Raw genomic sequence first — 46379 nt, 5'->3', positions numbered from 1 at the left:
ACGTCCAGCGGCGCGGCGGCCCCGGGCGCGGCGCCGTCGGCGCGGCCGGGCCGGGTGGTGGCGGGCGCGTAGCGGACGGGCATCGTCTTGCGGTGGGGCCGGCGGGCGCGGTGTGTGGTGCCGTCGGGTCGGCCGGATGGGGCGACCCCGGCCGCGAAGCGGACGGGATTGTTCGGGAAAGGATGTGGGGGTCAGCCGGTGGTCGTGTCGGTCTCGGCGGCCGTGGTCAGCGACTCGCGGATGATGTCCGCGTGGCCGGCGTGTCGAGCGTGTTCCTGGATCAGGTGCAGCAGCACACGACGGGCCGAACGCCGGGAGTTCGGTGGGTACCACGGCGCGCTCGGCAGTGGGGCGTCCACGTCGAGGTCGGGCAGCGCGCGGATTCGGGTCTCGGTGTCCTCGGCCACCTCTTCGAACAGGGCCACCACGTCGGCGAGCGTCTCGGCGCCGACCAGCCGGAAGCCGTCCGCCCAGTCCGCACCCTCGTCCCCGCGCTCGCGTTGAAGCAGGATGTCCAACCAGCTGCGCTCCACCTGGGCCGAGTGCTTGATCAGGCCGGCCAGGCACAGTTCGCTCACCGTCGGACGCTCGCTCGCCTGGGCGTCGGTGAGGCCGTCCGCCGCCTGAATCAGGGCGGCTCGCTGAGTAGCCAGGTACTCCAGCAGAGCGTCGCGTTCGACGTCCACGGCGTTGCCCATTACGACCACCTTCCGGATCTTGGCGGGCGGTTCGGCCTCGCCGCTGCCCAACCTATGCGCGCTCGCCGGCCGGGGCAGCTCGGCTACCCGACCGGGCGGTATTCGGCGCGCGGTGTTTCCCCCGGGCGGGGCCGGCTGCCACGATGTGAACGTCTACGGCATCCCATGCCTGGGCAGGAGGTACTGGTGGCAGAGGTGTTCTTGCGCCGGCTGACCCGTTGGCAGGCCGACCAACAGCGGGAATCCGTCGCGGATACGTACGTCAAGACCTACGGCGAGGATCCGCCGGGCCGCCCCGATTTCCTACGGCGCTATGCCGAGCACATCCAACAGCCCGGGTTCGAGATGGTGGTCGCGAACGGGGCCGGTGCGGAGGCGGGCTGCACGTACGGCTTCCCGCCTCGGCGAGCGAGCGGCTGGTGGACCGGCTTCCACGGCGAGTTGCCCGAGGACGTGGCCGAACTGGCGGCAGCCGGGAAGGTGTTCGTGATCGCGGACATGATGGTCGTTCCGCAGCAGCGGCGCCAAGGGCTGGCCACCCGGATGCGGGAGAAGCTGCTCGGGGGCACCGATGCCCGGTTCGCCGCGGTGCGGGTGCCCCGGGACAACCATGCCGCGCTCGCCGCGTTCCGATCCTGGGACTGGGCCCGCCTCGGCGAATGGCGCCCCGACCCGACGACCGAGCCGGCCGAGGTGTGGGGCCACCGACTCCGAACCTGAGCGGAGTTCCGAGCCGTCCGGCCCCGGCCAAGCAACCAGGCCCCCAGCCAAGCAACCCGGCCCACGGCCAAGCCGCCCGACGCCCGACGCCCGATCAATCGCCGTGCAGCTCGCGGAGGATCTGTCCGGTGCGCTTGTCTGCGGGGTAGAACGACTCGATCGAGATTTCCGCCACGGTGATGTCGACCGCGGTGCCGAACGTGGCCACCGTGCTCACGAAGGAGAGCACCTCCCCGCCGAACCGGATGCCCAACGGGATGGCCGGCGCACCGGGGCCGGCCGTGCTCGGCGGCTCACCGCCCGGGTAGCCGCTCACCTCGTCGTACAGCGCCCCGCGCCGCTCGATTGCCGGCCGGCGGTGCGGTCGCCGGGCCGCTCGGTGACGGCACTCCTCTCCAGGGTCGATTGCCGACATCGACGACTGTGCTCGACACGGGGTAGGGCGGTCGATTCCCTCCGAGGTAATGGCCGCGCATCCAGAGGTAATGGCCGCGCATCCAGAGGTAATGGCCGTAATCGCCCGACGATCCCGAGGCAATGCCCGGCTTCCCTCCCAACGAGAGCGTGACCCGACCCGTCGAGCGATGCCCGAGCGATGCCCGAGGGGCGGCCCGCGCTCCCCGCAGGAGAGGCGAACAAGAGGCATCCCGAGGCCATCGCGAGGCGGTCGAGGGACAGTCGAGGGACTTCCGGCAGATCCGAATCCATCGGGTCCGCGTCTCCCGATTCGGGAGCGGACGACCGCCGTTCTTCACCTAAGCTGCCTGTAAAACGACCCGGGGGAGACGGCCATGGCCGGCGGAGTGGTACGCAAGGCCTACGAGGCCGGCGCCGGATTCGCGGAGGGCCGTGCGCGGCGCCCCGAACCGGTGGGCCGGCTGTCCCTGGAGTGGGTGCCCGGTGTGCTGCTGGTCGTGCTCGGCACGGCCGCCGCGCTGGTGCTGCTCCGGGCCGGCATCGACCCCTCCGCGCCGGCTCCGGCCGCCGCGGACCCGGCCGCCTACGGCTCGGCCCCGGTGCCGACGCACTCCGGCGCCGGCCACTGGTCGGTGTGGGACCTGGTCGCGGTGCTGTTGCCGTGGGCGGTGCCGTTGGTGATCGGCGGGGTCGGGCTCACCGACAGCGTCTTCACCCACCGCCGCGGCGCGGTCGGCGGCGTGCTGGTGATCGGCCTGGCCGGCGCCGCGCTGACCACCGCGCTCGACCCGATCGCCACGCACTACGACGGCTCGGGCGACGCGCGCTGGCTCGGCTTCGTCTACCTGTTGCGATTCGGCTTCGCGGTCCAGGTGCTGATCGGCGTGGTGTTGTGGATCCACCTCGCGGTGCCCCGACACCAGGCGCCGCTGAACGCCGCGTTCGCGGCGACGCTCGCGGCGGCCGTACCGCTGCTGTTCGTGCTCGGCGGGCGTGACGTGCTCGACCCGATGTGGGAGTCCGGAGCCGGTCTGCAGACCTGGCTGCCGCTCGCCGCGTTCGGCTACCTGTTGATCCTGTTGCCCACCGGACGGGTCCTGGTGCCGCCGGGCCGGGGCTGGCAGGAGTCGGAAGTGGGCGCCTTCGGTGGGGTGTTCCTGCTCGGGCTGGCCGGCGTCGGGGTGTCCGCGGCGACCATCGTGATGGGTGACGACAAGCCCAAGGTGTTCGGCCTGTGGCCGATCGTCGCGTTGGCGGGCTGCCTGGTCGCCGCGGTGCTGACCTACCGGGTGGACGGGGTCCGCTCGGTCGCGGGCGCGCTGCTGGCGATGGCGGTCGGGCTGGCCGCCTTCCCGGCCGCGCTGTTCGCGTGGGATCGCACCGAGGGCAACCCGGGGCTGGGCCTGGACGGGCCGGGCGAATACGTGCCGTGGCTGCTCGGGCTCGCCGTCGCGGGCATCCTGGGCGCGGTCGCGGCCCGGATGCTCGGGGCGTACGCGATCGGCCTGGCCGCGCTGGCGCTGGTACTGGCCGAGTTCATCGGCCCGGCCGCCGGCTCCGGGCATCAGCTCGCGGTGCGCTGCGCGGGTGCGGCGGCGATCGGCGTGGTGGTCGGCGGACTGCGTCCGGAGCCCGCGATCGCGGCCTTCGGGCTGGGTGCGGCGTGCGGACCGGTGTGGCCGGACCTGCAGGCCGCGTCGGCCGACTACGGCTGGGTGGAGTGGCTGACCAAGAAGCCCGGCGGTGTACCGCTGCCGCTGCTCGTGCTCGCCGCGATCGCACTGCCGCTCGCGCTGCTGGCCGCACTGCGCGACACCCCCACGCCGCCGCCGCGTGGTCCCGGGCGTGGCCCCGGCCTCGGTCCGGTCGGCGCACCGGTCCCCGGGGGCGGCCCGTGGGCTCCGAACGCCTACGCCGAGCCCGCCCCGCAGCCCTTCGTGCCGCAGCAGCAGCCGAGCGCAGGCTCGTACCACCCGCAACCGCCGTCCGGGCTGCCCAACCTCGGCCCCGGGCCGGTCCGCCGCGACCTGAACCGGCCGGACGGGCCCGACTCCTGACGATGTGTCAGCGCCCGGAGCGGTCCGGCCCGGTCAGGTCCACAGGTCGACGATCCGCACGCCCACGCCGTCCAGGAGCCGGCGCAGCAGCGGCAGCGACAGGCCGATCACGTTGCCCGGGTCGCCGTCGATGCCGTCCACGAACGCCGACGCGTAGCCGTCCAGGGTGAACGCGCCCGCCACGTGCAGCGGTTCACCGGTGGCGATGTACGCGGCGACCTCGTCGTCGGACGGCGTCCCGAACCGCACCGTGGTGGCCGCCACGTCGGACACCCGCAGCCCGCTGCGGCGGTCGATCACGCAGTGCCCGGTCAGCAGCACCCCGGCACGCCCGCGCATCGACTGCCAGCGCTCCCATGCCTCGGCGGCGTCGGCCGGCTTGCCCAGCGCACGGCCGTCCAGTTCCAGGACCGAGTCGCAGCCCACGACCAGTTCGTCGGCGGCGAGCCCGGCGGCCACCGCGTCGGCCTTGGCCTCGGCCAGCAGCAGCGCGAGTTCGCGCGGCGTGGCGGCGGTGAGCGCGTCCTCGTCGACGCCGCTGACCACGACCTTGGGGTCCAGCCCGGCGTCGCGCAGCAGCTTCAGGCGCGCGGGGGAGGCCGAGGCGAGCACGAGGGAACGGGAGGGGGAGCGGTCGGTCATGCGGTCAACGTACCGGGCGTCGGCCCGCCGACCGGGCACGGGCCGCCCGATCACAGGCCGAGCACGAGCAGACCGAGGATCACCACCACGGGCAGGATCCACACGGCGCGCCGCAGCTGGGCCACGGCGCGCCGGGTTTCCTCGGAGAACTGCTCACGGTCACGCATGCATCCATCGTGCGGTGCGCACCGCCATGCGATCTTGAGTAGGAGTACTCAAGTCGGGTCGTGCGATATGCCGACATTCGATCTGCCGATAGTCGGAGAAGCGGCCCTTCGGCCGAAGCAGCAGCCTTTGACGTCGAAGAAGCGGCCTCACATAAGCACGAGCAGCCCTTCGGCTCGAAGCAGCAGCCCCTGACGTCGGAGCAGCAGCCTCAGGTCGAAAGAGCAGCCCTTCAAGACGGCCAGGCACTCGCGCGCCAGGCACCCGGTCCGGGCCGCAACTGCCGGCGCACCAGTCGGGCCGGCGCATTCCACTGCGAGGGCGCCGCAGGCTCCGGCGCGACGGTGCCGCCGCTCGCCTTGGCCGCCACGACGGTGACGATCACGGCCAATTCCTCCGGGGTGGGTTCACCCCGCACCACCTTGATCATGGGGACCTCCAGGCCCTGGCCGAGCCGGCCCGCGACGCGCGCGCCGGGGACCGACTCGGTGTGGTCCGACTTACAGCGGGATGTTGCCGTGCTTCTTCGGCGGCAGCGTCTCGCGCTTGCCACGCAGTGCACGCAGCGCCTTGATCACGTGCGCCCGGGTCGAGGACGGCCGGATGACCGCGTCCACGTAGCCGCGCTCGGCGGCCACGTACGGGTTGCACAGCGTGTCCTCGTACTCCTGGATCAGCCGCGCGCGGGTCGCCTCGGGATCGTCCGAGGCGGCGATCGTGCGCCGGTGCAGGATGTTGGCCGCACCCTGCGCGCCCATCACCGCGATCTGCGCGGTCGGCCAGGCCAGGTTGACGTCCGCGCCCAGGTGCTTGGAGCCCATCACGTCGTACGCACCGCCGTACGCCTTGCGGGTGATGATCGTCACCAGCGGCACGGTGGCCTCGGCGTACGCGTAGATCAGCTTCGCGCCGCGGCGGATGATGCCGTTCCACTCCTGGTCGGTGCCGGGCAGGAAGCCGGGCACGTCCACGAAGGTCAGCACCGGGATGTTGAACGCGTCGCAGGTGCGCACGAAGCGTGCGGCCTTCTCGGACGCGTCGATGTCCAGCGTGCCGGCGAACTGCATCGGCTGGTTCGCCACGACGCCCACGGACCGACCCTCGACCCGGCCGAAGCCGACCACGATGTTGGGCGCGAACAGCGGCTGGACCTCCAGGAAGTCCGCGTCGTCCAGGACGTGCTCGATCACCGTGTGGATGTCGTACGGCTGGTTCGCCGAGTCCGGGATCAGCGTGTCCAGCTCACGGTCGAAGTCCGTGGTCTCCAGGTCGGCGGCCTCGTCGAAGGACGGGGCCTCCTCCAGGTTGTTGCTCGGCAGGTAGGACAGCAGGCCCTTGACGTACTCCAGCGCGTCCTTCTCGTCCGCGCCCATGTAGTGCGCGTTGCCGGACTTGCTGTTGTGCGTGCGTGCGCCGCCGAGGTCCTCCATCGTGACGTCCTCGCCGGTGACCGTCTTGATCACGTCGGGACCGGTGATGAACATCTGCGAGGTCTGGTCGACCATCACGACGAAGTCGGTGAGCGCGGGCGAGTACACGTGGCCGCCGGCCGCGGCACCCATGATCAGCGAGATTTGCGGGATCACGCCGGAGGCGATCACGTTGCGGCGGAAGATCTCGCCGTAAAGGCCGAGCGAGACGACCCCCTCCTGGATGCGCGCGCCGCCGCCCTCGTTGATGCCCACCAGCGGGACGCCGGTCTTGATCGCCAGATCCTGGACCTTGACGATCTTCTCGCCGTACACCTCGCCCAGGCTGCCCCCGAACACGGTGACGTCCTGGGAGAACACGCACACCTGGCGACCGTCGACCGTGCCGGAACCGGTCACCACACCGTCCCCGTAGGGGCGGTTGCTCTCCAGGCCGAAGTTGGTGGAGCGGTGCCGCGCGAACTCGTCCAGTTCGACGAACGAGCCCTCGTCGAGCAGGTACTCGATCCGCTCACGCGCGGTCATCTTGCCCTTGGCGTGCTGCTTCTCGACCGCTCGGGCGCTTCCCGCGTGTACCGCCTCGTCGATACGACGCTCGAGGTCGGCCAGCTTCCCGGCGGTGGTGTGGATGTCGGGCTCGCCCTGTACTGGGTCCATCGTGCTGGCTCCTGTCACGTCGAACGGCGGCGATCGGTAGCGTATCCGCGCCACGCCGGCGACCATCACCGCCCTGCCCCGCAGTGCCTTCTAGGGTGATCGGATGGACTCTCCTTTCACGGATCTGGACCGCCCCCCGCTGCGTGAGGCGGCGCTGCGCAAGGCCCTGCTGGTACCCGGTGGGCTGTGGCGCGAGGTCGACGTCGTACCCGAGACCGGATCGACCAACGCCGATCTCGCCCGGCGGGCCGAGGAGGCGGAGGGGCTGGTGCTGGTCGCCGAGTCGCAGGTGGCCGGGAAGGGCCGGCTGGACCGGCGCTGGAGTGCGCCGCCGCGTTCGGGCATCGCGATGTCGGTGACGCTGGCGCCGACCGAGGTGCCGGTCGCGCGCTGGGGCTGGCTGCCGCTGCTCGCCGGGGTCGCCGCAGCCTCGGCGGTGTCCCGGGTGACGGGCGTGGACGCGCGCCTGAAGTGGCCCAACGATCTGCTCGTGGGCGAACGCAAGCTGGCCGGGATCCTGGCCGAGCGGGCCGGCGCCGGGGTGGTCCTGGGGATCGGTCTGAACGTCTCGCTGCGCGAGGAGGAACTGCCGGTCCCGACCGCGACCTCGCTCGCGCTGGCCGGCGCCGAGAACACCGACCGGGACCCGATCCTGCGCGCGCTCCTGCGCGAGCTGGAGGAGTGGTACACCCGTTGGCGGCTGACCGGCGGCGACGCGCGCACGAGCGGCCTGCTCACCGCCTACACCGACGCGTGCGCCACGATCGGCCGCCGGGTGCGGGTGGAACTGCCCGCCGACCGCACGCTGGAGGGCCCGGCCACCGGCATCGACGAGGACGGCCGCCTCCTGGTCACCACCTCCGAAGGCCCCACCGCGGTGGGCGCCGGCGACGTCGTCCACGTCCGCCCGACCGCCGACTAGCCACAAAGCCGGGACGCCCCACCCCACAAGGCCGTCCCGGCTCCCACCCCACCCGATTCCCGCAACCTCCCGCCCACCCGACGCCCGCGTATCCGCCCGTCCCCCCGACCACGCGCCGCGAGGCCGTCCCGGCGCCACCCCTCGCCCGATTCCCGCAGCCCTCCCACCCCGCGCGACGGGCGGGTGGGCGCGCAACAACCCCGTGCCCCCGCCCAAGGGAACCGCACAAAAACCCGTGCCCTCGGCACGCCTCCCGGCCGCCCGCCCAAGGGCGCCGCACAATCGTGGTGACTCACCAGGAGGCCCGGTGTTCACAACCACAGCCGAGGTCGACGACGACACACTCTTCGTCGTGCGTCCGCACTGGAAGCACCTCGTCCGCCCCGCCCTCGCCCTGTTCGTCACCGTCGCCACCACCGGCTTCCTCGCCGCGCTGACCCCGTCGAGCGCCGCCCGCGGCTGGAGCCGGCCCGTCGTGCTCCTGGCCGGTCTGGCGGTCCTGGTTCGCTGGAGCGTCCTGCCGTGGCTGGCCTGGCTGGGCACGCTGTACTCGGTCGCGGCCGACCGGCTGACCGTGCGTACCGGCACGCTGACCCGGGAGATCCGGGTGGTGCCGTTCGCACGCGTGGAAGACGTACTGATCGAGCACGAGTCGTTCGTGGACCGGATGCTCGGCGCGGGCACCGTCGTAGTGGTCCCCGTCGGCGACCGGGAGCAGCTCGAACTGCCGGGTCTGCCCCACGTGGTGCGGCTGCAGAGCGAGCTGCTCGTGCTCGCGGAGCGGGCCGCCGCCGGGCGGAAGAAGCACATGGCACCGCCCGACCCCGAACCTTTGTGACCCCCGACACGTAGTGTGGCTCCGACGAGACCATCCTTCGCACACCCGGTGGAGCCACATGCCCGAGGAACGGACCCGCGTGGAGCCCGGCGCGGGCGCCGGGGCCGAAGCGGCCGATCAGCACGCCCTTCCCGACCTGTCCGACATCGAGGCGGTCAACAACACCATCGCCGATGTCGAGCAGGTCGTCCTGGGCGCACCCCGGCGATACACCTCCGGCCAGGTCGCCGACCTGGTCGGGGTGCCCCTCGACGAGGCCCGCAGGTTGTGGCGCGGCCTGGGCTTCGCCGACTTCGGCCCGGCCCGTGCGTTCACCGACGCCGACGTCGCGGCGCTCAAGCACCTGCGCGAGCTGACCGAGTCCGGATTGTTGCCGGCCACGGTCGCGGCCCAGTTCGTGCGCTCGGTCGGACAGACCATGGCCCGGTTCGCCGAATGGCAGACCGAGGCGTGGGTGGAGTACATCGGCAACGAGCTCACCGGCAGCCGCTCCGAGCAGGTGGTCACCACCGCCGGCGACGTGATGCTCGAACTCGAACCGCTGGTCATCTACGCCTGGCGGCGCCACCTGGCCGCGGCGAGCTCGCGGGCGATGCAGGGGCTCACCGATCCGCAGACGGTGGGCCAGTCGCTGGCCGTCGGATTCGCCGACCTGGTCGGCTTCACCCGGCTGTCGCGCAACCTGGAGGAGGCCGAACTCGGCCGGCTCGTGCAGACCTTCGAGGACACCGCCGTCGATGTGATCGCCGAGCAGGGCGGCCGGCTGGTCAAGACGCTGGGTGACGAGGTGCTGTTCGTGACCTTCTCCCCGGACTCGGCGGTGGAGCTGGGCCTGCGCCTGGTCGAGGCGATGGCGCAGGAGGACGTCCTGCCCGCACTGCGGGTGGGTATCGCGTACGGCCATGTGCTCTCGCGGATGGGCGATGTGTTCGGCACCACGGTCAATCTGGCCAGCCGGCTGACCGCGCTCAGTCCCAAGGACGCGGTGGTGGTCGACCGTGAGCTGGCCGCGGCGCTGGAGGGCGACAACCGCTACGAACTGCACCCGATGTGGCGCCGGCCGGTCCGCGGCCTGGGCCTGGTCGAACCCTGGACGGTATGCCGGCCGGGTACTCCGCTGCCCGACCCGCTCGGCGCGGCCGGCGGTTGAGGCCGACGCCCGATCTTTCGCGGTCGGATCAGGCGAACGCCCCGCGCAGCGCCCGCAGCGCGGGCCGCATCACCTGGTGTTCGAGCTCGCGCAGCACCGCGAGCTGTTCGGTCGGGGTGCTCTCGAACCGCACCGACCACACGACCAGGCACATCGTGCCTCCCGCGATCGACTCCAGGGCGAGCCGGCCCAGCAGCGGCAGACCGTCGAGTGCCCGGTAGGTATAGGTGTGCCCGGCAGCGTCGTGCGAGACCAGCCGTTCGCGCACGGTCGAGCCGTCGGGCCTGCGTACGCATCGCTCGCCCCGGGAGTGCTCGTCGACCGGCCACGGGTACCAGCCGGACGGATCCTCGAAGTCCCCTACTGCCTCCCAGATCCGGACGGCCGGTATGTCGATCGCGGCGATGACGGAAAGCGTGGGCACGCGTCGCTCCTTCGGGCTGTGCCCGCGACCGTACTCTTTCGGCCCCGATCCCGGGAGCCCTCCACGCTCTCTTCACAACCACGCGCCCACGCGCCCGCTGCCGCGCTACGGAGCGGACACGGGGCGTTGCGGGCGCGAGGCACAGGAGTAATGTGCGCAGGACGCGAAGCCGGGGTATACAAGCGCTTCGCTCGCATCGGAGCGAGCCCTGGGCTCACGCGAGGGTGTCTCGGCACGGATGCCGGCGCCGACCGGCACCGACAACAGGAACGCACGCGAACAGCGACCCGTCGAGGTGGCGGCATGACGCGGGTGCACGTTGCCGTTAATCGGGCAATACATGACATATCCTCTGTCGGTGCTGGTGGATTGGGGGTGAGGACAGTAGCTTCGCGACCCGATTCGAGCGCTCCCGGAGCGGAGAGCTCGGGTGGCACGCCCGACGATCTGCCCGGCATGCCGGGAGACACGTGTCCGGAACCCGTCGCCTTGGTCGAAGGTCCGGACGCGGCCCGCAGGCTGCACGCGATCATCCATCTGGCCAAGACGCTCGCCACGACCCATCACTTCTCCGAGGTGGTCCGGGTGTCCGCGACCCAGGCCCGGCTGGCGATGGGGGCCGCGCACGCCTCGATCTCGGTTTGGGAGCGGGACACCGGGCGCCTGCGGGTGCTGGTCAACGACGGCGAACTCGCCGAGGGTGAGGAACCGCTGCCCGCCGCGGAGACGTATGCGGTCACCGACTTCCCGGACATCATCGAGTCCGACGCCTGGCCGACCACGTGGTCGCGCTGCGTGGACGATCCCGAGCACGCGCGCGACCGCGAGCGGGTCGCGGCGATGCTGCGCCGGGGGCGGCACGACTGCATGGTGGCGCCGATCATGGTCGAGGGTCGGGTATGGGGCGAGTTGTATCTGGCCCGGCGCTCCGACCAGCCGCGTTTCGAGCCGGTGGACGCCGAGTTCGCCGGGGTGCTGGCCGCGCAGATCTCGGCCGGGCTCGCCCAGGCCGAGCACTTCGAGCGGATCGAGAAGCTGGCCTTCACCGACCCGCTGACCGGACTGGCGAACCGACGTGCGATCGACGCCCGGCTGGACGAGGCGATGGCCCGGCACTACCGCGACGGTGTGGTGGTCAGCCTGATCGTCTGTGACGTCAACGGTCTCAAGCGGCTCAACGACGAACGCGGGCACGACGTCGGCGACCGACTCCTGGAGCGGTTCGCCGACCAACTCTCCGCTTGCGGCGCGATGTTGCCGGGGGCGATGGCCGCCCGGCTCGGCGGCGACGAGTTCTGCGTGCTCGCCGAGGGCTACCCGCCGGACGACGTGGTCGCGGTCGCCGAGGAGCTGTGTCGGCGCGCGCTGCGGATGCACAACGGTGAGGGCGTGGCCTGCGGCGTGGCCTCCACCGGCGACCCGGTGGGCCCGGTGACCAGCGCGGATCGCCTGTTCCGACTCGCCGACGCGGCCCAGTACCGGGCCAAGGGCTCGCGCTCGACCCGGCCGGTGGTCGCCGGTCGCGGCCAGCAGCCCGACCTGACCTTGTCGCTGGCGAGCGAGGCGCAGGAGGAGGCGGAGACCGAGGGCCCCGGTCCGCACCGCGACCGGCGCCGGTTTCGCGGCGCGCTGCACAACGCCGAACCCGGCCGACTGCTCGCGGCGGTACTCGCCGTCCTGGACGAGCGCGAACCCAAGAGCGTGCACCGCGCGGACACGCTGGGCCGGCTGGAAATCGTCGCCGACACCTTCGCGCGGATGCTGGACGGGGTCGCGTGGTGGGTGTCCTACCTGCCGCCGGGCGGTCGGGTGCTGCGCACCGTGCGCTATTCGATCCACCGACTGACCGGAGTGCAGAGCGAATCGGGGTCGCGCTACGACGCGGTCGCCGCCGAATACGACCTGGCGCACTACCCGGCCACGGCGGACGCGGTGCAGGGCGGCAGCTTCGTCGCCGAACTGGGCGACCCGGGCACCGACCCGGCCGAGGAGGACCTGCTCCTGGTCGGCGGCTACAAGGCGATGGTCGCCGCCGGCGGCAGCAACGCCGCGGGCGGCTGGCTGGTCGAGATCTACGCCGACGACCTGAGTCTGAGCGTCACCGGCCTGGCTCCGGTGCTGCGCGCGTTGGTCGCGGTCGCGCTGACCGGGGGCGCCTCGCTCCCGGAGTGACCGGGCCGCGGCAGGTTCCGGGCCGGTCCCGGGTGATCAGGCCGACGGGTCGCCGCGCCGCACCGTCACCCGATCCGGATGGCTGTACACATTGGCCGAGCGTCCGCGCAGGAAGCCGACCAGGGTCACCCCCGCGTCGGCGGCCAGGTCCACCGCCAGTCCGGACGGGGCGGACACCGCGGCCATCATCGGCACCCCCGCCATCGCGGCCTTCTGGGTCAGCTCGAAGGAGGCCCGTCCGCTCACCATCAGCACATGCCCGGCCAGCGGCAACCGGCCCTCGCGCAGCGCCCAGCCGACCACCTTGTCCACCGCATTGTGCCGACCCACGTCCTCGCGCACGCACACCATCTCGCCGGTCGCGGTGAACAGGCCGGCCGCGTGCAGGCCACCGGTGCTGGCGAACACCTTCTGCGCCGCGCGCAGCCGATCCGGCAGTGCGTACAGCACCTCCGCGTCCACCCGCACCCCGTCCGCGTGCACGTCGAAGCGGGACATCTTGCGCAGCCCGTCGATACCGGTGCTGCCGCAGATCCCGCACGAGCTGGACGTCCACACGCCGCGCATCAGGCCCGGATCCGGGGCGGGCACGTGCGGCGCGAGCACCGCGTCCACCACGTTGTAGGTGTTGTGGCCCTCGTCGTCGGTGCCCGCGCAGTAGCGCATCGCGGCCAGGTCCTCGGCCGCGCCGATCACGCCCTCGGCGGCCAGGAATCCGGCGACCAGGTCGAAGTCGTCGCCCGGTGTGCGCATGGTCACCGTGATGGTGCGCCCGCCGATCCGGATGTCGAGCGGCTCCTCGGTGACGAGCGTGTCGGTGCGCGTGACGGCCGGAAGGTCGCCGCCCAGCCGCAGGACCTTGTGGCGAGAGGTGACCCGACCCACAACACTGCCTTTCCTCGATCCGCTCCGGGCGGTCGATCCGTTCCGGAGGGCGTACGACGCGAATGCCCACCACGGCTCGAACGTCTCTTACGCCTCCCGGCACGGTAGCCGCCCTGGTGTTGTCGCAATCCATGCACATAATGATCGAGTGAATATCGATCTGCACAGCGCCCCCGAAGCCGCCCCCGCCACCGTCTCGATCGGCGAGGCCGGGATGTCCCCGCAGGACGTCCTCGCGGTCGCCCGCGCCGGCGCGCGCGTCGAACTCACCGAACGCGCGATAAAGGCGATGGCTGCCTCTCGCGCGGTGGTCGAGGGCCTCGCCGCGCGCACCGAACCCGTGTACGGGGTGTCCACCGGCTTCGGCGCGCTCGCCGTCCGGCACATCAGCCCCGAACTGCGCACCCGGCTCCAGCACTCGCTGGTGCGCTCGCACGCCGCCGGGATGGGCCCCCGGGTCGAGGACGAGGTGGTCCGCGCGCTGATGCTGCTGCGGCTCAAGACGCTGTGCTCGGGCCGCACCGGGGTGCGGCCGATCGTCGCGCAGACCATGGCCGGGCTGCTCAACGCGGGCATCACGCCGGTGGTCCGCGAATTCGGCTCGCTCGGCTGCAGCGGCGATCTGGCCCCGCTGGCGCACTGCGCGCTCGTGCTCACCGGCGAGGGCGAGGCGGCCGGCCGCGACGGCGTGGTGCGGCCCGCCGCCGAACTGCTCGCCGCCGCCGGCCTGGAGCCGATCGAGCTCAAGGAGAAGGAGGGCCTGGCCCTGATCAACGGCACCGACGGCATGCTCGGCATGTTGTTGATGGCCGGGGCCGACCTCGCCCGCCTGTTCACCACCGCCGACATCACCGCCGCGATGACCATGGAGGCGCTGCTGGGCACCTCCCGCGTGCTCGACCCGGCGCTGCACGCCATCCGCCCACACCCGGGCCAGGCGGCCAGCGCGGCCAACATGCTGCGCGTGCTCGACGGCTCGGCGCTGACCGGACACCACCAGGACGCGGCGCCGCGCGTGCAGGACGCCTACTCGGTGCGCTGCGCGCCGCAGGTCGCCGGTGCGGGCCGGGACACCCTCGCGCACGCGCTGCTGGTCGCCGACCGCGAACTCGCCGCCGCCGTGGACAACCCGGTGATCCTGGAGGACGGCCGGATCGAGTCCAACGGCAACTTCCACGGCGCCCCGGTCGGCTACGTGCTCGACTTCCTCGCCGTCGCGGTCGCCGACCTCGGCTCGATCGCCGAGCGCCGCACCGATCGCCTGCTCGACCCCTCCCGCTCGCACGGGCTGCCCGCGTTCCTGGCCGACGACCCCGGCGTCGACTCCGGCCTGATGATCGCCCAGTACACCCAGGCCGCGCTGGTCTCCGAGTGCAAGCGGCTGGCGATGCCCGCCTCGGCCGACTCGATCCCCAGCTCGGCGATGCAGGAGGACCACGTCTCGATGGGCTGGAGCGCGGCCCGCAAGCTGCGCCGCGCGATCGACAACCTGAACCGCGTCCTGGCCATCGAGCTCACCACCGCCGCCCGTGCCCTGGACATGCGCGTGGCCGCCGGCCTGGGTGCCCCCGCGCCCGCCACGGCCGCAGTGATCGCCGCGCTGCGTGCGAGCGGCGGCGAAGGGGTGGGCCCGGACCGCTTCCTGGCCCCCGACCTGGAGGCCGCCGACGCCTTCGTCCGGGCCGGCAAGGTGATCGAGGCCGCCGCCTCGGCGGTCGGCGAGCTGAACTGACCCCGAACGGGCTGAACTGACATCACGTCAGATCAGGCAGGATTACCTGACGCGGACCGCCGCCGGCGGCGGTCCGCGCCTTCCGGCAGTGCCCGAACCACGCCCGCCGCACCGGCGGGCGCAGCCGAGCGATGCCCCAGCAGCGAGGAGACATGTCGGTGGCCGACGACGACGCGAGCCCTTCCGCCCGCCTGCTCGCCCTCTTCGAGCGCCACCGGCTCACCCCCACCCAGCGCCGGATCGCGCACTGCCTGGTCCGGCACGCGGGCGAGGCGGTGTTCCTCTCCAGCGTCGAAGTGGCCCAACTCGCCGGCGTCAGCCAGCCGTCGGTGACCCGGTTCGCGGTCGCGCTCGGCTTCGACGGCTACCCGGCGCTGCGCCGGCACCTGCGCGAACTCGGGCTGCCCACCACTGCCGAGTCCTCCGCCGAGGTGGACCGCAACGAGTACGTCGGCGCCGTGCACGCCGAGATCGCCAACCTGACCCGACTGGCCGAGCAACTCGCCGACCCGGGCCCGATCGCGCGTGCCGCCGCACTGCTCGCGCCCTCGCGCCCGCTGGTGGTGCTGGGCCTGCGCACCGGAATGGCGCCCGCGCGCGGATTCGGCTACTTCGCGGCCAAGGTGTTGCCCGAGGTGCGCGTCCTGGACGAGGGCGGCTCGCTTCTGGTGGACCGGCTCGACCAGGCTCGTGCGGCGGGCGCGACCGGCCTGCTGTGCTTCGCGCTGCCGCGGTATCCGCGGGAGTTGGCCGAGGGCCTGCGGGTCGCGCGCGACCTGGGCATGCGGATCGTCACCGTGACCGACAGCCCGTTCGCGCCTGCGGCGGCGCTGTCCGACGCGGTACTGATCGCCGGGGTCGGCTCACAACTGGTCTTCGACTCGTACGGCGCGCCGATCCTGATGGGGCAGATCCTGCTCCAGGCGATGTGCGACATCGAGCCCGCGCGGGCGCAGGTTCGATTGGAGGATTTCGAGCGGCAGGCGGGCGAGCGCGGACTCTTCGACGTGTGAGCGGCCTCGCACACGCACGCCGTGGCAGGCCGGGCCGATGGACGCCCGGCCCGCGGCGGGCTCGTCCTCGAACGCCGGACGGGCTGTTCGTGCACTAACGCGGCCAGGGCCCCTTGTGAGGCGAGACGTGGTGCTCCGGCGTCGGCTGCCGGGCGGATTCGCGGTGCGCCGGCATGATCGAGATCGCGCCCAGCATGGCCACTACGCCGACGATCGCGGCACCGCCCGCGATCAGCGCGGTCTCCCGATAGCGCGGGACGCTGAGCAGGAAGCCGCCGGTGCACAGCAGCGCACCGATCATCAGCACCAGCGCCACCACCCCCGGCTCGCGCCCACGGCCGCGCACCAGCATCACCAGCCCCGCGAATGCCACGAACGCGCCCAGTGCGGTGATCGCCCAGAGCACCTCCTGCAGATCCATGCCGTCCGGCTACCCGGCGCCGGTCCGGCCGACCACCGATCGCATGAAATGACACCGAATGGGTCAAGTCGCTCGATGTCGCGGTGCTCACGTCGCCGGCTCGGCCGGCTCTCTTGGCGATGCCTTGCAGAACAGATAGATTCACTCTCGAAGCGACTGAATGTTTTCATACAGAAATCGTGCACAGGGACAGAAGGGGCGCCGCCATGTCGGACCACACCGCAGGACCGCGCGAGGTGCGCGCACCACGCGGAAGCACGCTCACCACCCGCGGCTGGCAGCAGGAGGGCGCCCTGCGGATGTTGCTCAACAACCTCGACCCCGAGGTCGCCGAGCACCCCGACAAGCTGGTCGTCTACGGCGGCACCGGAAAGGCCGCGCGCGACTGGCGCTCCTTCGAGGCGATCACCCGCACGCTGACCACGCTCAAGCAGGACGAGACGCTGCTCGTGCAGTCGGGCCGTCCGGTCGGTGTGATGCAGACCCACGAGTGGGCCCCGCGCGTGCTGATCGCCAACTCCAACCTGGTGCCCGACTGGGCCAACTGGGAGGAGTTCCGCCGGCTGGAGTCGGCCGGCCTGACCATGTACGGCCAGATGACCGCCGGTTCGTGGATCTACATCGGCACCCAGGGCATCCTCCAGGGCACCTACGAGACGTTCGCCGCGGTCGCGGCCAAGCGCTTCGGCGGCACCCTCGAAGGCACCATCACGCTGACCGCCGGCCTCGGCGGCATGGGCGGCGCGCAGCCGCTGGCCGTGACCATGAACGGCGGCGTGGTCATCTGTATCGACTGCGACCCCTCGCGGATCGACCGCCGGATCGAGCACGGCTACTGCGACACCCGGGTCGAGACGCTGGACGCCGCGCTGCAGCTCGCCGTCGAGGCACGCGACGCCCGCCGTCCGCTGTCCATCGGCCTGCTGGGCAACGCCGCCGAACTGGTCCCGCAGCTGCTCGCGATGGACGCGCCGATCGACATCGTCACCGACCAGACCTCGGCCCACGACCCGCTCGCCTATCTCCCGGTCGGCGTCGCGTTCGAGGACATGGCCGAGTACGCGCGCACCAAGCCCGCCGAGTTCACCGACCGCGCCCGCGAGTCGATGGCCCGCCACGTCGAGGCGATGGTCGGCTTCCAGGACAAGGGCGCCGAGGTATTCGACTACGGCAACTCGATCCGCGGCGAGGCGCAACTGGCGGGCTACACCCGCGCGTTCGACTTCCCCGGCTTCGTCCCGGCGTACATCCGGCCGCTGTTCTGCGAGGGCAAGGGCCCGTTCCGCTGGGCCGCGCTCTCCGGCGACGCGCGCGACATCGCCAAGACCGACAAGGCCGTGCTCGACCTGTTCCCGGAGAACGAGTCGCTGGCTCGCTGGATCAAGCTCGCCCAGGAGAAGGTGCACTTCCAGGGCCTGCCCGCACGGATCTGCTGGCTGGGCTACGGCGAGCGGGACAAGGCCGGCGAGCGGTTCAACGACATGGTCGCCTCGGGCGAGCTGGCCGCGCCGATCGTGATCGGCCGCGACCACCTGGACTGCGGCTCGGTGGCCAGCCCGTACCGCGAGACCGAGGGCATGCTCGACGGCTCCGACGCGATCGCCGACTGGCCGCTGCTGAACGCGATGGTCAACGTGGCCTCGGGCGCCTCGTGGGTGTCCATCCACCACGGCGGCGGCGTCGGCATCGGCCGCTCGATCCACGCCGGCCAGGTCACCGTCGCGGACGGCACGCCGCTGGCGGGCGAGAAGATCCGCCGGGTGCTCACCAACGACCCCGGGATGGGCGTGATCCGGCACGTGGACGCCGGCTACGACCACGCCGTCGACATCGCGGACGAGCGCGGCGTGCGGGTGCCGATGCGCGAAGGCGACGCGTGAGCACCGGCTTCGAGGCGATGTGGCGCGACCTGCTTCCGGTGGGTCGCGCCACGACCGGCGGCTACCGTCGGTACGCGTGGACCGACGCGGACGCGGAGTGCCGCGCGTGGTTTCGCGAACAGGCCGAGAACCGGAACCTGATCTACGAAGAGGACCGCAACGGCAACCAGTGGGCGTGGACCGCGCCCGGCGCCGACGCGATCGTGATCGGCAGCCACCTGGACTCGGTGCCGGACGGCGGTGCCTACGACGGACCGCTGGGCGTGGTCTCCTCCTTCGCCGCGCTCGACCTGCTGCGCGAGCGCGGCGCCGATCCGGCGCGTCCGCTGGGCATCGTCAACTTCGCCGACGAGGAGGGCGCCCGGTTCAACGTCGCGTGTGTCGGCTCCCGGTTGTCCGCCGGGGTGCTGACGCCGGATCAGGCACGCGCCCTGAAGGACGCCGAAGGCGTCTTCCTGGGCGACGCGATGGAGCGCGCCGGATTCGACCCGGCCGGGATCGGCCCCGACCCGCAGCGGCTGGGCCGGATCGGCGCGTTCGTCGAACTGCACGTCGAGCAGGGCCGCGATCTGGTGCACCGCGACCGCGCGGTGGGCGTGGCCTCGGCGATCTGGCCGCACGGGCGCTGGCGGTTCGACTTCCGCGGCGAGGCCAACCACGCGGGCACCACCCGCCTGGAGGACCGGCACGACCCGATGCTGACCTACGCCAACACCGTGCTCGCGGCCCGCAAGAAGGCGCACGTCTCCGGTGCGCTGGCCACCTTCGGCAAGGTCGACGCGCGGCCCGGTGCGGCCAACGCGATCGCCTCCGAGGTGCGCGGCTGGCTCGACTCGCGAGCCGCCGACGAGCCCACCCTGGACGAACTGGTCGCGGAGATCATCCGGGCCGCCACCGAGCGCGGCGACCGGGACGGGGTCGACGTGCAGGTCACCCGCGAATCGTTCACGCCGGTCGTCGAGTTCGAGGGCTCGCTGCGCGACCGGATCGCCAAGCAACTCGGCGGCGCGCCGATCCTGCCTACCGGCGCCGGTCACGACGCGGGCATCCTGTCCGCGCGCGTGCCCACCGCGATGTTGTTCGTGCGCAACCCCACCGGCGTGTCGCACTCGCCGGCGGAGAGCGCCGAGATGGTGGACTGCCTGACGGGCGTCACGGCGCTCGCCGACGTGGTGACCGACCTGATGAGCGAGGACCTCGGGTGAGCGAGTACTGGTGTGAGCTGGTGCAGACCCGCACCGGCATCGAACGCGACGTGGTGCTGTCCATCGTGGACGGCCGGATCGAGTCGGTCACCCCCGATCGCCCGGTGCCCCCGGGCGCCACGGTGCTGCCCGGGCTGACCCTTCCGGGCATGGCCAACGCGCACTCGCACGCCTTCCATCGGGCGCTGCGCGGGCGCACCCAGACCGGCACCGGCACGTTCTGGACCTGGCGCGAGCAGATGTACCAGGCCGCAGGCCGGCTGGACCCGGACAGCTACCTCGCGCTCGCGCGGGCGGTGTACGCGGAGATGGCACTCGCCGGCATCACCTCGGTCGGCGAGTTCCACTACCTGCACCACGGCCCGGACGGCACTGCGTACGCCGATCCCAACGCGATGGGCCACGCGCTGATCGAGGCGGCCCGCCAGGCCGGCATCCGGATCACCCTGCTGGACACGTGCTACCTGCACGGCGGCCTCACCGCCGACGGCTACCGGCCGCTGGAGGGCGTGCAGCGCAGGTTCGGCGACGGCAGCTCGGACGCCTGGTACGAGCGCTGGAGCGCGCTTCGCGGCGACGAGAACACCCGGATCGGCGCGGCCATCCACTCGGTCCGCGCGTTCGCGGCGAAGGACGACTACGCGACCTGGGCCGCCCGTACCGAAGGCGTTCCGGTGCACGTGCACCTGTCCGAGCAGCCCGCCGAGAACGCGGCGTGTGTCGCGCATCACGGGCTGACCCCGACCGGCCTGCTGGACGCGCACGGCTTCTGGAGCGCGAACGCGACGGCGGTGCACGCGACCCACCTCACCGACGCCGACATCGCCGCACTGGCCCGGGCCGAGGCGGGCGTGTGCTTCTGCCCGACCACCGAGCGCGATCTCGCCGACGGCATCGGCCCGGCCGGTGAGCTGGCCCGGGCCGGCGTGCCGCTGTCCCTGGGCAGCGACAGCCAGGCCGTGATCGACCTGTTCGAAGAGGCCCGCGCGGTCGAACTCGACGAGCGGCTGCGCACCGGGCGGCGCGGCCACTTCACCTCGGCCGCGCTGCTCGCGTACGCCACCGTCACCGGCCACCGCGCGCTCGGTTGGCCCGACGCCGGCCGGATCGAACCGGGCGCCCTCGCCGATCTGACCACGATCGGCCTGGACTCGGTCCGTCTGGCCGGCACCGTCCCGCGCCTGGCCACCGAGGCGGCGGTGTTCGCGGCCACCGCGAGCGACGTCACGCACGTCATGGTCGGCGGGCGCACCATCGTCCGCGACGGCGTGCACCAACTCGTGGATGCCGTCCCGCAGGCGCTGACCACGGCCGTGCACGGGCTGTTCGGCTGACCACGGCCGCTCCGCCTCGGAGCGGCCACTCCACCTCGGACCGGAAGGGACCACTCGCGCGTGGCCACCACCCTCATCACCAACATCGGCTCGCTGGTCACCAACGACCCGGACCTCGGAGCGGGCCCGCTAGGCCTGATCCGGGACGCGGCGCTCGTGCTCGACGGCGACCGCGTCGCGTGGGTGGGGGCCGCCGCGAGTGCTCCCGACGCCGACACCCGGCACGACGCCGAAGGACGCGCGGTGCACCCGGGCTTCGTCGACTCGCACGCGCACCTGGTGTTCGCGGGCGACCGCACCGCCGAGTTCGACGCGCGGATGTCCGGCCAGGCGTATCAGGCAGGCGGCATCCGGACCACGGTGGCCGCGACGCGCGCCGCGAGCGACGAGGATCTGGCCGCGAACGCCGCGCGACTGGTCGAGGAGGCGTCCCGCCAGGGCACCACCACGATCGAGATCAAGTCCGGCTACGGCCTCACCGTCGCGGACGAGGAACGCGCGCTGCGGATCGCGTCCGCGTTCACCACCGAGACCACCTACCTGGGCGCACACATCGTCGCGCCGGAGTACGCGGACGACGTGGCCGGCTACGTCGACCTGGTCACCGGCCCGATGCTCGACGCGTGCGCGCCGCACGCCCGCTGGGTGGACGTGTTCTGCGAACGCGGCGCCTTCGACGGCGACCAGGCCCGGGCCATCCTCGAGGCCGGCGCCGCCCGGGGCCTGATCCCGCGCGTGCACGCCAACCAGCTCGGACACGGCCCCGGCGTGCAACTCGCCGTCGAACTCGGCGCGGCCTCGGCCGACCACTGCACCCACCTCACCGACGCCGACGTGGACGCGCTCGCCGCCGGCGACACGGTGGCCACGCTGCTCCCGGGCGCCGAGTTCTCCACCCGCGCGGTCTACCCCGACGCCCGCCGGTTGTTCGCCGCCGGCGTCGACATCGCGCTGTCCACCGACTGCAACCCCGGTTCGAGCTACACCACCTCGATGCCGTTCTGCATCGCGCTCGCGGTCCGCGACATGGGCATGACGCCGGACCAGGCGCTGTACGCGGCGACCGCCGGCGGCGCCCGCGCGCTGCGCCGCGCGGATGTGGGAGTGCTGCGTTCGGGCGCGCGCGCCGACGTCGTCGAACTCGACGCGCCCTCGCACGTACACCTGGCCTACCGGCCCGGGGTGCCGCTGGTGCGCGGGGTATGGCGCGCCGGAGTGCGGGTCCGACCCTCTGACCGGGGGTAATCGCCGCAACACGGGTCCGACAGAGCGTTCGAAATCGACGTGCCCGCGTTACGGACCCCCTCTGTCGCGACCCGCCGCGCTCGTGGATACTCCCCGGTAACTCTCTCAACCAGAAGCGTGGCCGGGACCCCGGTGGGTGGGGCCCGGACATGCGCAGACGGAAGGAGCGCCGCCCATGGGCCGCCTCGCACAGACCGACGGACTCACCGATGTCCAGCGGGAGATCCTCGCCACCGTGCGCACCTTCGTGGACAAGGAGATCATTCCGGTCGCCACCGAGTTGGAGCACCGGGACGAATACCCGGCGGAGATCGTCGAGGGCATGAAGGCCATGGGCCTGTTCGGCCTGATGATCCCGGAGGAGTACGGCGGTCTCGGCGAGTCGCTGCTGACCTACGCGCTCGTGGTCGAGGAGATCGCGCGCGGCTGGATGAGCGTGTCCGGCATCATCAACACGCACTTCATCGTCGCGTACATGATCAAGCAGCACGGCACCGACGAGCAGAAGGCCCACTACCTGCCGAAGATGGCCGAGGGCGAGATCCGCGGCGCGTTCTCGATGTCCGAGCCGCACTGCGGGTCGGACGTCTCGGCGATCCGCACCAAGGCGGTGCCGGACGGCGAGTTCTACGTGCTCAACGGTCAGAAGATGTGGCTCACCAACGGCGGCACCGCCAACCTGGTTGCGGTGCTCACCAAGACCGAGCTGGGCGAGGAGTCGGTCTACCGGAACATGACCACGTTCCTGGTGGACAAGGAGTCCGGCTTCGGTGAGACCCGGCCGGGCCTGACCATCCCCGGCAAGATCGACAAAATGGGCTACAAGGGCGTCGACACCACCGAGATGGTGCTCGACAACTGTCGGGTGCCGGCCGATCGGATCCTGGGCGGGGTGCCCGGCAAGGGCTTCTATCAGATGATGGACGGCGTCGAGGTCGGCCGGGTGAACGTGGCCGCGCGCGGCTGCGGGGTCGCGCAGCGCGCCTTCGAGCTGGGCATCCGATACGCGCAGCAGCGGGAGACCTTCGGCAAGCCGCTGACCGGCCACCAAGCGATCCAGTTCAAGCTGGCCGAGATGGCCACCAAGGTCGAGGCCGCGCACGCGATGATGGTCAACGCGGCGCGCAAGAAGGACGCCGGCGAGCGCAACGACCTCGAGGCGGGGATGGCCAAGTACCTGGCCTCCGAGTACTGCAAGGAAGTCGTCGAGGACGCGTTCCGGATCCACGGCGGGTACGGATTCTCGAAGGAATTCGAAATCGAAAGGCTCTACCGCGAGGCCCCGATGCTGCTGATCGGCGAGGGCACGGCCGAGATCCAGAAGATGATCATCGGCCGGCGTCTGCTGGAGGACTACAAGCTCAAGGGCTGACGCCCGGGGTTGTGGCTTTGGTGGTCGTACCCCGTCTCCGGATCTTCGGGGCGGGGTACGAGTCACGCCCGGTCGGCGAAGCAGGCGTGCCGTGGCGCGGCCAAGTGGGTCCGGTATCGGCTCGGTTGGCGTAGTGGTCGCGTCGTTGCGGGTTCGGGCCGAGGCGGCGGCCGATGATGGCGATACGTGTGACCGCCAGTGATCGGGGAGCCCACCATGGCCGCGAGACGCCCGGCTGCGGTACCGCCCGGCACATTCGTCCGGATCGACGGAGCCGCCCTGCACGTGGTCCGCGAAGGCTCCGGACCCGTGGTGATCGCCACCAGCGGGCTCGGCGGCGCGTGGTTCGACTGGGATTCGGTGGCGCCACTGCTGACCGCCGACTGCACGGTGGTCCGGTTCGACCGCCCGGGCCTGGGGTACTCCGAGCCGGACCCGCGACCGCCCACCCTGGCACACGAGGCCGACCGGATCGCCGCGCTGGCCGACGCGCTCGCGCTGCCCGGCCCTTACGTCCTGCTCGCCCACTCACTCGGGGCGTTCCATGTCGAGGGCTTCGCCCGGATGTATCCCGAGCGCACCGCCGGCCTCGTGCTGGTGGACCCGAGCAACGAGGACAAGCCCAGACCGCGGCCCGCCCGCCGAGCCCGGGTCCGGGCCGCGCGGATGGTCGGGGGAGCGATGCGGGTCAGCGGGCTGGCCCGGGCGGTCGGCCCCGCGGCGCGCCGGTCGATCCTGTTCACCCAATCGCGCCGCCACCGCGACGTGGCGGACGCGCGCTGGGTGCGCGGCGTGTACGGGTCGGGCCGGTTCTTCGCGACCGCGTTGACCGAGAACGCCACCTACCTCGACGTCGCCGCCGAACTCGCCGACCTGCGCCGGGTCGCACCGCTCCCGGATGTGCCGTTGCGGGTGCTCGCCGCCGCCGGCGGCTACGAGAGCCTGGCCGCCCGGGCCCGCTGGGTGCGCGCCCTGCGCACACTGGCGAACCTGTCCCCGCGCGGGCGCTGCGACGTGCTGGACGACTCCGCGCACTTCGTGATGTCGGACCGACCGGACGCGGTGGCCGACGCGGTGCGCGAGGTTCTGTCGGACTAGTCGACTTTCCGGGTGATCGTCACGTGTTGTCACGAATGTTGCCGGGTACGCGTTCCCGGTCGAACCCCACACGGACCATCGCCGGGCCCACCACCCGGCATCCAGGCGAGGCGGCACACCCATGTTCGGTCAGCAGAACCTCCCTCCGGGCGCCGGCGGGCCCGGCTCCGACCTCGCCAACACCGGCACGGTGATCGCGTCGTACACGAACTACGCGGGTGCCCAGAGGGCGGTCGACTACCTGTCCGACCACGAGTTCCCGGTCGAGAACACCGCGATCGTCGGCGCCGACCTACGGATGGTCGAGAACGTGCTCGGCCGGCTCACCGCAGGCAAGGCGGCGGCGTCCGGCGCCGCCAGCGGTGCGTGGTTCGGCCTGATGATCGGGCTGTTCCTGGGCATCTTCGCGGTCCGCGCGCACGGTTGGCTCTGGCTGGTGCTGATGGGCCTGGTCTGGGGCATCGCGGCGGGCGCCCTGTTCGGCTGGCTGGGCTACAAGGCACTGGGCGGGCGCCGGGACTTCGTCTCCACGAGCCAGATCGTCGCCTCGCGCTACGACGTGGTGGTACGCCCGGACCTGGCCGAGCGGGCCCGCAACATGGTGGGCCGGCTCGACCTGTAGGACGCGTCCGGGTGGGTGACAAGCACGTGCACGGGCGTCACAACCACCCGTTGCGGCGAAAGCCCCGATGCATGAGCGTGCACACGACGGCGATCACGCACAACGTCATCGGGTAGCCGTACCGCCACTTCAGCTCCGGCATGTGTTCGAAGTTCATCCCGTACACGCCGGCCAGCATCGTGGGCACCGCGAAGATCGCCACCCAGGCGGAGATCTTGCGCATGTCCTCGTTCTGCGCGACGGTCACCTGCGCGAGGTTGGCCTGCAGGATCGAGGTCAGCAACTCGTCGAAGGAGGCCACCTGTTCGCCCACGCGCGAGAGGTGGTCCTCGACGTCGCGGAAGTACTCGCGGATGTCCGGGTGCACCTGGCGCATCGGCCGTTCGGCCAGCGAGTGCAGCGGACGGGCCAGCGGCGCGACGGCGCGCTTGAGTTCGAGCAGTTCACGCTTGAGCTGGTAGATCCGACCCGCGTCGCCTGCGCCGCCGCCGCCGAACACGTCGTTCTCGACCTCGTCGATGTCGTCCTGAATGAGCTGCGCGACGTCGAGGTAGGTGTCCACCACCCGGTCGGCCACCGCGTGCAGGACCGCCGAGGGGCCGGCGGCGAGCAGTTCGCCGCCATCCTCCAGGCGACAGCGCAGGTCGGCGAGCGCGCCGTGCCGGCCGTGCCGCACGGTGACCACGAAGTCGTTGCCGAGGAAGACCATGATCTCGCCGGTCTCGACGATCTCGCTGGTCGCCGAGAGCTGCTCGTGCTCGACGTAGGTGACGGTCTTGAACACCGCGAACAGGGTGTCGTCGTAGCGCTCCAGCTTGGGCCGCTGGTGCGCGTGCACCGCGTCCTCGACGGCGAGCGGGTGCAGTCCGAACCGCTCGGCGATACCGGACAGTTCGAGTGCGCTCGGCTCGTGCAGGCCGATCCAGACGAAGCCGCCGCCGGTGCGTACCTCGTGGATCGCCGAGTCGGGATTCGCGTAGCCGTCCAGGCGTCGACCGTCGCGGTACACGGCGCAATCCACCACGCAGTTCCCGGTCGCCACGGGCGTGGTGGACGGCAGCGGGGTGCGGCGAAGCGGACGGACTACGGCACGGAGGTCGCGGATCATCGACATGACGGGGCTCCTGCACTGACCGGGCGCGCGCCGACGCCGCAGCGCCGCGGCGGGCAGGCCGCGGGGAGCGTCGACACGGGCAAGCGGAACAAATCACCGAAAGAACGGCAAAAGATCCTGACGCCCCGTCACGGAGGAAATTCGGAGATCGGGTACCGGGCCGGGAAGCGGTGGCCGGGAACTCGGCGAAAGTCTCGGAACCCTCAGAAAGGGCGGGGCGTGCGACTGGATCGGGGAAGATCGGGTGAGCCGCCGGTACTGCACGGTGTGCTGGTATGCACCACGATCACCTCCCACGGCCGGTCCCCGCTGGGGGAAACCTTCGCTCGTCGACCGGGTGGGTCGGGGCGAGGGCGAGTCCGTCATCCGATGGCGCGCGAGGATGTCCACATCCGGCGGGCCGACTATGCAGAGTACACCAGAGAGCCGGCTCCAATGGCCGGTATACGAAAGGCTCCTGACGGCGAATTAGCATGCGGGCATGTTCGACTTCACGCCGGGACCCGAGCCGGTCGACCCCACCCCGCAGGTCGAGGCACATCTGACGGCCGCGTTCGGCGACCCGACCGGCCGAGCCGGCGTCACCTTCGTCGGGGCCGATCGCATCGAGGTGCTGCGCTTCGGGCCCGACGCCGGGGGTGTGGTCCGGTACGCGACGCTGGGCATGTCCCGGGCTCCGATGGCCGATCCGGCGGCGCTGCTGGCCGACCCGGTCGCGGGCCCGCGGGCGGAGTTGGTGCTCTCGGTGCGCGGCGGACACGACTCGGTGTTGCGTCCGTTGGCCGTGCTGGGCGCGACTCCGCAGGTGGAGGGCCTGGTGATCGCGCCCGGCGCGTCGCTCGACCTGGGTGGCCCGCTGTGGGAAGGCGCCGCCTTCCACGCGGTGCTGGTCGCCGAGCCCGGTGGCCTGCTCGCCGACCTGGCGCTGCCGGAACCCGCCGACCCGGTCCGGTTCTTCCCGCTGCTCCCGATGACGCCCGCCGAGGCCGCCTGGAAGCGGGCACAGGGCGCGGAGGCGCTCCAGGAGAAGTGGCTCAGCCACGGCACCGACCTTCGTGACCCCAACCGGCGTGCGGTGCCGCTGGGTTGAGGGGGAGATCAGCCGACCACCACACGCCCCGGGCCCCGGACGTCCCCTTGCGGGAAGGTGCGAGGCCCGCGCGTGTGGGCGGGTGGATTACGGGATCAGCAGTACCGGGCACGCCGAGCGGTGGGCGACCGCGTCGCTGACGCTGCCCAGGAACAGGCTCGCCACGCCGCCGTGTCGACGCGCGCCCAGCACGACCAGGTCGGCGTCGAAGGTGCGGGCCTGATCCAGGACCGCGTTGGGTATGTCGCCGCGCACGGTTTCCTCGGTCCAGCCCTCGACGTTGCTCACGCCGGCCGCCTTGAGCGTGTCGACGGCCGAGGTGACCACCTTGACCGCCGCGTCGGCGGTCTCGTCTTCGACGACGCCGCCCACGCCGCCGCCGTCCACCACGTCCAGGGTCTGCACGTGCAGGACGCGGACGGCGGCTTCGCCGGCGACGGCCAGTCGGGCGGTGTGCGCCAGGACTTCGTCGGCTTCGGGGGTGGAGTCCACTGCGACCAGGATCCGCTGGTACATGTCGCGCACTTCCTTTTCCGCAGATTTACAGGTTTTACAGCTATCGAACTATTTCTACTCGCCCTGCCGAGTCGGGCGGCGGGGCCGGGTCGGGCGGCGGCCGGGACGGGCTGCGGCGTACGCGCCATCGGGGTGTCGCGGTGGTCGACGGTCGCGACCAGGAACGGCACGTGCACGTCGAAGTGCTCCTCCGACTTGGGCGCCCGGAACGGCGCCGCGGCAGCGAGACCTCCGCACTCTCATACGACGTACCACGGTCGCGAACCGTGCTTGTTAGCTTCGCTAATAAGTGTAGCATGCATTTATATGGGCGATTGTGCGGCGAGAGGCACACCCGAATCGTGAGGGTCGGCGGTCGGCGTGGGTTGGCGCGGGTCGGCGTGGCGGGGAGTGGTCGGCGCGAGACGGGCTGGGCGGTGGGGGCGAGCAAGCCGGCAAGGGCCTTCCGTGACCGGTCGCACGTCCGCTATGCGGCCGGTTCGGGCCGTTGGCTTCGCGCCGGGACGCACACCCGCGACGCGGCCGAAACCCCATCCGGTCCGGCCGGGCGCGTGTGGAAGGGGGCGCGGGGTGCGGGTGGGCCGGTCGGGTCGCGGGAGCCGGCAAGCGAACGGCCTTGTGCGCCGTCCCATCCGTCCATGGCCACCTCGGGGCGCTCGCTCGCGAGGTACCGTTCCAAGGCGTGCGGGGTCGACGGAACGAAGTCGGTCGGCAGGTCGTCCGTGTCGACCCAGGCCACGGCCGAGTGCTTGCCGGGCTCGGCGTTGACGGGCTCGCCACCCCACTCCTCGGCGGCGAAGACCAGCACGACGAACCCCTCCGGCGCCTCCGGGCTGTCCGCGCTGTGCGTCACATGGGCGAGACGCAACGCCTGCGGCGCGACCACCAGCCCCGTCTCCTCGCGGAGTTCGCGAACTGCCGTGTGCGTGATGGGTTCTCCCGGCGCGCCTTTGCCGCTGGGCAGACTCCACATCCCGGGCGCGTACGCCTTGTTCTCGCCTCGACGCAGGAGCACGACCCGCCTGTTCACCCGGTCGTAGACGATGACGGAGGCGACGAGCATGACCATCAGCCGTGGCTCACAGCTGACTTCCTTGCGCCCGTGCGCCTCTTACTCGTGACGTCGGATCACTGGTTGATGGACTGCATCAGAGCTGCCCAGGCGACGGGCGAGATGGCCAGATGGCCGCGCGCTATGTCCTTGGAATCGCGTGCACCAACAGCGCTGTCGAGTGGCGCCACCTCAACGCATTCCTGGTCGCTCTGACCGCTGTAGGTCGACTTCCGCCAACCGGGGGGCTGGGAGCGTGCCTTCGTCATGTGCTCTCCAAGAGGTCTCGCAGAAGCTGTTGCGAACGCGAGGGGGAAAGAGTCTCGGCTCGCAACAGATCGTATCGACGCTGAATTTCCGCGACGGCGTGGCCTTCGGTGATCATCTGCCACTCGACCATGCCGGCCGCGTAGGCACACTCGCCGCGACCAGGAATCGAGAGCACGACGAATGCCCCATCCATGCAAGGGTGCAAGCCGCAGCCCATCGGGACTACTTCGAACACCACGTTCGACAATTCACTCACCTCCAGCAGATGCACGAGTTGTGGGCCGGCTACCCGTGGATCATGCTTCAGTCGGATGAGTGCGGCCTCGTCCACTGCCGCCCAGTACTGCGGCGCCTCCTTCTTGGTGAGCAAGCGCTTTCGCTTGAGTCGACGCGCAACCCAGGACTCGACGATCGCCGGCGGAAACCTGGCCTTGTGCAGGAGGGCCCGGACGTAATCCTCGCACTGGAGCAGTCCGGGAATCGCCTGCGGCTGGAAGGTACGGATGCGGGATGCCTGCTGCTCGGACTCCGCGAAGGTCTCGAACCAACTGAGCCGCCCCTCCGCCAAGCGGTATGCGTGGAAGGCGGTGGCGATCAGCAGGCCCGTTCCGCCAAGGGCTTTATCGAGATCGGCCGCGAACTCGGGGCTGGGCCGTCGCTCGGCGGTCTCTATCTGTCCAACAAACGACCCTGTTGAATGCAAGTCGCTCCCGAGCTGCTGCTGCGTCTTGCCCGCGAGTTTGCGGAGAAATCGCAGGTGTGCGCCGAAGAGGTCCCACATCGAGGCTTCCGGATCAAGATCTTTCGCTGCCGGCATTCTGCGCCTATCCCTCAGATTCCACTGCTGAACGCTGCACCGTTCCCAAGGTAGCCCCAAAGGTGTTCTCTCAGTAGTGGATCAGTCACACAGAAGCAGGTCACCCCGGTGTACCTGCTCGGATCAGCACTTCGTCAGGAGAGATCCATGGGCATGGGGGAGGGCAAGAGCCGGATGACCATGAGCGTCTACCGCCTCTACCCCAACGGTGAACGCGAGGACATCAAGCCTCGCGAGGACTTCGAACTAGGCGATGCCACAAGGTTGTTGCCTCAAATGGGCAACGACGCGCAGAACGAATCGCCGATGTCGTGGCCGACGGCAACCGAGAGGTAGGCATGTTCACGATCGACACCACCGGCGCGGTGGACCGGACTTCGATTCGGATCGCACGCTGGGGAGTGCGCCATTTCGGCAAGCTGTTCCGCGATCCTTATCGCGGAACCGTCGGTCGCCTTCGTGAAGTCGAGGGTGTCCTGGCCGTGTTGCGGACGCGGGAGGGGCTGGAAGTCGCCTGCTCCGTGCGGCACTTGGTGGATGCCATAACCGGTGAGCCCGCAGCCGTGGTGACGGCCCGCACCGTGTCGACCTCGCGCAGCAGAAGCGGGTGACGCCGTGCGTATTGAGGGAACCACCGAAGCGGACAGGATGGCCGGGCGAATCCTGGCGTATCGGTACCTGGGGGCATCGGTGCACGAGGACGTGCGCGGTCCCACAGGGCGCGAAGGTGAACTGACCGCCGTCGACGGTCGACAGGCATGGGTGCGAACCCGAAGCGGAATCGAATTCGTCGTGCCGGTGCGCCGGTTGGTGATCGACACGTTGCCCGCGCCACGTGCCGGACAGCCCGTACGCCATCGCGACACCAAAGAAACGATCGGCATCTACTTGTGCGTCCTTCCCGGGCCGGACGGCCCGAGCGCTGTCGTACAGCGTTGCGACGGAACGCCGATATGGGCCGGTCATCCGGACGACCTGGTACCCGACTACCCCACAGGCCGCGTCACCTGGCCGCCTCCCCCCTGACTGCCGCACCGCCGCAAGTGGCGACGGGCGGCAGGTACGGCGCTACACGCTCCCCGCCGGACCACGTGCGGAGAGCGCCCGACACCCATTCACTGGAGGAAAAGATGACCAGCAGGGCAGCTCTGCCGGCTCCGTTCGGCATGCGTCACCTGACCGAAGCCCCCGCGCGACCGGTATTGACGATGCATTACGACCCGGAGCTTCAGATCGGCGTGACCGCCGAGGGCAACCCGTGGCATGTGTTGATGCCCGGGGACACCAAGACGGAGACCCAGCCGGATGGCAGGTCGGACGGCGACGGCACCGACCTGTGGTGAATCGTCGCGCCACCGTTGTAGTCGTCACAGCACCCGATGATGCCACCGCCGATCCGGTCGTCATGCAACTGTGCGAGCGCGGTGTCGACGTAGTGCGGTTCGACACGGCCGAGTTTCCTGCTGGCGCCACCCTGGCCGCCTCCCTGACGGGGGGCGGCTGGGGCGGTGCCCTCCGTGTCGGCACCCGCACGATCGACCTGGCTGGTGTCAGGAGCGTCTGGTGGCGCAGACCGGGCGAGTTCCGGCTGCCGAGCGATTGGACCGAGACCGCCCGTACATTCGCCGCCTCCGAGGCACGTGCCGGACTGCTCGGGGTGCTCGGCTCGCTGCCCGTCCGGTGGATCAACCACCCCACGGCCAACCTCGCCACGAACTACAAGCCGATGCAATTGGCCGTCGCCGCGACTCTCGGTCTCGACCCCCCGGCGACCGTCGTCACCACCGACCCGACGCACGCCGCGATGTTTGCCAGGGCTCACGGCGCGGCGGGACGCGAGGTCATCTACAAAGCCCTCGGCGGAGGCGTGCACACAGCGCAGAGGACCGCGACGATTCCCACGACCGTGGTGGATTCGGGGAGCATGGACGAGTCGATCGCGTCGACGGCGGTCCTGCTCCAGGAGCGCGTGCCCAAGGCTTACGAGGTCAGGCTCACGGTCGTGGGTCCCCGCATGTTCGCGGTGGCGATTCATGCCCACAGCGACGAGACGCGCCTGGATTTTCGGGTGGACTACGGCGCGTTGACGTATCGCTCGCTCCCCGTTCCGAAGAAGGTCGCGGCCGGGGTGTCGGCCCTGATGGCGCACTTCGGTCTGTTCTTCGGCGCGCTGGACTTCGCGGTCACCCCGGACGGTCGTTGGCGGTTCTTCGAAATCAACGCGAGCGGCCAGTACCGCTGGCTCGAACGCCAACTCCCCGGTCTGGGCATCACCGATGCCCTGGTCGACGCCCTATCGGAAGGGATCACGCATTGAGAACCTGGGACGCTGCCGCCGCGACATCGGCCGCCGAAGTCGGGGCCGGATCGCCGTGGCGGGACGCGGTTTCCCGCACGCCGCGTCACCTCCTCGTACCGAACTGGTGGGAGCAGGACGGCTTCGACTGGCGTCTGCACCGAGGGGTGTCCGACACGACGTCGTGGATCGACACCGCTTATGCCGACCGAACGCTCGTCACACAGGTCGGTGAACTGCACGCCGACATGGCCGGTGACGACGTCGGACCACCGTCCGACCGGCCTCCCACTTCGTCGACGACCTTGCCCTCACTCGTGCTCCGGATGTTCGACGTCGCGGAGATCGAGGAGGGCATGAAGGTGCTCGATCTCGGAACCGGCAGCGGCTATTCGGCCGCACTGCTCGGACACCGCCTGGGCGACGATCGAGTGCTGTCGGTCGACGTGGACGAGTACCTGGTGGATGTCGCCCGCCGACGACTGGCGACGTTCGGCCGCGTGCCACGGATGGTGGCCGTTGATGCGACCCAGACACTGCCCGATGACGGGTTCGACCGTGCCGTGGCGATGTTCTCGACGCGGACCATCCCTTCGACGTGGCTGGCCGCTGTACGAAGCGGCGGCGTCATCTCGACCACGCTCGCCGGGACTTCCCTCCATGTCCGGGTAACCGTGACGGATGCGACACACGCTCAGGGGCGCGTCGTGTCGGACGAGGCGCGGTTTATGCGGGCACGCACCGGCCCCGAGGACGGGTCCGCTCTGCACCGCGTATACCTCTCTGCCCGAACCGCCGAAGGTGACGAAGTCCGGGCCTTCGACGGCGACGTGCCGAATCTTCGGGACGACCGGCGGCTGGCTCTGCTCCTCGAACTGCTGCATCCGACCATCGACCATCGGTGGATCGACCTCGACGACCGCTCGATGGTGTGGTTGTTGCACCCGTCCGGCTCATGGGCTCGTGCCGAAGTGCCCAAATTCGGCGGCCGCCCGGCCGTGCACTCATCGGGCCCGCTGGATCTGTGGGGACACCTGGACCGGGCCCGGCAGCTGACCTCGGCACACGGCCCGATCGACCCGCTCTCCCTGGCCATCGAGATCGATCCGGATGGCCGGCGAATCACCTGGCCTGCCGCGGGCCTGTCTTTCCCGCTTTGACAACCACTCCGCCCGTACGCCCGGCTTTGGGCTGCCGACCCCGCCGGAGGCCCGCTCAGCCCTCCGTCAGTTCCGTGCCCGGGAGGCCGAATTCCTGGTTGAGGCGGTCCCAGAAGCCGTTGCGCAGGGCGCGGCGCAGGTCCTCGTGCGGGCGGAGCGAATATTGCAGCACGCTCTCCGCGTCCACGAGCAGGCCCCGATCGATCGCCTGCGGCAACATCGGCCCCGGCATCAGGTCGGCCAGGTTCTCCCGGCCGCGCACCACCAACCAGCGCTTGGCGATCTCCTGGCCGATGTGCCACGCCTGGTCGGAGGTCGGCGGGCCGCCCGGCTGAACCGCGAGCGCGCCGGCGTGCGAGGGCGGCAACATCACCGGTGTCACGCACGTCTCGCAGAATTCGCGGTGCAGCATTCGGGTGACGTCGGCCTCCCACACCAGCGGGTCGGCCTGGTTGGTGCCGTAGGCCGGCTCCACGCCCCACAGGTGCACCCGTACGCCGTAGGACTGGGCCGCCTCGACCGCGGAGACCAGGTCCTCGTCGCCGCTGATCACCACGGCGTCGTCGATCGCGTGGTTGCGCGCCAGTGATTCGAGGTCGCTGCGGATCAGCGAGTCGACGCCCTTTTGCTGATTGTGCGCGTTGAGGTTGCCGAGCCGGACCTTGACGTCGGGCAGTTCGGCGATCTGCCGCTGCTCCACGGTGTGCACCCGCTCGCGTGCGCCGTCGTACCAGTACACCCGCAGTAGTCGACCCTCCGGGAAGACCCGGCGCGCCTCGTCGATCAGGCCGGTGATCAGTTGCTCGGCGTCCACCCGGAAGGCCCGGCGCTCGGCCGAACCGGCCACCAGCAGGCCCATCGCCGCGTACACGTAGCCGACGTCGACGAACAGCGCGTGGGTGCCGAAGTGCAGAGGCGGCGAGACGGACTGGACCAATACGGCCGGTCGGGTGAACGGCTCGGTCAGGTCGGGCAGTGCTCCGGGTGTGTCTTCGAAGCCCGCGACGGGGTGGTCCTCCAGCGGTCCGCCCTGCTCGGCGCCGAGGTCCCCGCCGGATTCGTGCACCACGGCGCCGAAGACGGCCGTCGCGCCCGACCGGACGTCGTCCTCTCCCGGATCGTGCAAAGTCTCTCGTCCTCCCAAGGCGGCTGCGCGTTCGGCGCCGGGTCGATGTGTGTCGATGTGTTCAGACCGGCATTGTCCTATGCCGGTCGCCGTCACGTCCTCGCTTGCCTCGCGTGCGATGTCGCGTCATGCGTCACGTGTAAGTCGGGGAAAGTCAGGAAAGGAACATTTCAGTCACGGGAATGCTATCGGTGTGACTGCTGTTGTTCAGGTCGGTGCCGGTTGTGACCCATGCCGGGTCAGGCTGATCCGTATGGATCCCGGCGCCCAATCCTTGTAGACGGGGTCGTGGACCATGCGGCCCCGTGCGACTTCGGACCGGAGGGAAGGGAGACGCGTATGCGTTACCGAATCACCAACCTCAGCCGAGCCCAGGAAAAGACCGGGGCCAACCCGGTCAACTGCGCCGTCGACATCGACACCGTGCAGGCTGCCCTGAAGCGCGCCGAAGCATTCGGCGAGCGCCTGTACATCCGCCCCGTCAAGGTGGCGGACGCCGGCTGATTGCGAATGAACCGAGGGCGCTTCCCCGTTTGGGGGAGGCGCCCTCGTCATGTCCGCAGGCGCTTGGGCCGGACGACTCAGTGCCCAACGGGCCGGCCGGCTCGGTACCCCCGGCACCGACGGCTCGGTGCCCTCGCCCGGACGGCTCAGTGCCCCCGGACCACCCAGGCGTCGTAGTCCTTCGCCTCCGCGCCGATCGTCGTCTCGTCGCCGTGCCCGGTGAGCACGCGCGTACCCTCGGGCAGCGCCAGCAGACGCTCCTTGATCGAGTCAAGGATCACCGGGAAGGACGAGAACGAGCGCCCGGTGGCACCGGGACCGCCCTTGAACAGCGTGTCGCCGGAGAAGAGCACGGCGGCCTCCGGCGCGTACAGGCACACCGCGCCCGGTGCGTGGCCCGGCGTGTGCACCACCAGCAGCTCGGTGCCCGCGACGGTGATCACCTCGCCGTCCGCCAACGCGACGTCCGGCGCGCGATCCGGGTACACCGCGTCCCACAACATCCGGTCCTGCGGGTGCAGGTGGATCGGTGCCCCGGTGAGTTCGGCCAACGCGGCGGCGGCGTTGATGTGGTCGTTGTGGCCGTGGGTGAGCACGATGCCGGTCACCGTGCGGTCGCCGACCCCGGCCGCGATGGCGGCCGCGTCGTGCGCGGCGTCCACGATCACCACCTCGCGGTCGTCGCCGACGATCCACACGTTGTTGTCCACGTCGAAGTCCTGGCCGTCGAGCGAGAAGACGCCCGAGGTGACCACATGGTCGATCCGCATCACAGGATCACCACCGAGCGCAGCACGTCGCCGTGGTGCATCTTCTCGAACGCGGCCTCGACGTCCTCCAGCGTGATTCGCTCGCTGACGAACGCGTCCAGGTCGAACCGCCCCTGGCGGTACAGGTCGATCAACGTCGGGAAGTCGCGCGAAGGCAGGCAGTCGCCGTACCAGGACGACTTGAGTGCGCCGCCGCGGCCGAACACGTCGAGCAGCGGCAGCTCGATGGTCATCTCCGGGGTGGGCACGCCCACCAGCACCACGGTCCCGGCCAGGTCGCGGGCGTAGAACGCCTGCTTGTAGGTCTCCGGCCGGCCGACCGCGTCGATCACCACGTCCGCGCCGAAGCCGCCGGTCAGTTCGCGGATCGCCTCGACCGGGTCGCCCGCCTTCGAGTTCACCGTGTGGGTGGCGCCGGCCCGGCGCGCCCACTCCAGCTTCCGGTCGTCCAGGTCGACGGCGATGATCTTCGCCGCGCCCGCGAGCCGGGCACCGGCGATGGCCGCGTCGCCGACGCCGCCGCAGCCGATCACCGCGACCGTGTCGCCGCGCCCGACGTTGCCGGTGTTCACTGCGGCGCCCAGGCCGGCCATCACACCGCAGCCGAGCAGGCCGGCCGCGGCGGGGTCCGCCTCGGGGTCGACCTTGGTGCACTGTCCGGCGGCGACCAGGGTCAGTTCGGCGAACGCGCCGATGCCGAGCGCGGGGCTCAGTTCGGTGCCGTCCTCCAGGGTCATCTTCTGCTTCGCGTTGTGCGTCGCGAAGCAGTACTGCGGACGGCCGCGTCGACACGCACGACAATCGCCGCACACCGCACGCCAGTTCAGGATCACGAAGTCGCCGACGGCCACCTCGGTGACGCCCTCGCCGACCGACTCCACTACGCCGGCGGCCTCGTGGCCGAGCAGGTACGGGTACTCGTCACCGATGCCGCCCTCGCGGTAGTGCAGGTCCGTGTGGCAGACGCCGCACGCCTGGACCCGCACACGCGCCTCGCCCGGCCCCGGGTCCGGCACCACGATGGTCTCGATCGAGACCGGTGCGCCCTTGCTGCGCGCGACGACGCCGCGTACCGACTTGCTCATGTCCTCCGCCTCTCCCCAACCGCTGGATGCTCCGCTTCGCACCTTATGGCTTCGCCTCGATGAAGCCTCGGACCCCGTCCGCGCACAGCTGTATCGCGATCGTCCCGGCCGAACACGGAGATCACCCGGAACGCGACGGTGGCCGCCTGCCGGGCCATGCGCTTGCGCACGGCCCGGCAGGCGGCCACCGGTGAAATTCGGGTACAGCGGGATGATTCCGGGTGGGTCCGTGATCACGAAGAGGGTGACGAAGGACCGGCCGAAGATGGTGACGTCGAACCGGTTCACGGGGTGATGGGTCTTGCTCCTGTTGCCAGTTCCGCGATTGCCCCGTACGACTCCGGGTCTGTGGTGTTCTCTCCGAGATCGATCGTTTTACGGGTGCCGTGGTAGTCACTCGAACCGGTGGTGATCAGCCGCAGGTCGCCGGCCAGCGCGCGCAGGTGCGCGCGCATCGCGTCGTCGTGGTCCATGTGGTCCACCTCGATCCCGGCCAGGCCGGCTTCGGCCAACTCGGCGATCGTGGCGTCCGAGACGGTCCGACCACGCTTGACCGCACCCGGGTGGGCGAACACCGCGACCCCACCCGCGCCGCCGATCAGGCGGACGGCGTCGATCGCCTGGATCTCGTACTTCTCGACGAACGCCCGCCCGCCATTCGCCAGCCACTGCGCGGTGAACGCGCCGGACACGTCCGCGACCACACCCGCCTCGACCAGCGCGGTGGCCACGTGCGGCCGGCCCACCGCGCCGCCGCCCGCGATCTCCCGGACCCGGGCCCAGGTGATCGGTGCGCCGAGTTCGCGGCAGCGCTCGACCATCGCCTCGGCGCGGCGGACCCGGTCGGTGCGCAACAGGTCGCGGGCTTGGGCGAACTCCGGTTCGGTCGGGTCGAACAGGTAGCCCAGCATGTGCAGACTGATCCCGCCCTCGGCCACGCACGAGATCTCCGCACCCCGGACCAGGGTCAGCCCGTGCGGCAGCGCCTCGGCCGCGGCCGTCCAGCCGGCGGTGGTGTCGTGATCGGTGAGCGCGACCACGTCGAGGCCGGCCGCGCGGGCCTTGACGACCAGTTCGGCGGGCGTATCGGTGCCGTCGGATGCGGTGCTGTGGGTATGCAGGTCGATGCGCACGCTGACCTCGTCTGCCGGGAGGGTCGATGGACGTTCCCGACCCTAACGACCTTGCTCGAGCGCCTTCGTGGGGCCGTCGTCCGGTGCACGCACAGGCCGTCCGGCCGGTCCGCAAGCTGTCCGGCCGTTGCGCGCAGGCCGCCCGGCCGTTGTGCCCGCCGGGCGATCCGCGGGCCGGCCGGGTCCGGTTGCGGGCCGGTCAGAATCCCAGCAGTTGCGGGGACAGCGCGCCGCACGGCAACAACTGCAACTCGGCCCCGGCTTCCCGCAGATCGGTGAGCACCACGTCGTCGTAGACGAGGTGACCCGCCTTGCCCGGCCACAGGATCGCCCACAACCACAGGCCCATCGCCTCGCCCGCGTACACCGCGCGGTCGGGCGGCGCGTCGATCACACACCACAACGGGGTCGGTCGGCCGGCCGCCACCACCTTCGCCGGCGTGGACTTGACGAAGTCGCCGCCCGGGTCGTGCCCGGGCAACCCGGCGTACCGGGCGCCGAGGCCGACGCCCACCTCCTCGGCGATCAGCAGCAGTTCGCCGCGTCCGCCCAGCGGCGCGGGCCCCGTACACGCCACCGCGACGGCCCGCGAGCCGTCCCGATCGTCGCCCGCGTGCGCGACGCCGGCGTACAACCAACCGACCGGCAGCGGCCAGGGCAACCAGACCGGGACCCGCGAGCGGCGCACCACCGCGTCCAGCGCCTCGACGCTGGGCGGCACGACAGGTTGCAGCGGAGGAACGGCTCCATGGATCTCGCACTCCCACGTCTGTGAGAACAGACCCGGAGCGCGGACCCGGCCGCCGCAGCGGGGGCAGCTCGGCTCGCCCTTCATAGGACAAGACGGTCCACTGCCCAAGGCTCTGCGTCAAGGACGATCACTCCTTCGATGCGTTCACACCGCCGACCGGCGTACGGGGAGCGCGCCGCGCCAGGACCGCGCGCCCCCTCGCTGCCGGCGCCGCGCGGTCGGCAGCCGATCTCCCTCTGCACGTCGGCGCCGGGCACTAGGCTCGGCAGGCATGCGGCTCATTCCTTGCGTCGGCGCGATCGTCCTCGATTCCGAGGGGCGGGTGCTCCTGGTGCAACGCGCGAAATTGCCGGGCGAGGGACAGTGGTCGCTGCCCGGCGGGCGGGTCGAGGAGGGTGAGACCGACGCGGTCGCCCTCGCCCGCGAGATGGTCGAGGAGACGGGGTTGCAGGTGACCGTCGGACCGCTCGTCGGTTCGGTGCTGCGACCCGCGCCCGACGGTGGCATGTACGAGATCCGGGACTACGCCTGCACGCCGCACGGCGGAGTGCTGCGTGCCGGCGACGACGCGGACGCGGTGCGGTGGGTGGCGACCGGCGCGCTGAGTCGGCTCGACCTGGTCGACGGACTGCTCGACGCGCTGCGCGAGTGGAACGTACCGGGAGTGTCGTGAGCGGGACCGGAGTGCGTGGGGAGCACGCCCGGTTGCTCGTGGTCGGGTCGATCAACGCCGACCTGGTGGTCCGGGTGCCGGCGCATCCCCGGCCGGGCGAGACGGTCCTGGGCGGCGACCTGGCCGTGCACCCGGGTGGCAAGGGCGCCAATCAGGCGGTCGCGGCCGCCCGACTGGGCGCCGACGTCGCGCTCGCCGGGCGGATCGGCGAGGACGACCACGGCCGGATGTTGCTCGCGACGCTGCGTCGGGAGGGCGTGCGCACCGACGCGATGCGGACCGTGCCCGGTGCCTCGGGCGTGGCGCTGATCACGGTGGACGACGCGGGCGAGAACACCATCACGGTGGCGCCCGGGGCGAACGGGCGATTCGAGCCGGCGGACGTGGCCGACCTGGCACCGGCGATCGGGGCCGCCGCGGTGGTCTCGCTCCAATTGGAGATCCCGCTCGACACGGTATGGGAGGTGGTTCGGCGCTGCGAGGCGGCGGATACCCGGGTGGTGCTGAACCTGTCGCCGGTCGTGCCGAGGGACGTGTTGACCGCCGCGTCGGTGCTGGGGGCGTGCGATCCGTTGGTGCTCAACGAGCACGAGGCGCGCGCGAGCGCGGGCGGCGGTGACGCGCGTGAGGCGCTGAAGGTGTTGCGCTCGCTCGACGCGCGTCCGCGCTCGATCGTGCTCACGCTGGGCGGCGGCGGTGCGTTGGTCGCCGATGGCGACGCGGAGGTGGTGCACGTCGACGCACCGAAAGTGGCCGCGGTCGACACCACGGGTGCGGGCGACGCCTTCACCGGCGCGCTCGCGTGGCGGCTGGCCGTCGGCGACGACCCGGTCGCGGCGAGCCGGTACGCGGTTCGGGTGGGCGCGGCGGCGGTCCGGCGCGCGGGTGCCCAGTCGTCGTATCCGACGGCGGACGAACTGCCGTAGGGCATGGAAACGGGCGGGCCGCGCCGTCCCTGGGCGACCCGCCCGCGCTCGATTCCGGGGATGGAAACCCGGTCAGCGCCCGATCAGCCCTCGATCAGCTCGGGGCGTCCGGGCTGCTCGCCACCACGCTTGTCGCCGTAGCTCTGCTTGGGCACCATGACCTTGCGCTTGAACACGCACACGAGCGTGCCGTCCTGCTTGTAGCCCTTGGTCTCCACGTACACGACGCCGCGGTCGTCCTTGGACTTCGACTCCCACTTGTCCAGCACCAGGGTCTGCCCGTAGATGGTGTCGCCGTGGAACGTGGGTGCCACGTGTCGCAACGACTCGATCTCCAGGTTGGCGATCGCCTTGCCGGAGACGTCCGGCACCGACATGCCGAGCAGCAGCGAGTAGATGTAGTTGCCCACCACCACGTTCTTGCCGAAATCGGTGGTGTTCTCGGCGTAGTTGGCATCCATGTGCAGCGGGTGATGGTTCATCGTGAGCAGACAGAACAGGTGGTCGTCGTACTCCGTCACGGTCTTCCCGGGCCAGTGCTTGTAAATGGCACCGACCTCGAACTCCTCGTAGTAGCGGCCGAACTGCATTTCGGTCCCCTCTCACCTGGTGGCACATCGAACAGGACGTTCGCGCCCGACGATCGCCGAGCCCCGGTCGGGTACCCGCCCGGATGGGTCGGGTGACGACGGCTCGACGACTGCGTCGGCGGATGGGTTCGAGGATAGGGAGCCGACGGGCCGCGACAGTAGTGGGCACCCGGTGACGTGGGTCATGGACGGATGGACCCGAATTCGCGTAGGAGCGGCCCGACCGGCCACCGGATGGGTTCGGAGCGGGCGACGCGTGATCAATCCTTGCGGGCCACGAAGTACACGTTCAAAAAGTCGCCCTCCAACGAGTGGGTCCGGATGTCGGTGAAGCCGGCCTCGGTGAGCGCGGCGCGGGCGGCCTGTTCGCCCCAGGCCGTGCCCAGGCCCTCGCCGCCCTCGCTCAGCGAGACGGTCATGCAGTAGAACACCGAGAACGTGTACAGGGCGGGCCCCAGCGGGTGGTCCAGGTTTTCCTCCAGCCGGCTGGAGGCGGCGATCTCGCCCATCAGGAACACCCCGTCCGGGCGCAGCGCGTCGGACACGGCGGCCAGCGTGCGACCGGGCCGGGCCAGGTCGTGGATCACGTCGAATGCGGTGATCAGGTCGTACGAGCCGAGCGGCTCGGCCGCGTCGACCACGGCGAACTCCGTGTTCTCCAGGCCCAGTTCTTCGGCCTCGCGGCGCGCGGCGGCGATCCCCTGGGTCGAGATGTCCACGCCGCGGATCCGGCTGCGCGGGAACGCCCGGGCCAGCACGTTCATCGCGTGTCCCTGGCCCGTGCCGACGTCCAGTACGTCGATCCCGGCGGTCAGCCGCTCGGTCAGCTCGGGCACCAGCGGCAGCACACCGTCCACCAGCGCCGCGTCCCAGACCCGGCCGGACTCCTCGGCCTGCAGCGCCTGGAAGCGCGGATAGGCCGAGTACGGCACGCCGCCGCCCTGCCGGAACGCGTTCACGACCGGCTGTTCGACCTCGCCCATCAGCGCCAGGTACTGGGTGATGCCGGCCAGGTTCTCCGGTCCGGCCGCGCGGGTCAGCGAGGCCGCGTGTTCGCGCGGCAGCAGGTAGGTGGCGGAGTCCGGGGAGTATTCGACGATTCCGCCGGTGACCATGCCGCCCAGCCACTCGCGCACGTAACGCTCGGTCAACCCGCAGGAGCGGGCGATCTCCTCGCTCGTCGACGGTGGCAGTCCGGCCATCGTGTCGAACAGCCCGGTCTGGTGGCCCACGCTGACCAGAAAGGCCAGGCAGCCGTCGTCGATGATGTTGATCATGCGTCCCGCGAAGGCTTCCTGTCGCGCGGAATCGACGTCGATGAGCGTCATGGCAACTTCCGATCGGTCGGCCCGACGGGAGCCGCCGTGGGTGCGCGAGCCCCGCGCCCGGGGGCGCGGCCCCGGACGTTCCGGCACACCGAAAACACGGGCGACGCCCGCGGTGAGAGAAGTGTCTCCTAGTCACGCTACGCCCGATCCGGCCGCTCCGGGAGCGGCCACAGGCCGCGGTGGCGAGCCCCGGGGATCCCGCCGACCGACCGGCCGACGCCGGCCTCGGGCCAGGCCCGCACCCTCGCGAGCCGCCGCCGCTCAGGCCCGATCCGCGTACGCCGCCACCCTCGCCCAGAAGTCGGCCAGCACCGCGGCCGTGGCGTCCGGCGATTCCACGTTCGGTGAGTGGTGGGTGTCCGGGATCACCACATGCGGTACGCCCAGCCGGTCGGCCATCGCGGCCTGCCAGGGCAGCGGCCACGCATAGTCCTCGGCGCCGGAGACCACGAGCGCGGGCAGGCCGGCGGCCACGAGCGCGGCGAGTTCGGCCACCCGATCGGGCTCGGTGCGCAGTTGTTCGGCCATGCCGAGCAGGCCCTCGGGCGTGGTGCCCAGCCAGCGGGCGTGCACGAACGCGGCGATCGCCGGGTCGGTGGGCGGCAGCAGGCCGGCCTCCAGTTCCACGGCCCGCATCGCGTCCCACACCTCCTGCCGGCTGAGCGCCGGGAGCACCTCTTCGAGCATCAGCAGCCGGGTGACCTCGTCCGGGCAGATTGCCGCCGGTCCCGTGCTCATCAACGTCAGCGAGGCCAGCCGGTCCGGCGCACGCAGCGCCACCGAGCGGCCGACCAGGCCGCCGAAGGAGTGCCCCACCAGGTGGATCGACTCGCCCGGGGCCACCGCGTCGGCGATCGCGAGCACGTCCGCCACGAGCGCGTCGCGGCTGTACGCCGCCGGATCCGCCGGGCCCGCGGTCTCGTGCTGGCCGCGCTGGTCCACGGACACGGTATGGAAACCGCGACGCGCCAGCGGGTCGCCGAGCGCGATGAAGTCCTCCTTGCTGCCGGTGAACCCGGGCACCAGCACGGCGGTACCCAGGCTTGGCACGGCGCTCGGCGGGGTGGACTCCAGGACGGCGAATAGTCCGCGCCCGGTTGCCAGGCGGCGGGAGCGGACAGTCCCGGGCAAGGTCAGAAAGCGTGGCGTACTCACGCCTTCGAGCCTACTTACCCGCAGGTACGACAACGGCCCCCGCCGCGAAGCGCGGACGTGATCGTCCACACTCCACACCGGGGGCCGTCGGCCCGATGGTCAGCCCTCGTCGGTCGCGACGGCGCCGGCCTCGGCACCCTCGGGACGGCGACGGGTACGCCGGCGGCGACGGCGCGGCGCGCGCTCGCCGTCCGCGTCCGCGTCCGCGTCCCCCGAGACGGCCGGGCCGTCGACGGGAGCCGCCTGGGCGGGCACGGTCGAAGGCTCGACGAAGGTCGCCATCGTGGTCGGGGCGACCACCACGGCCTCGCCGGTCTCACCGTTCACGCGACGACGGCGCCGCGAGCCCGGCGCCCGGCGGCGGCTGGGGTCGCTCGCCTCGGCGTCGGCCGAGTCCGGACCGGAAGCGGCCGGGCCGGATGCGGCGGGGCCGCTGCGGCTGCGCCCACCTGTGCCCTTGCGGCCCGAGTTGCCCCGGCTGTTCTTGCCGGTCTCACCCAGGTCCTCGACGTCCTCCGCGCCCAGGCCCGCACGGGTGCGGTCGGCGCGCGGCAGCACGCTGCCCACGGTGGTGGGGATGTCCAGGTCGGTGAACAGGTGCGGCGAGGTCGAGTAGGTTTCGACCGGGTCGGCGAAGCCCAGGTCCAGTGCCTTGTTGATCAGGCTCCAGCGCGGGATGTCCTCCCAGTCCACCAGCGTCACCGCGGTGCCCGAGGCACCCGCGCGGCCGGTCCGACCGATCCGGTGCAGGTAGGTCTTCTCGTCGTCGGGGCACTGGTAGTTCACCACGTGGGTGACGCCCTCGACGTCGATCCCGCGGGCCGCGACGTCGGTGGCCACGAGCACGTCCACCTTGCCGTTGCGGAACGCCCGCAGCGCCTGCTCGCGCGCGCCTTGGCCGAGGTCGCCGTGCACGGCGGCGGAGGCGAAGCCGCGCTCCGCCAGACCCTGGGCCAGGTCGGCCGCGGTGCGCTTGGTCCGACAGAACACCATCACCAGGCCGCGCCCGTTGGCCTGGAGCACGCGGGCCATCAGCTCGGGCTTGTCCAAGCCGTGCGCGCGGTAGACGCGCTGCTGGACCGACTTGACGGTGGCGCCCAGGTCGTCCGGCTCGGAGGCGCGGATGTGCGTGGGGCGGCTCATGTAGCGGCGGGCCAGGGTGATGATCTGGCCCGGCATGGTGGCCGAGAACAGCATCGTCTGGCGGCGCGCCGGCAGACGCTCGACGATCTTCTCGACGTCGGGCAAAAAGCCCAGGTCGAGCATCTCGTCGGCCTCGTCCAGGACGAGCATCTTGACCTCGGACAGGTTCACGTGACCCTGGCCGACCAGGTCGAGGAGCCGGCCCGGGGTGCCGACGACGACGTCGACGCCCTTCTTGAGGGTGTCGATCTGCGGTTCGTAGGCCCGGCCGCCGTACACGGCCAGCACGCGCACGTTGCGCAGCTTGCCCGCGGCCTGGAGGTCGTTGGTGACCTGCACGCACAACTCACGGGTGGGGACGACGACCAGTGCCTGCGGCATCCGGCCGGCGACCGCGCCGGCGGGCGCGCGGCCCGCCTCGATGTCGGCCGCGACGGTGATCCGCTGCAGCAGCGGGATGCCGAAGCCGAGGGTCTTGCCCGTTCCGGTCTTGGCCTGGCCGATCACGTCGTTGCCGGACAGGGCGACCGGAAGGGTCATCTCCTGGACGGGAAAAGCCTCGATGATGCCGAGTGCCTCGAGTGCCTCGGCTGTCTCCGAAAGTACTCCGAGTTCGCGAAAAGTTGTCAGGGGTCCAGCCTCTTCTGTGTGTTGGGGGCCGTCTGTACCGAAAGCGGGTCGAGACCATGGCGCCCACGAAATTGCGGGGCGCTGCACGGGACCTCTCGCCTTCGGGCGGCCACCCGAGCGGGTCGGTCGGAGCCAGTCGTCCTCCGACCGGGCATCCGCGTTCACTACCACTGTACCCGGCGGCGTGCGGCCGGTGGGGTGATGCTCATTACTGCTTGTCCGGAGATGGGCGACTCCGCCCGGACGTGGTGCCCCCGTGGCCGCGGTGCGCTCACTACGCTGCGTACTTGTGAACACCGCGGCACTTGTGAACGGCCGCGGCGGGACGAACGAAGGGGTGGACATGAGCGAGGGTGCGCAGCCGACCGGGGAGATGCGGGCCGCCGTGATCGAACTGCTCGGCGTACTCGCGTACGGCGAGATCACCGCCTTCGAGCGGCTCGCCGAGGATGCCAAGATGGCGCCGACGGTGGACGACAAGGCCGCGCTGGCCGCGATGGCGGTGGCCGAGTTCCACCACTACACGCTTTTGCGTGACCGGATCGCCGCGCTGGGTGCGGATCCGGCCGAGGCGATGGACCCGTTCATCGCGCCGTTGGACGAGTTCCATGTGCACACCGCGCCCTCCGACTGGCTGGAGGGCCTGGTCAAGGCGTATGTGGGCGACGGCATCGCGGCCGACTTCTACCGCGAGGTGGCCGCGCATCTGGACGAGGTCAGCCGGGATCTGATCGTCGAGGTGCAGCGCGACACCGGGCACGCGGCCTTCGTGGTCGACACGGTGCGCTCGGCGATCGAGCGCGACCCCAAGGTGGCGGGCCGGCTCGCGCTGTGGGGTCGGCGGCTGATGGGCGAAGCGCTCAGCCAGGCCCAGCGGGTCGCCGCGGAGCGGGACGTGTTGTCCACGATGCTGATCGGTGGCGGCGCCGGCCCGGGGTTCGACCTGGCGGAGATCGGGCGCATGTTCAACCGGATCACCGAGGCGCACCAGCAGCGGATGGCCGCGCTCGGTCTCGCGTCCTGACCCGAGGGGCCCGCCCGCAGGGATTCCCGACGAAAAGCCCCCCGAAAAAAGACGGGTGAAAACCCGAGGGTGGTGGGGGGGGGGGGGGGGGGCGGCCCCCCCCGCGGGGGGTGGGGGGGGGGGCGGAC

The 46379-nt window shown here is 71.3% G+C and carries 47 protein-coding genes; 25 read left to right on the top strand and 22 right to left on the bottom strand.

The features are described 5' to 3' along the window. Positions 1-191: 191 nt before the first annotated feature. Complete coding sequence (locus tag ABZS54_RS21705) at positions 192-698, bottom strand: DinB family protein (protein WP_355538322.1); 507 nt, start codon at positions 696-698, stop codon at positions 192-194. A gap of 186 nt (positions 699-884) precedes the next feature. Between ABZS54_RS21705 and ABZS54_RS21700 the strand changes: the two genes are divergently transcribed. Beyond that, positions 885-1418: a hypothetical protein gene (locus ABZS54_RS21700; protein ID WP_355538319.1), complete on the top strand. Its 534-nt coding sequence runs from the start codon at positions 885-887 to the stop codon at positions 1416-1418. 94 nt (positions 1419-1512) lie between these two features. Here ABZS54_RS21700 and ABZS54_RS21695 read toward each other — a convergent pair whose 3' ends face one another. Continuing rightward, positions 1513-1833 (bottom strand): hypothetical protein, encoded by a 321-nt coding sequence (locus ABZS54_RS21695; RefSeq protein WP_355538316.1) that lies wholly within the window; start codon positions 1831-1833, stop codon positions 1513-1515. A gap of 376 nt (positions 1834-2209) precedes the next feature. Between ABZS54_RS21695 and ABZS54_RS21690 the strand changes: the two genes are divergently transcribed. Beyond that, positions 2210-3892, top strand: coding sequence for a hypothetical protein (locus ABZS54_RS21690; RefSeq protein WP_355538313.1), 1683 nt, complete (start codon positions 2210-2212; stop codon positions 3890-3892). A 33-nt stretch (positions 3893-3925) separates the two neighbouring features. Here ABZS54_RS21690 and ABZS54_RS21685 read toward each other — a convergent pair whose 3' ends face one another. The 3 genes from ABZS54_RS21685 to ABZS54_RS21675 all read right to left on the bottom strand — a co-directional run bounded on the left by ABZS54_RS21685 (position 3926) and on the right by ABZS54_RS21675 (position 6786). Then, positions 3926-4534 carry a nucleoside triphosphate pyrophosphatase gene (locus tag ABZS54_RS21685; RefSeq protein ID WP_355538310.1) on the bottom strand — a complete coding sequence of 203 codons (609 nt, stop codon included), beginning with the start codon at positions 4532-4534 and terminating at the stop codon, positions 3926-3928. 397 nt (positions 4535-4931) lie between these two features. Beyond that, positions 4932-5129: an acyl-CoA carboxylase subunit epsilon gene (locus tag ABZS54_RS21680; protein WP_355538307.1), complete on the bottom strand. Its 198-nt coding sequence runs from the start codon at positions 5127-5129 to the stop codon at positions 4932-4934. Positions 5130-5199: 70 nt separating this feature from the next. Further along, on the bottom strand, positions 5200-6786 hold the full coding sequence (locus ABZS54_RS21675) for an acyl-CoA carboxylase subunit beta (RefSeq protein WP_355538304.1): 1587 nt from the start codon (positions 6784-6786) through the stop codon (positions 5200-5202). Positions 6787-6889: 103 nt separating this feature from the next. Here ABZS54_RS21675 and ABZS54_RS21670 point away from each other — a divergent pair, with 103 nt between their 5' ends. The 3 genes from ABZS54_RS21670 (at position 6890) to ABZS54_RS21660 (ending at position 9696) form a co-directional block, all read left to right on the top strand. Further along, entirely contained in the window at positions 6890-7708 is an 819-nt protein-coding gene (locus ABZS54_RS21670) for a biotin--[acetyl-CoA-carboxylase] ligase (protein WP_355538301.1), read from the top strand. A gap of 307 nt (positions 7709-8015) precedes the next feature. Further along, positions 8016-8546, top strand: a complete 531-nt coding sequence (locus ABZS54_RS21665) for a PH domain-containing protein (protein ID WP_355538298.1) — start codon at positions 8016-8018, stop codon at positions 8544-8546. A 58-nt stretch (positions 8547-8604) separates the two neighbouring features. Further along, positions 8605-9696: an adenylate/guanylate cyclase domain-containing protein gene (locus ABZS54_RS21660; RefSeq protein WP_355538295.1), complete on the top strand. Its 1092-nt coding sequence runs from the start codon at positions 8605-8607 to the stop codon at positions 9694-9696. 28 nt (positions 9697-9724) lie between these two features. Here the strand turns inward: ABZS54_RS21660 and ABZS54_RS21655 are convergent, their stop codons facing one another. Continuing rightward, positions 9725-10120 (bottom strand): SRPBCC family protein, encoded by a 396-nt coding sequence (locus tag ABZS54_RS21655; RefSeq protein WP_355538292.1) that lies wholly within the window; start codon positions 10118-10120, stop codon positions 9725-9727. A gap of 375 nt (positions 10121-10495) precedes the next feature. Here ABZS54_RS21655 and ABZS54_RS21650 point away from each other — a divergent pair, with 375 nt between their 5' ends. After that, on the top strand, positions 10496-12292 hold the full coding sequence (locus ABZS54_RS21650) for a diguanylate cyclase (protein ID WP_355538289.1): 1797 nt from the start codon (positions 10496-10498) through the stop codon (positions 12290-12292). Between the two features lie 36 nt (positions 12293-12328). Here the strand turns inward: ABZS54_RS21650 and fdhD are convergent, their stop codons facing one another. Beyond that, positions 12329-13177, bottom strand: coding sequence for a formate dehydrogenase accessory sulfurtransferase FdhD (gene fdhD / locus ABZS54_RS21645; protein ID WP_355538286.1), 849 nt, complete (start codon positions 13175-13177; stop codon positions 12329-12331). 154 nt (positions 13178-13331) lie between these two features. Here fdhD and hutH point away from each other — a divergent pair, with 154 nt between their 5' ends. Further along, the gene (gene hutH, locus ABZS54_RS21640) at positions 13332-14909 is read left to right on the top strand and encodes a histidine ammonia-lyase (RefSeq protein ID WP_355538334.1); all 1578 of its coding nucleotides are present in this window, start codon (positions 13332-13334) and stop codon (positions 14907-14909) included. A gap of 152 nt (positions 14910-15061) precedes the next feature. After that, positions 15062-15922, top strand: a complete 861-nt coding sequence (locus ABZS54_RS21635) for a MurR/RpiR family transcriptional regulator (protein WP_355538283.1) — start codon at positions 15062-15064, stop codon at positions 15920-15922. A gap of 94 nt (positions 15923-16016) precedes the next feature. Here the strand turns inward: ABZS54_RS21635 and ABZS54_RS21630 are convergent, their stop codons facing one another. Further along, positions 16017-16343: a hypothetical protein gene (locus ABZS54_RS21630; protein WP_355538280.1), complete on the bottom strand. Its 327-nt coding sequence runs from the start codon at positions 16341-16343 to the stop codon at positions 16017-16019. 206 nt (positions 16344-16549) lie between these two features. Between ABZS54_RS21630 and hutU the strand changes: the two genes are divergently transcribed. The 7 genes from hutU (at position 16550) to ABZS54_RS21595 (ending at position 25099) form a co-directional block, all read left to right on the top strand. Continuing rightward, positions 16550-18223: a urocanate hydratase gene (gene hutU, locus ABZS54_RS21625; RefSeq protein ID WP_355538277.1), complete on the top strand. Its 1674-nt coding sequence runs from the start codon at positions 16550-16552 to the stop codon at positions 18221-18223. A 17-nt stretch (positions 18224-18240) separates the two neighbouring features. Then, a complete protein-coding gene (locus ABZS54_RS21620; protein ID WP_355538331.1) occupies positions 18241-19428 on the top strand; it encodes an allantoate amidohydrolase in 1188 nt (395 codons plus the stop codon). Further along, on the top strand, positions 19425-20762 hold the full coding sequence (locus ABZS54_RS21615) for a formimidoylglutamate deiminase (protein WP_355538274.1): 1338 nt from the start codon (positions 19425-19427) through the stop codon (positions 20760-20762). The genes ABZS54_RS21620 and ABZS54_RS21615 overlap by 4 nt, the downstream gene beginning before the upstream one ends. A 60-nt stretch (positions 20763-20822) precedes the next feature. Next, complete coding sequence (hutI, locus tag ABZS54_RS21610) at positions 20823-22007, top strand: imidazolonepropionase (protein WP_355538271.1); 1185 nt, start codon at positions 20823-20825, stop codon at positions 22005-22007. 175 nt (positions 22008-22182) lie between these two features. Then, positions 22183-23379 (top strand): acyl-CoA dehydrogenase family protein, encoded by a 1197-nt coding sequence (locus tag ABZS54_RS21605; RefSeq protein WP_355538268.1) that lies wholly within the window; start codon positions 22183-22185, stop codon positions 23377-23379. A 216-nt stretch (positions 23380-23595) separates the two neighbouring features. Then, complete coding sequence (locus ABZS54_RS21600) at positions 23596-24477, top strand: alpha/beta hydrolase (RefSeq protein ID WP_355538265.1); 882 nt, start codon at positions 23596-23598, stop codon at positions 24475-24477. A 121-nt stretch (positions 24478-24598) separates the two neighbouring features. Continuing rightward, positions 24599-25099 carry a general stress protein gene (locus ABZS54_RS21595; RefSeq protein ID WP_355538262.1) on the top strand — a complete coding sequence of 167 codons (501 nt, stop codon included), beginning with the start codon at positions 24599-24601 and terminating at the stop codon, positions 25097-25099. A gap of 37 nt (positions 25100-25136) precedes the next feature. Here ABZS54_RS21595 and corA read toward each other — a convergent pair whose 3' ends face one another. Beyond that, positions 25137-26213: a magnesium/cobalt transporter CorA gene (gene corA / locus ABZS54_RS21590; protein ID WP_355538259.1), complete on the bottom strand. Its 1077-nt coding sequence runs from the start codon at positions 26211-26213 to the stop codon at positions 25137-25139. 481 nt (positions 26214-26694) lie between these two features. On the opposite strand from corA, the gene ABZS54_RS21585 reads away from it, so the two are divergent. Next, complete coding sequence (locus tag ABZS54_RS21585) at positions 26695-27303, top strand: suppressor of fused domain protein (RefSeq protein WP_355538256.1); 609 nt, start codon at positions 26695-26697, stop codon at positions 27301-27303. An 87-nt stretch (positions 27304-27390) separates the two neighbouring features. Here ABZS54_RS21585 and ABZS54_RS21580 read toward each other — a convergent pair whose 3' ends face one another. The 4 genes from ABZS54_RS21580 to ABZS54_RS21565 all read right to left on the bottom strand — a co-directional run bounded on the left by ABZS54_RS21580 (position 27391) and on the right by ABZS54_RS21565 (position 29957). Next, a complete protein-coding gene (locus tag ABZS54_RS21580) occupies positions 27391-27819 on the bottom strand; it encodes a universal stress protein (protein WP_355538254.1) in 429 nt (142 codons plus the stop codon). Between the two features lie 466 nt (positions 27820-28285). After that, positions 28286-28888 carry an NUDIX domain-containing protein gene (locus ABZS54_RS21575; protein ID WP_355538252.1) on the bottom strand — a complete coding sequence of 201 codons (603 nt, stop codon included), beginning with the start codon at positions 28886-28888 and terminating at the stop codon, positions 28286-28288. A 59-nt stretch (positions 28889-28947) separates the two neighbouring features. Further along, positions 28948-29139 (bottom strand): DUF397 domain-containing protein, encoded by a 192-nt coding sequence (locus ABZS54_RS21570; protein ID WP_355538250.1) that lies wholly within the window; start codon positions 29137-29139, stop codon positions 28948-28950. Further along, positions 29136-29957 carry a helix-turn-helix transcriptional regulator gene (locus ABZS54_RS21565; RefSeq protein ID WP_355538248.1) on the bottom strand — a complete coding sequence of 274 codons (822 nt, stop codon included), beginning with the start codon at positions 29955-29957 and terminating at the stop codon, positions 29136-29138. The genes ABZS54_RS21570 and ABZS54_RS21565 overlap by 4 nt, the downstream gene beginning before the upstream one ends. A 147-nt stretch (positions 29958-30104) precedes the next feature. Between ABZS54_RS21565 and ABZS54_RS21560 the strand changes: the two genes are divergently transcribed. From ABZS54_RS21560 to ABZS54_RS21540, 5 genes are all read left to right on the top strand, one after another. Further along, complete coding sequence (locus ABZS54_RS21560; protein WP_355538246.1) at positions 30105-30293, top strand: hypothetical protein; 189 nt, start codon at positions 30105-30107, stop codon at positions 30291-30293. Positions 30294-30295: 2 nt separating this feature from the next. Then, positions 30296-30568 (top strand): hypothetical protein, encoded by a 273-nt coding sequence (locus tag ABZS54_RS21555; RefSeq protein ID WP_355538243.1) that lies wholly within the window; start codon positions 30296-30298, stop codon positions 30566-30568. A 519-nt stretch (positions 30569-31087) separates the two neighbouring features. Next, positions 31088-31300: a putative ATP-grasp-modified RiPP gene (gene tgmA / locus ABZS54_RS21550; protein ID WP_355538240.1), complete on the top strand. Its 213-nt coding sequence runs from the start codon at positions 31088-31090 to the stop codon at positions 31298-31300. Then, entirely contained in the window at positions 31216-32274 is a 1059-nt protein-coding gene (tgmB, locus tag ABZS54_RS21545) for an ATP-grasp ribosomal peptide maturase (protein WP_355538237.1), read from the top strand. The genes tgmA and tgmB overlap by 85 nt, the downstream gene beginning before the upstream one ends. Further along, entirely contained in the window at positions 32271-33413 is a 1143-nt protein-coding gene (locus ABZS54_RS21540) for a methyltransferase domain-containing protein (protein WP_355538234.1), read from the top strand. The genes tgmB and ABZS54_RS21540 overlap by 4 nt, the downstream gene beginning before the upstream one ends. Before the next feature lie 55 nt (positions 33414-33468). Here ABZS54_RS21540 and ABZS54_RS21535 read toward each other — a convergent pair whose 3' ends face one another. Continuing rightward, positions 33469-34350, bottom strand: coding sequence for an NYN domain-containing protein (locus tag ABZS54_RS21535; protein WP_355538328.1), 882 nt, complete (start codon positions 34348-34350; stop codon positions 33469-33471). 528 nt (positions 34351-34878) lie between these two features. Between ABZS54_RS21535 and ABZS54_RS21530 the strand changes: the two genes are divergently transcribed. Next, positions 34879-35043, top strand: coding sequence for a hypothetical protein (locus ABZS54_RS21530; RefSeq protein WP_355538231.1), 165 nt, complete (start codon positions 34879-34881; stop codon positions 35041-35043). Positions 35044-35189: 146 nt separating this feature from the next. On the opposite strand, the gene ABZS54_RS21525 is transcribed toward ABZS54_RS21530, so the two are convergent. The 4 genes from ABZS54_RS21525 to ABZS54_RS21510 form a co-directional block, all read right to left on the bottom strand. Continuing rightward, positions 35190-35813 carry an MBL fold metallo-hydrolase gene (locus ABZS54_RS21525; protein WP_355538228.1) on the bottom strand — a complete coding sequence of 208 codons (624 nt, stop codon included), beginning with the start codon at positions 35811-35813 and terminating at the stop codon, positions 35190-35192. Further along, positions 35813-36898 (bottom strand): S-(hydroxymethyl)mycothiol dehydrogenase, encoded by a 1086-nt coding sequence (locus ABZS54_RS21520; protein WP_355538225.1) that lies wholly within the window; start codon positions 36896-36898, stop codon positions 35813-35815. The genes ABZS54_RS21525 and ABZS54_RS21520 overlap by 1 nt, the downstream gene beginning before the upstream one ends. 284 nt (positions 36899-37182) lie before the next feature. Next, complete coding sequence (locus tag ABZS54_RS21515; RefSeq protein WP_355538222.1) at positions 37183-38031, bottom strand: PHP domain-containing protein; 849 nt, start codon at positions 38029-38031, stop codon at positions 37183-37185. A 199-nt stretch (positions 38032-38230) separates the two neighbouring features. Next, positions 38231-38866: a DUF6758 family protein gene (locus ABZS54_RS21510; protein WP_355538219.1), complete on the bottom strand. Its 636-nt coding sequence runs from the start codon at positions 38864-38866 to the stop codon at positions 38231-38233. A 187-nt stretch (positions 38867-39053) separates the two neighbouring features. On the opposite strand from ABZS54_RS21510, the gene ABZS54_RS21505 reads away from it, so the two are divergent. Together ABZS54_RS21505 and ABZS54_RS21500 are read left to right on the top strand one after the other, a co-directional pair. After that, positions 39054-39455, top strand: a complete 402-nt coding sequence (locus tag ABZS54_RS21505) for an NUDIX domain-containing protein (protein WP_355538216.1) — start codon at positions 39054-39056, stop codon at positions 39453-39455. Positions 39456-39466: 11 nt separating this feature from the next. Beyond that, a complete protein-coding gene (locus ABZS54_RS21500) occupies positions 39467-40381 on the top strand; it encodes a ribokinase (protein ID WP_355538325.1) in 915 nt (304 codons plus the stop codon). 83 nt (positions 40382-40464) lie between these two features. Here the strand turns inward: ABZS54_RS21500 and ABZS54_RS21495 are convergent, their stop codons facing one another. The 4 genes from ABZS54_RS21495 to ABZS54_RS21480 form a co-directional block, all read right to left on the bottom strand. Further along, positions 40465-40971 carry a MaoC family dehydratase gene (locus ABZS54_RS21495; protein ID WP_355538213.1) on the bottom strand — a complete coding sequence of 169 codons (507 nt, stop codon included), beginning with the start codon at positions 40969-40971 and terminating at the stop codon, positions 40465-40467. 260 nt (positions 40972-41231) lie between these two features. Beyond that, complete coding sequence (locus tag ABZS54_RS21490) at positions 41232-42299, bottom strand: class I SAM-dependent methyltransferase (protein ID WP_355538210.1); 1068 nt, start codon at positions 42297-42299, stop codon at positions 41232-41234. 261 nt (positions 42300-42560) lie between these two features. Further along, positions 42561-43454 (bottom strand): alpha/beta hydrolase, encoded by an 894-nt coding sequence (locus ABZS54_RS21485; RefSeq protein WP_355538207.1) that lies wholly within the window; start codon positions 43452-43454, stop codon positions 42561-42563. 99 nt (positions 43455-43553) lie between these two features. Next, the gene (locus tag ABZS54_RS21480; protein WP_355538204.1) at positions 43554-45137 is read right to left on the bottom strand and encodes a DEAD/DEAH box helicase; all 1584 of its coding nucleotides are present in this window, start codon (positions 45135-45137) and stop codon (positions 43554-43556) included. 433 nt (positions 45138-45570) lie between these two features. On the opposite strand from ABZS54_RS21480, the gene ABZS54_RS21475 reads away from it, so the two are divergent. Beyond that, a complete protein-coding gene (locus ABZS54_RS21475) occupies positions 45571-46251 on the top strand; it encodes a ferritin-like fold-containing protein (RefSeq protein WP_355538201.1) in 681 nt (226 codons plus the stop codon). The last annotated feature ends 128 nt before the right edge of the window (positions 46252-46379 follow it).

The organism is Embleya sp. NPDC005575 (genome assembly GCF_040605455.1).
Classification (GTDB): Bacteria; Actinomycetota; Actinomycetes; order Streptomycetales; family Streptomycetaceae; genus Embleya.
Note: the sequence above shows the minus strand (reverse complement) of the source record. Positions and strands in the feature narration are given on the sequence as shown.

Coding starts and splice junctions, on each gene's coding strand:
- ABZS54_RS21705 (WP_355538322.1), bottom strand. CDS start 698: ATGGGCAACGCCGTGGACGTCGAACGCGACGCTCTGCTGGAGTACCTG.
- ABZS54_RS21695 (WP_355538316.1), bottom strand. CDS start 1,833: ATGTCGGCAATCGACCCTGGAGAGGAGTGCCGTCACCGAGCGGCCCGG.
- ABZS54_RS21690 (WP_355538313.1), top strand. CDS start 2,210: ATGGCCGGCGGAGTGGTACGCAAGGCCTACGAGGCCGGCGCCGGATTC.
- ABZS54_RS21685 (WP_355538310.1), bottom strand. CDS start 4,534: ATGACCGACCGCTCCCCCTCCCGTTCCCTCGTGCTCGCCTCGGCCTCC.
- ABZS54_RS21680 (WP_355538307.1), bottom strand. CDS start 5,129: ATGATCAAGGTGGTGCGGGGTGAACCCACCCCGGAGGAATTGGCCGTG.
- ABZS54_RS21675 (WP_355538304.1), bottom strand. CDS start 6,786: ATGGACCCAGTACAGGGCGAGCCCGACATCCACACCACCGCCGGGAAG.
- ABZS54_RS21670 (WP_355538301.1), top strand. CDS start 6,890: ATGGACTCTCCTTTCACGGATCTGGACCGCCCCCCGCTGCGTGAGGCG.
- ABZS54_RS21660 (WP_355538295.1), top strand. CDS start 8,605: ATGCCCGAGGAACGGACCCGCGTGGAGCCCGGCGCGGGCGCCGGGGCC.
- ABZS54_RS21635 (WP_355538283.1), top strand. CDS start 15,062: ATGTCGGTGGCCGACGACGACGCGAGCCCTTCCGCCCGCCTGCTCGCC.
- ABZS54_RS21630 (WP_355538280.1), bottom strand. CDS start 16,343: ATGGATCTGCAGGAGGTGCTCTGGGCGATCACCGCACTGGGCGCGTTC.
- hutU (WP_355538277.1), top strand. CDS start 16,550: ATGTCGGACCACACCGCAGGACCGCGCGAGGTGCGCGCACCACGCGGA.
- ABZS54_RS21620 (WP_355538331.1), top strand. CDS start 18,241: ATGTGGCGCGACCTGCTTCCGGTGGGTCGCGCCACGACCGGCGGCTAC.
- ABZS54_RS21605 (WP_355538268.1), top strand. CDS start 22,183: ATGGGCCGCCTCGCACAGACCGACGGACTCACCGATGTCCAGCGGGAG.
- ABZS54_RS21600 (WP_355538265.1), top strand. CDS start 23,596: ATGGCCGCGAGACGCCCGGCTGCGGTACCGCCCGGCACATTCGTCCGG.
- ABZS54_RS21595 (WP_355538262.1), top strand. CDS start 24,599: ATGTTCGGTCAGCAGAACCTCCCTCCGGGCGCCGGCGGGCCCGGCTCC.
- corA (WP_355538259.1), bottom strand. CDS start 26,213: ATGTCGATGATCCGCGACCTCCGTGCCGTAGTCCGTCCGCTTCGCCGC.
- ABZS54_RS21585 (WP_355538256.1), top strand. CDS start 26,695: ATGTTCGACTTCACGCCGGGACCCGAGCCGGTCGACCCCACCCCGCAG.
- ABZS54_RS21580 (WP_355538254.1), bottom strand. CDS start 27,819: ATGTACCAGCGGATCCTGGTCGCAGTGGACTCCACCCCCGAAGCCGAC.
- ABZS54_RS21575 (WP_355538252.1), bottom strand. CDS start 28,888: ATGGTCATGCTCGTCGCCTCCGTCATCGTCTACGACCGGGTGAACAGG.
- ABZS54_RS21570 (WP_355538250.1), bottom strand. CDS start 29,139: ATGACGAAGGCACGCTCCCAGCCCCCCGGTTGGCGGAAGTCGACCTAC.
- ABZS54_RS21565 (WP_355538248.1), bottom strand. CDS start 29,957: ATGCCGGCAGCGAAAGATCTTGATCCGGAAGCCTCGATGTGGGACCTC.
- ABZS54_RS21560 (WP_355538246.1), top strand. CDS start 30,105: ATGGGCATGGGGGAGGGCAAGAGCCGGATGACCATGAGCGTCTACCGC.
- ABZS54_RS21555 (WP_355538243.1), top strand. CDS start 30,296: ATGTTCACGATCGACACCACCGGCGCGGTGGACCGGACTTCGATTCGG.
- tgmA (WP_355538240.1), top strand. CDS start 31,088: ATGACCAGCAGGGCAGCTCTGCCGGCTCCGTTCGGCATGCGTCACCTG.
- ABZS54_RS21530 (WP_355538231.1), top strand. CDS start 34,879: ATGCGTTACCGAATCACCAACCTCAGCCGAGCCCAGGAAAAGACCGGG.
- ABZS54_RS21525 (WP_355538228.1), bottom strand. CDS start 35,813: ATGCGGATCGACCATGTGGTCACCTCGGGCGTCTTCTCGCTCGACGGC.
- ABZS54_RS21520 (WP_355538225.1), bottom strand. CDS start 36,898: ATGAGCAAGTCGGTACGCGGCGTCGTCGCGCGCAGCAAGGGCGCACCG.
- ABZS54_RS21510 (WP_355538219.1), bottom strand. CDS start 38,866: ATGAAGGGCGAGCCGAGCTGCCCCCGCTGCGGCGGCCGGGTCCGCGCT.
- ABZS54_RS21505 (WP_355538216.1), top strand. CDS start 39,054: ATGCGGCTCATTCCTTGCGTCGGCGCGATCGTCCTCGATTCCGAGGGG.
- ABZS54_RS21495 (WP_355538213.1), bottom strand. CDS start 40,971: ATGCAGTTCGGCCGCTACTACGAGGAGTTCGAGGTCGGTGCCATTTAC.
- ABZS54_RS21490 (WP_355538210.1), bottom strand. CDS start 42,299: ATGACGCTCATCGACGTCGATTCCGCGCGACAGGAAGCCTTCGCGGGA.
- ABZS54_RS21480 (WP_355538204.1), bottom strand. CDS start 45,137: ATGACCCTTCCGGTCGCCCTGTCCGGCAACGACGTGATCGGCCAGGCC.
- ABZS54_RS21475 (WP_355538201.1), top strand. CDS start 45,571: ATGAGCGAGGGTGCGCAGCCGACCGGGGAGATGCGGGCCGCCGTGATC.